Genomic DNA, 57,671 nt, shown 5'->3' with positions numbered 1-57,671 from the left:
CTGCGACATATGCCCTTAAACTCTCTAACAAAGCCTCATTACGTTGGCTATGATGTCAACAGTATTGAAATTTCCGCAGCTCAACGGACAACAAAAGGTAAGCGGCCACTGCTTGCCTGGACAGTAAAATCAGATACAGATCTTGAAAAAGCGCGCCAGTATGCCGACAATATAATCTTTGAGAATTTGACCCCAGAAACAGTGAAACATAAACGGCAATAATCTCTTCATATGACTGAAGACTTTACCATCAGAACTGTCGATAAAATTAGGGAAATTCCCTCCAGCCTCTGGAACGGGTTAAGACCTGATGATCATCCTTTTGTCAGCCATGAATTCCTCTCAGCCTTAGAAGAAAGTGGTTCTGCCACATCCGAAACTGGTTGGCTCCCCATGCATTTGGTGTTGGAGCAAAATGGGAACATTCTTGGGGTTGCTCCCATGTACCTAAAAGGTCACTCCCAAGGGGAGTATGTTTTCGATCACAGCTGGGCTGATGCCTATGAACGGGCTGGTGGTCGCTACTATCCTAAACTACAGCTTGCAGTCCCCTTTTCCCCGGTAACAGGTCCTCGTTTTTTATGTGGCCATGGCCCTGCGGAAGAACTTCTTCACCGGAAAACCTTACTTGCTCAAGGCGCAAAACAAGTTGCCGTTAAATATGGACTGTCTTCTGTTCATGCCACCTTCCTTCAAAAGGAAGACACGAAAGCCTTTACCGATCAAGACTATCTCCTCCGTGTCGGGGAGCAGTTTCACTGGTTTAACGATGGATATGACACTTTTGATGCCTTTCTGAACGCTTTATCGTCTCGTAAACGCAAAGCGATCCGAAAAGAGCGGAAACCAGAGAATTTTGCAGATCTTACGTTTGAGACCTTAACCGACAAAGAAATCACCTCAACTCACTGGGATGCGTTTTTCGAATTCTACATGGACACGGGCAGCCGCAAATGGGGTATACCTTATCTGAATAGAGAGTTTTTCGATATTTTGGGGGCCACGTTAGGACCACAGATCGTCTTGATGATGGTGAAACGGGAGGGGCGCTATATTGCCGGGGCGCTTAATCTTGTTAGCCAAGACTGCCTTTATGGACGTTATTGGGGCTGTATTGAGGATCATCGTTTCCTGCATTTTGAAACCTGCTACTACAGAGCTATCGAATATGCCATTGAGCAAAAACTCGATCGCGTTGAAGCTGGTGCTCAAGGTCCACACAAACTTGCCCGTGGATATTTACCGACTAAAACCTATTCTGCACATTGGATGCAAGACCCAGGATTCCATGACGCGATTAGTGATTTTCTTCAGCGGGAAACCCGGCATATGGATGCTGAACTTGCTTATTTGGGAAAGCTTTCTCCCTTCAAGAAAAGCTAACGTCTAGTTTCCTAACTGGACTTTCGCAGTTTTATTGCACATTTCCCTACTTTAGGTTACCATTCAGTCAAGCTTTACGTTTACGTAAAGGTAAATAATAGAGACAACCTGGGGAGGAAACTCAAAAAATGGCCAACCATATTACACAAGACCCGATCTACAAGGCTGTCGCCCCGACAGATTTTCCGGCGATGCTTGACGCGGACAGATACAACACGCGAACCGATGCCTTTGATCAAATCATTTCCGCAACCCATGACCATTTCTGGGATCCACTTGATGATGCCTACATTGATTTTTCAACCCCGTTTGATCTGGAAAACGAACTCATTATGCCACGAGAAACCATTCCAGAACTGCAAAGCGCCGTTGTCGATAAGCTTGATGAAAAACAACAAATTAAACTAGGCAATGAGAGCGTTCGCTGGGGCATTTCTGGCATTTTACATGGTGAGCAAGGCGCACTATCGCTCAGTGCCAGCCTCTGTCATATCCTGCTGGACCCAGGCGCTCAGGAATATGCAACCAATCAAACCCGAGAAGAAGCCAGGCATGTAACAGCGTATAGCCGTTATATTCAGGTGCGCTGGGGAAGCCCCTACCCTGTTGGTGAGCAGCTTGGGGATCTGCTTAAAGAATTAGTTGCGGCAGAAGAAGTTTATAAGAAGCTGGTTGGCATGCAGATGCTGGTGGAAGGACTAGCCATGGGAGCCTTCGCAAGCTTCCATTCCAAAACCAACGACCCCCTTCTGAAGCGGCTCACTCAGCTCGTGATGACAGACGAAGCCTTTCATCATAAGTTTGGGAAAATCTGGGCTGATAAGACGATCCCACATCTGTCTGAGAAAGAGCACAACATTGTGGAGGACTGGGCCGCCCAGTGCTTTGAAAAGCTACTCTTCAACTTGATGAATATCCGTCAGAAACGCGTTATTTACGAACAATTTGGTCTTGATTGGGAGTGGGTTCGCGATGCCTGTCGGGAAGTCTTTACAGACGCAGATCGTCGGGATGCGCTAAAAGAAAGCACTAACATTTTCCGTGTGCTTGTTAAAACCCTACTCAAAGCCGGCATTATAACCGACCGAACACGGCCACTTTACTCCCACTGGATGGACATGGATGAAATTGATGGCGAGGGTGAGGACATGGTTGGCTACGCTATCGCTGATGAGGGTATTGAATATCTTAAATCGATCAATCAGAACCGACGTGTGATTGGCCAAAAATAATTATAAAAAAGGGCGCCATTTCGGCGCCCTAATTTTTTTAACACCAGTGACCAAATCAGGCTTTTTGATTATCCGTCTTGGTATCTTTTTTCTTCCCGGCTTTTTGACGTTCAACTTTTTCACGGCGATTAACGTCTTCCGTGCTTTCGATCGTGAAAGAAAGCTCACCTTTCTTAAGGCCGATATTTACATGACCACCTTTGGCAAGCTTGCCAAATAGTAATTCTTCAGACAGCGGTTTCTTGATCTTCTCCTGAATGACACGTCCAAGTGGACGAGCACCATTCAACTGATCATATCCTTTTTCAGCCAACCAGGTCGCGGCCGCATCCGTCAAGGACAGGGTCACATTCCGATCCTGCAGTTGAGTTTCAAGCTGTAGAATGAATTTTTCAACAACTCGAGTAACCACTTCAGGCGGTAGCGGTCCAAATGGAACAATGGCATCCAAGCGATTTCGGAATTCTGGCGTAAACAGCTTTTTGATGGCTTCCTCATCCTCGCCTTCACGAAGCTCATTGCCAAACCCAATTGCCTGCTTACTCATCTCCTGAGCACCAGCATTTGTGGTCATAATCAAAACTACGTTTCTAAAATCAACCTGCTTACCGTTATGATCCGTCAGCTTTCCGTGGTCCATGACCTGAAGCAGTATATTGAACAGATCGGGATGGGCTTTCTCAATCTCATCCAACAGCAATACCGCATGCGGTTGCTGGTCAATGGCATCCGTTAGCAAACCGCCCTGATCATAACCAACATAACCGGGAGGGGCACCAATCAGACGGCTTACCGTATGACGCTCCATATACTCAGACATATCAAAACGAACCAGCTCCACACCCATTATGGATGCAAGTTGACGCGCCACCTCGGTTTTACCGACGCCCGTTGGGCCTGAGAACAAATAGTTTCCGATCGGCTTTTCTGGTTCCCGAAGTCCCGCTCTTGCCAGCTTTATGGAACTTGCCAAGGCGTCAATCGCCTGATCCTGACCAAATACAACACGCTTTAGTTCAACATCCAGCTTCCGAAGGCTTTCTGTGTCTTCTTTGCTCACAGATTTTGGTGGAATCCTGGCAATCTTGGCGACGATGTCTTCAACATCTTTAACGCCAATAGTCTTCTTGCGTTTACTTTCCGGCCGGAGCATTTGAGCCGCACCAACCTCATCAATCACATCGATCGCTTTGTCTGGGAGTTTCCGATCATTGATGTAACGAGCCGACAATTCTACAGCTGACTTCAAGGCTTCCGCTGTGTACCGGATTTTGTGATGTTCCTCGAAATAAGGTTTTAGCCCTTTGAGGATCTTGATAGCGTCCGGGACACTTGGCTCATAGACATCAATTTTCTGGAACCGACGCAGTAGCGCACGATCTTTTTCAAAATGGCTACGATATTCTTTGTAAGTCGTAGACCCTATGCAGCGAATAGATCCGCTAGCCAAAGCAGGTTTCAATAAATTGGAGGCATCCATCGCACCACCGCTCGTGGCACCTGCCCCAATAATTGTATGAATTTCATCGATGAAGAGGATCGCATTATCCATACCTTCAAGCTCAGTCATTACAGCTTTCAGGCGCTCTTCAAAATCACCACGGTAGCGCGTGCCCGCGAGAAGAGTTCCCATATCAAGAGAATAAATCACGCCAGCCAGAAGAACTTCTGGAACATCACCGTCCACAATTCGCTTGGCAAGCCCTTCTGCAATTGCTGTCTTGCCAACGCCAGGATCGCCAACAAGCAGAGGATTATTTTTGGACCGGCGACACAGGATCTGAATAGTCCGTTCGACTTCTGCTTGGCGGCCAATCAAAGGATCAATTTTCCCGCGGCTGGCTTTTTCGTTAAGATTAACGCAGTAAGCGTCCAAAGCTTCTGAAGCTTCTGCTGGTCCTTTCTCTTCTTCTTCCGCACTTTTATGGGTTTCAGATTTAAACTGACCATCAACACCGCGGACAACGCGCGGGATATCTTTGCCTGGGGCTTTTGCCACACCATGACTGATATACTGAACCGCATCCAGGCGTGTCATTTCCTGTTTCTGCAAGAAATAGGCAGCGTGGCTTTCTCTCTCAGAAAAGATCGCAACCAAGACATTGGCGCCTGTCACTTCTTCACGGCCAGAGCTTTCAGTGTGGATTAATGCACGTTGAACAACCCGTTGGAAGGATAGAGTTGGACGGGCTTCAACGAAACGATCCATGACCAGGTCGTCTAACTCTTCTGAGATAAAATCATCCAAATCCTTGCGCAGCAGATCCAGATCTACATTGCAGGCTCGCATCACCGCAGCTGCATCCTGATCTTCTGTTAAGGAGTAAAGGAGGTGCTCGAGCATCGCGAATTCATGACGACGAGATGTCGCCAGTGCCATTGCGCGGTGTAAGCTTTCTTCTAAGGCATTTGAAAATCCGGGCACTATTCTTTCTCCATTGTACATTGCAAAGGATGCTGGTTACTTCGAGCGTACTCGATCACCTGCGCGACTTTTGTTTCAGCTACCTCGTAGGTGAAAACACCGCACACACCGACCCCTTTATGATGCACATGAAGCATCACTTGGGCCGCTGTTTGCTCATCCATCCCAAAGAAACTTTGCAGGATGTGAACCACAAACTCCATAGGCGTATAGTCATCATTTAGTAGAATTACGCGCCAAAGAGATGGCTTCTTCGGCTTGGTCCGAGTTGCAACTCCAACACCAGTGTTGGTGTCTGTGTCCCCGATCTTCTTATCGTTACCTGTAATCATCGTTGTCTGAAACCGTTCAATTCAAACATAAAAACTATACTTAACTACTCACTTGCGGACTTAATGCGCCCCCTATTACATAGTTAGAGATCATAGCAGGAAATTCAAAAAAAATGATAAACAGACGTGATTTTTTTACAAAAATTTTTAATTAATTTGTCATTTGCCTTGAAACCCAGCCCAAAACACAAAAAAGCCCGGCTGAACAGCCGGGCTAATTTGAACGCTACTTTTGGTCTACTATTCTTAAATGTCTTACGCGCGGCTCAGGAATTTATCCATGCTGGCAGCATATTGTGCGCCAAATGGTTCCATCACTGTTTTGGAAGCATCCACGAACATTGCGTTCAGTTTGGAAACTTCACTGACAAATGTCTCAACTGAGTCACGAGCGAATTCTGTTTGAAGTTCGAGAGCTTTCTGAACATCTTCTGCTTCGATTACAGAACGGGCTGTTGCGAAATATGCATCCATCCGACCTGTACCGAATTCGATAAGTTCAAAGCTGATTTTCTCGCCTTTTTCAACAACTGCTGTTCCAGCTTTCAAGAAAGGCTCTGCGCTTTCCTTGTCATACATTGGAACGTCTGCAAGTGTTTTAGTTGCTTTTTCAACCTGGGCTTTGCTGTCTTTAACTGCTTTTTCAAAAGAAGTTTTGAAAGCTTCGTGACCAGATTTGTAAGCATTTTCTGCCATTTCTGCACTAGTCAGAAATGCGTCCTGGAGACTTTTCTTACCTGCAGACATTGCAGTTTCAAAGTCCTTTGTGACAAATGGGTTTTCGATTTTTTCAGCTTTGGAACCGTTAGTCGCCTTGGCTGAAGTCTTTGCTTTAGTAGTGCTCATTGGGGTACCTTTCGAGAATAGCAATCCAAAATGCTGCATCGCAACATCAGCACTCAATATATGCATCTATTCTAACTTGTCAACAGTTTTTGTGCACTGCACAATATAAAATTTATCCAACCTAAATAATTGATTTTAATGAACAAATTTACCTGATACGAAAATTAGTGGAAATTTATATGCACTTTTATTTAGCAGTTGCAGCTTTAAAAAAGCCAAAAAATAAACTGATTGGCCTTACTCTTTCTTAACCAACTTACTCTAGGATTGCGGCATGCTCCAAAAAGGGGGCTTTAAACAGTTAAAGTTAAAAATGTCACTTATCAGACAGATTTTAATAAGTTTTTTTTATTTTTGATGGACATGATTCGCACGTTTTCATAGAGTAATTGTCACAGCATCTTTGTGCGTTGCGTCAGTCATCAAATTAAAGTTTACATGTGGATTGAAAGTGCAATTGATTGAGTCTCTTGTTAAGGCCCTGAATGTGAAGGCCATCAACACGGAAGCATCACCTCGAACTGCCCCATTTGTGCGGCAGGCGCTTACACTATCCCTTCTCCTTTTAACAATACTGTTTGGTACCATCAATTTTGCTTCTCAGGCCGAAGCAAGATATGCATCAATTGTGATGGACAGCCGTACGGGACAAGTCCTCTTTGCAAGGAATGCCGACAAAAAGCTTTATCCTGCTTCACTGACCAAAATCATGACACTTTACATGACTTTTGAGGCACTCAAGACTGGCAAACTGAAGCTTGACCAACGCCTCCCTGTTTCTGCGCGAGCTGCCGGCCAAACACCAACCAAACTTGGCTTGAAACGCGGAAGTACAATCAGTGTGCGGGACGCCATGTTCGGCCTGATCACTAAGTCGGCCAACGATGCCGCTACAGTCCTTGCAGAAGCTATGGCTCCGACTGAGGCGGCATTTGCACGTGATATGACTGAGAAAGCGCGCAAGCTCGGAATGAGCCGGACAAGTTTTCGGAACGCAAGCGGCCTTCCAAACCGGCGCCAAAAGAGTACAGCTCGCGACATGGCAATTTTAGGGGCAGCAATTATCCACGACTTCCCCGGCTATTATGATTATCTGTCCCTTCAGAAATTCGACTACAAGGGTCACACATACAAAAATCACAATAACCTGCTTGGGAAATATTCAGGTGCAGATGGGATCAAGACGGGCTACATCCGCGCATCCGGTTTCAATCTGGTTGCTTCTGCCAAACGGGGCGGCAACCGCTTGATCGGTGTTGTCTTTGGCGGCAGAACAGCAAAGAGCCGGGACAGACATATGACCAAACTGTTGGATCGTGGTTTTGAGAAGATGGACACAATACGTCCCTTTACAATTCCGCTGCCTAGCCAACGGCCACCTCAGATTGCGCTCGGAAGTCCTCATACCAATACAGGCTCAAGCAAACCGGTTGCAGTCGCATCCGCTGCAGTGACGAAGGAACCTGTTGTCGCTAAAGTATCCGCGCCAACACCACCCCCTTCACCACAAATCGATAGTGACGGAAACTGGGGAATTCAAATTGGTGCATTCTCTCGGCCTGGCAGAGCGCGAGATCTGTTGGATATGGCTTCCAATCGGATCAGTAACTTGCTAACCGACACGCGCTACCATATTCAAAAAGTCGTCCATAAAGGTACCCCAGTGTACCGAGCCCAAATGTTAGGCTTCGACGAAAACAGCGCCCGAAAAGCTTGCCAAAGCCTTATGCGCCAAAGCATGTCCTGCTTTATCGTGACTCCGGACAATGGCAACCTGATGCGGGTTGCACAAAACTAAGCTTCCGGCTTTTCACATTTATAGTAAAGCAGGCCATGCCTCGTATTTCCCATGCTTTTGATGGGATCTATTTATCCCCTTAACAAACGAACAAATCTCAAATCGCCCGGCTGACTAAGCCCAATTATTTAGCCTGCCCTCACCGGATTAACCCCACTCACGCTGACAAATCATAAATCTTTTCTTGACTATATATCTGTATATATGTAGATAAGCATATATGAATATGGAAGACATGAAAAAATCAGCAACACGAGCCAGCACCCTCATGAAAGCACTTTCCAGTGAAACACGGCTTATGTTGCTATGCCAGCTCAATGATCAGGAAAAGCCGGTAAACGAACTAGCTGCTGCCTTGGAGGCTCGCCCCTCTTCGATTTCGCAGCAGCTTGCCTTACTGAGAAAAGACGGATTAGTGAAAACGCGTCGAGAAGGACAAACAATTTTTTACTCCCTCGACGGTGACGAAGCAAAGCACATCATATCCACTCTGTATGCACTTTATTGTCAGGAAGATTGATCATGACTTTTCAGACTGAAAAATTCGTTCCTGCAATCAGTTGGCTGAAAACCTACAATCAGAAAACTTTTGGAGGGGATCTGACAGCGGGAATTATCACCGCTATCCTTCTAATCCCACAGGCTATGGCCTACTCAGCCCTGGCAGGTCTTCCCCCTGAAATTGGGCTCTACGCCAGCATCACGCCGCCAATTATGTATGCATTGTTTGGCAGTAGTCGCACATTGGCAGTCGGCCCCGTGGCGGTCGCCTCATTGATGGTTGCTTATGCACTTTCATCTGTTGCCGCACAAGGGACAGAGGAATATTTGGCCGCCGCTATAACCTTGTCAGCCATGGTTGGTGTTTGCTTTTTAATAATTGGCGTCTTACGGCTCGGGCTTTTAACTGAATTTCTGAGCCATCCGGTTATGGCGGGTTTTACAAGCGCGGCTGCCTTGCTGATCGCATTCAGTCAACTAACACCCTTTGGCGGCTTCAATTCAAAACTCACATATAACGATTTCCTACCACAGAATTTACTAAGTAACGTCTGGGACCCTTTGAATGGAACAACTCTCATCATTGGTATTTTCAGCCTAATTCTTCTGTATCTGGCTCGGAAATATTTTGCATCTATCTTGCAAAATATTGATCCACTGAAAAATCTGGCGGCAGGACTTTCAAAGACGGGACCACTTCTGGTTCTTATACTCAGCACGCTGATTGTGTATGGCCTCAACCTCGCCGAGACTGAGAACGTAAAAGTCATCGGATCCATCCCTGAAGGTTTACCTGACCTGCAGATGATTAGCTTTGACCTGGGACTTTTCCAGCAGTTGGCTCCTTCTGCAGTTTTGATCACAATCATCAGCTATGTTGAGAGCGTTGCAATCGCCAAGGTCTTGGCAAACAAACGCCGCCAAAAGCTGGACGTTAATCAGGAAGCCTGGGGGCTCGGATTTGCCAATCTTGGAAGTGGTTTCACTGGAGGAAGTCCAGTTTGTGGCGGCTTTAGCCGATCAGTTGTTAATCACACCGCTGGCGCCAATACACAGATGGCAGCGATTATTACCGCTTGTCTTATTGGTCTCACGTTGGCCTTTTTTACACCGCTTTTCTACTACATCCCAAAAACTGTATTGGCCGCAATTATCCTCGTCGCCATCCTTGAACTTGTCGACATCAAAGGGTTCCTAAAAAACCTTCGTTACGATCGTGCGGACGGGATTGCAGAGGGCAGTACATTTATCTCGGTTCTGTTTTTTGGCATTGAGACCGGACTTATTGTTGGTATCTCACTCTCGCTAATTTTACATTTCTGGCGTTCCAGCCGGCCCCACATTGCCATCGTAGGCCAGGTAGGCGATACAGAACATTTTCGGAATATCAACCGGCATAAAGTCAAAACTTATCCCCATTTGCTTGCTCTCAGGATCGACGAAAGCCTGTTTTTTGCCAATGCCAGTTACCTTGAGAATTTCATTCTCAACAAAGTTGCAAGCAAGACCCAGATTACAGATGTCCTTCTTATTTGCAGTGCCATCAATTCCATTGATGGAAGTGCGCTCCATACTCTTGAGCTCCTTCAGGAGGAACTCAAAGAAAACGGAATTGAACTGCATTTTGCCGAGGTAAAAGGCCCTGTCATGGATCGCCTCTCCACCTCGCAACTTTTAAAGTCAGAGAATTCCCCGTTTGTTTTTCTGAGTACATTCGAAGCCTTCAAAGTTTTATCCCAAAAAGGGAATCCCCTGTTAAATGATCCGGAATGGAGTATCTAAATGGAAAATTTCACCCCTTATCTCTCTCTGGCTGGAGGACTGATAATTGGTATCTCAGCCACTATCCTGCTAACTGGTGGTCGGATCGCCGGTATTAGCGGTATTCTTGGTGGTCTTGTCCCACCAGTTGTCTCGGACTTGGGATGGCGCGTTCTCTTCGTGCTTGGCCTTATCGGTGGAGCTGTCCTCTTTCCGATTTCCGGTGGAGACATCTCCTACATCAACATCAATCCATATAACTGGTCCGACAATGAGCATTACATTGCGATGATTATCGGCGGCTTGCTTGTTGGTCTTGGTACGAACATTGGCGCGGGTTGCACAAGCGGCCATGGCATTTGCGGACTAGGCCGTCTATCTGCAAGATCTCTCGTCGCCACGATAACTTTCATGGTTGTCGCGGTCATCACTGTTTTCATTATTCGCACATTTTTAGGAGCCTAATCATGAACAAAGTAATTGCTCTTGTTTCCGGCATTTTATTCGGCTACGGATTGGCTCTCTCAGGCATGCTGAGCCCCAGCAAAGTCGTTGGTTTCTTGGATTTGACAGGAAACTGGGACCCTAGTCTCGCTTTTGTAATGGGCGGTGGCCTGATGGTGACAGTGATCGCATTTCACTTTTTGCTAAAACGGCCACACCCTCTCTTTGGTGACAAATTCTACCTGCCAACACGTAAAGACATTGATAAACGCCTTGTCATCGGTTCTGCACTCTTTGGTCTCGGTTGGGCAATCGGTGGCTTATGCCCAGGACCTGCGCTCAGTTCCCTTGCTTATGCAAGTCCAAAGATAGCTGTGTTCTGCGTTGCAATGGTTGTCGGTATCTTTATTGGCAAGAAAGTGTTTCCTGCCTCAGCGAGCTAAACAACTTGCCAGTTCAGCGGCAACTTTTCCATTATTCAGGGCTAGAGCGAGGTTCACCTCGCTCGTCCGCCCTTTCGAAAGCCGGTCCAGAGCGCCCAGAATATAAGGTGTCAACGCCGCACCCTTTATGCCTTTACCAACCGCTTCACGCTGAGCGGCCATAACCAGCTCATCCACTTCATCATTAGTCATCGCAGCAGCTTCTGGAACAGGGTTACAAATCAGCATACCTGACCCACTCCCTAATTGCAGATGTGTATCAACAATATCAGCGAGTTTCCCGATATTATCGGTCCATGCAGGTAATTTCAGTCCGCTTGAACGACAATGAAAAGCGGGAAAGGTGTCTGTCTGATAGCCGATAACAGGCACACTAAAACTTTCTAAAACCTCTAAAGTCGCAGGCAAATCCAATATAGATTTAGCTCCCGCCGCAACTACAGCAACGCCCGTTCGAGAAAGTTCTAGTAAATCAGCAGAGACATCGAAGCCGTTCGCCCCCTCCTCCGCTTTATGAACTCCTCCAATACCACCAGTTGCAAACACACGAATGCCGGCACGAGCCGCAATAAAAGACGTAGAAGCAACCGTTGTTGCCCCTGTTACCCCATCAACCAACGCCATTGAAAGGTCACGGACAGAACATTTTCGAACATCACCGGACTTGGCAAGATGCAATAGCTCTTCAAGCTCCAACCCAACGGTAATTTTACCCCGGATTATAGCAATAGTAGCGGGTATAGCCCCATTTTCCCGGATTATCGTCTCCATCTCTTCCGCAAGTTCTACATTTTTTGGATAAGGAAAACCGTGACTGATAATCGTAGATTCCAAAGCAACAATGGGGACACCATTCTTGAGAGCTTCAGCGACTTCAGCGGAATAAGAGAGTTTCATAATTGTCTCAACATTCTGGAGGACTTAAAAAAGAAGTTTCATTGACCTAACGCGAGCTTCTTCGAAATTCAACATAAAATGATCGGGTTTTCGTTGCACTAATGCGCAGGAACCCGCTACTTTAAGTGCAAAGAAAAATAAACAACCAATTTGGGGAACGTATATGTCCAACTCTCGAAAAGTTGCTATTGTGACTGGCTCAGCAACCGGAACCGGCGCCGCTATCGCTATTGAACTGGCTAAAAAGAACTACAACATTGTCGTCAACTACACGAAAAGTGAGACAGAGGCGAATGACACAGCGGACAAAGTCCGCGCGGAAGGCGCCGAATGCATCGTGGTACAGGGAGACGTCTCTCGCGATGAAGATTGCAAAAAACTGGCGCAGGCTGCTGTTGATAAATGGGGACGAATTGATGCTCTGGTCAATAACGCAGGGCGGACAAAATTTGTTCCACACGCTGATCTCGATGGCCTATCTGCTCAAGACTTTCAGGATATATATGCCGTCAATACAATTGGACCCTTCCAGATGACACGGGCTTGTGCTCCTTACCTCAAAGAAAGTGGTCGCGGCCGAATTGTCATGATTTCTTCTGTTGCGGGAACCCACGGCCACGGCTCATCAGTTGCCTATGCCGCTTCAAAAGGAGCGCTTAACTCCATGACAAAATCGCTCGCGCGGGCGCTCGGCCCAGAAATTACGGTCAACGCCATTTGTCCTGGCATGATTGAGACAAGATGGCTTAAGGAAGGTTGGGGCGAAGAAAACTATGATCGCAACAAAGCTTCCATGACGAAGAAGGTTCCATTGGCAAACATTTCTAAACCAGAGGATATTGCCGACGCCGTAGTTTGGTTCATCGAGGGTGCTAATCTTGTGACCGGCGAACTTCTGCTTGTTGATGGTGGCATGCATTTGGTGAGTTGATTGGAATTTGGTAACCGCGATGAGTGTGTTTCGACAGAACCGTTATCGCGGAACCACTTTACAATCAGAATCAATTTGCTATGGTTTTCTTTGTTGATTTTTCAACAACTTAACGGATAATTTTTTATCCTTGGTTTAGATGTAGTTGATGTTTGGAATAAATACGAATCCCCCAATTGCAGGCGGCTAGATGAACGATAACAGCAACCAGGTTCAGCCGACAGAAACTTCAGATGCCTTAGCTGAGAAGCATTTACTTATTGTCGATGATGAACGTGAATTCGGTGAATTCGTGAAGACTGTTGCTGAAGCCATGGGCTTCAAAGTGACGGTTACTGAAAAAGCACAGGATTTTCAGGCGTCCTACTTATCCTCAGTTCCCACACATATCGTCATGGATATGGTTATGCCAGGTATTGACGGCGTGGAACTCATCAGTTGGCTGGCCCAGCAAAACTGCGAAGCCAATATTTTGATCGTTACCGGCTTCAATCCCCGTTACATCGAATTAGCGGAAGATCTGGGCGGCGCAAAAGGGCTTTCCAAAATTCAAACACTGACAAAACCAGTTGCTTTGGCGGACCTTAGAAAAGCTCTGTCCTAAGATTTTTGTTCATCAATGCCTGCCAATCCAAATAAGATCCTCCAAAGGGCCCTTGGTTACCCCTATCCCCGGCCCAACCATTCTTTTCTCTTTTCTGACGGCAAGTTCGAGTCATTTCCCTCGGGCTCAACAGATTTCTCGGCCCTTACACCTGTAATCGCATGCGGATCCAACGCCGCACCAGAGCAACTTGCGCGGAAATTTGCACATATTCCAGCGTCTCAGATTCCTGTGACAAAAATCCATCTACGAGATTTTGTTTGCAGTTTTTCAGCCCACCTAACTGCATATGGATCAGTCCCCGCAACACTGAGTTATTCACCAGGGCAGCAAATAACAGGACATATCACGTGGCTTACTGGCAGCCAACTCGAGAGGATGCATGCAACAGAAGCATTGGGTGTCAATTACAGATTCTCCCGATTGGATAACGTTTTATGTGAATGTGAGGGTTACGGCCCTCTAAACACAATATATGCATACATTAGCAAGCACGGCCACTTCGGCCCTCATAACGAGCCGATCCTAATTCGGGAATTCAGCAACTCAAATGCGCCCTTTAGATCTGCCACTCAAAGGGAGGTGCAAAACCAAATTATTGAACTTTTCAATGAAGAGATATCACTTGATGAGTTTATTCTTTCAAATATAAAGGATAAAGATCTCAGAAAGCATCACATTCAAAAACTAAGCCGCTTTTCCTCCCCGTTCCATTATCCTCTGGAAACAATATTGGAGGGAGACTCCGTGTAACACTTTTGGGAGCCCTTCCCACCCATGGTCAAAAGTCTTAAATCCTTATTCATTGGCGCTATTGGTGGGGCCCTGTTTTTTTGGGCGAATTTACCTCTGGCCTGGATGATGGGTGCAATGTGCATCACAACCATTGTTGCCCTTAAAGGTGTAGACCTTCATGTGAATGGTACTCTCCGAAAAATAATGACTGCGATATTGGGCCTTATGTTAGGCACCAGCTTTTCTCCTGAAACGCTTGGGCATTTGAGCGCTTGGACAAGCAGCCTCACACTTTTAGCGGTAAATGTGATTGTCTGTATGTCTTTAGTCTATTGGTACTTTCGATATATTGGTAAGTTTGATCGGGTAACCGCCTTCTTTTCTTCTGCTCCGGGTGGCTTCAACGTCATGTATGAAATTGGGGAGGAAAAAGGTGGCGACGGAAGGAGCATCGCCCTGATCCATGCAACGCGCATCTTACTGCTTGTCATGACGGTCCCGCTTTTTTTTCGATATGCAACAGACATTGGGAGCACCAACGGAAGCACAAACAGCATTGAACTCTTCGGTATCGCTGGCCATGCAACGGGTTACATTTTAATGGTGGTTGCGGGCATATCTGGATATTTTCTGGGCGGATTATTGAAACTTCCTGCACACCATCTTCTAGGCCCTATGTTGTTTTCCGGCATTTTAAGTATCACTGGTCTGATTGACGTGATGCCCCCAATGATCCTGATTTACCTGGCGCAGCTGGTTATCGGGACCGCTATTGGACTGCGATTTTTGGGAACAACACTCACTGAAATCCGCAAAATCATTATGCTGAGCATCGGATCCACAACCTTGATGATTGGATTAGCAACGTTCTTTGCGCTTGTTTCATCTGATTACACGCATGTCAGTGTCGCCGGTTTGGTTCTCGCACTATCTCCAGGCGGCCTAGCGGAAATGTCACTTGTTGCACTAGCGCTTGGAATTGATGTGGCGTTTGTTTCCATCATGCATGTTGTCCGAATAGCCGCCATTATCACGATTATTCCAGTTATCTATCCCGCATTTGAAAAGCGCTGGAAAAACCGCGCCTAGTTTTTTAACGCTGATCGTCTGACTGCTGGATACATCAACATCAAAGTACCAGCCCGAGCTAGCATAAATAAGATGAGAGATAGCCATAATCCATCTGTCCCCCAACTATCTGCAAAAACTTGGATAGCTGCGAAATAGATTATGAAAGATATAATCATCCCGTTACGCATTTCCCGCGTTCGAATAGCTCCAATAAATATTCCATCCAGTTGGTATGACCATACTGCCGCCAGGGGCATTACAGTCAGCCATGGAAGAAACTCATAGGCTGCAAAGCGAACCTCCTCGATATCTGTTAGTAGATTAATCAGTCCATCGCCTGCAAATCCATAGACAAGCGCATAAAGCCCCGCAACAATGACTGCCAAGATGGTGCTTGAAAAAACAACTTCCTGTAATCTCTTCTCTCGTTTAGCGCCGATGGCATTACCAACCATACTTTCCGCTGCGTGAGCAAAACCATCCAAGCCAAATGCAAGAAAATGCATGAAATTCATCGCAACAGCTACCGCAGCAAGCTTATCTTCTCCCAGTGAGGCAGCAGTCGCAGTGAAATAGGCGAATGTAAAAATCAGCAGGATCGTTCGAATAAAAATATCCCGATTCACACTCATTAGGGCCCAAAAGCGCTCGAGGGAGAGGATATTCTGGATCACCCACATTCCCCCGATCCGCTTTAATTGGTTTGATACAATCAACAGACCAAGCACCACTGCCATATATTCTGCGATGACGGTCGCAATCGCAACGCCCGTAATTCCCATATCAAAACCAAGGACCAAAACCAGATCCAAAATGATATTCACACTGTTCATGAAAACTTGTGTGACAAGCGCCAGGCGGGTTTGACCTAAACCAATGAAAATTCCCAGAATAGAGTAATTTGCAAGCGCTGCAGGAGCGCCCCAAATTCGATAACCAAAATATTCTGCAGCACCACTCTCCACCTCTGCAGTACCTTCCACCAAAGTAAGCGCAATGTTCAATACGGGCCACTGTAGAGAAAGAACCAAACCAGATAGCACCAAACCCAATAAAAGTGCACGTGCTATGATTGACCTAATTTCATTTGCATCGTCGGCGCCATTCGCCTGAGATACGAAACCTGTCGTTCCCATTCTGAGAAACCCAAAACCCCAATATAAAAAACTGAAGATCATGGTTCCGATAGCCACCGCTCCCAGATTTGCTGCATTCGGCAGATGTCCAATAACAGCTGTATCAACCGCTCCCAATAGCGGAACAGACAGATTTGATAGGATAACAGGCCATGCTAGTCGCATAACCTCCTGATAAGAGGATTTTGGTGGGAACATTATCAATCGATTTTGAAGAGCTCAGAGAAACTAAAAATTATCCTGATTGAAAACTGCTTTCAACTGAATAACCGTTTATTGAAACTGCATATTTGAAAAGGACCACATTAATCCTTAAGTTAAATTGAGTGACTTCAGAACAGAAAATCATGGCTAAAGAACTCGATCAATCAGACGCGCAATCTACCAAATCAGATGTAGATGCTTTTTTAAAAAAAGTTGCCTTAACCCCAAAAGCTGAGGCAGGTGCAGCTTCTGGGCGCCTCTTGTTTGCGATTGACGCTACGGCTAGCCGTCAACCCACCTGGGATAATGCCTGCCAAATCCAATGTGAGATGTTTGAAGAGGCCTCGAAGACCGGGAAACTGGCAATGCAGGTCGCGTTTTTCAGAGGGTTTGGTGAATTTAAGGCAACTCCCTGGACTGAGAACAGTGACCGCCTGATCCGACCAATGTCACGCGTCCAGTGTCTTGGTGGCCACACGCAAATCAGAAAAGTCCTGAAACATGCAATCCGCAATAATGAGCAATCGCCAATCAACGCTGTTGTCTATGTGGGTGATTGCATGGAAGAAGACGCAGACGAGCTTTGTCATCTCGCTGGTCAATTGGGCATAACAAATACACCATTATTTATATTCCAAGAAGGCCACGACCCGATTGCAGAAAACTGTTTCAGGCAAATGTGCAGATTGAGCAAAGGAGCATTTTTCCGGTTCGACCAAAACTCAGTTGCTAGCTTGAGAAAGTTATTAAAAGCTGTTGCTGTATTTGCCGTTGGGGGACGAAAAGCCCTTCAGGATTATGGCAAAAAAGAAGGAGGTGACATATTGCTTCTTTCTCAGCAGTTAAAATAGTAGAGATAAAGAATGATCGGATATTTCATTCTTGGCGCTGCCCTGCTTTTCGCATTTGTTTTGGGTGGCCACGCAATCGCCAACGCCAAACCAGGAACCCTACTTAAAATTTTGAGATGGACCGGTTTAATCGGTTTCGCTGGTGCGGCCCTCTTCTTTGCCCTAACTGGACGTTTTCAAATTGCGTCAGGGCTTTTTATTGCGTCCCTCTTTTTCTTACGCAACAAACCTTTCTTCTCAAGTTCTTCTCCTTCATCAGGCCAATCATCCGATGTCAACACCGAGTGGCTCCACGCAACACTGGATCATGATAGCGGCGAAATGGATGCTACGATAAAGCAAGGAGAGTTTGAGGGCGCAACGCTGTCCCAGTTGTCATTTGAAGATCTTCTAAAACTGGAAACTGTATTAATCAAAGATCAACAAAGCCTTGCTATCTTGCAAGCATACATTGACAGAAATTTTGAGAGGGGGTCCCAACATAGTCATCAAGAAGACGCGTCTGAAAGCACAAACACGCGTCAAAATAACCAGATGACGAAAGCAGAGGCATATGAAATTTTAGAACTCGAGGTGGGGGCTAGCCTGAATGAGATCCGAGCAGCGCATCGAAGGCTAATGAAAAAGTTTCATCCTGACCATCAGGGATCTGCGTATATGGCGGCGAAATTAAACGAAGCCAGAGACATCCTCACAAAACAGTAATTATTCTATTATTGAATTGCAGAAATTAGAGTGCAATAAGCGAATGCTTAAAGCAAATGAGGGGTACTAACTTTATGCCACAAAAAGTCCGTAAAGCTGTCTTTCCTGTTGGCGGTCTAGGAACTCGTTTCCTTCCTGCGACAAAGGCAATGCCGAAAGAAATGCTTCCAGTGGTCGACAAGCCATTGATCCAATATGCAGTAGATGAAGCACGCGAAGCTGGAATTGAAGAGTTTATCTTCGTGACGGGACGCGGCAAAGTTACAATCGAGGATCATTTTGACAGATCCTATGAACTGGAAAGTGTTCTGGAAGAGCGCAATAAAGAAGTGGCATTAAACACACTTGCCGATAGTATGCCACCTACCGGAACCGTTGCCTATATTCGCCAAAGAGAACCACTTGGCCTTGGGCATGCCGTCTGGTGCGCAAAACGCTATGTCGGCGATGAGCCGTTTGCTGTAATTCTTGCGGATGACCTCATCCTGAGCAAGACTCCTTGCCTTGGACAAATGATAAATACGCGTGATGAAATGGGTGGAGGCAATGTTCTGGCAGCCATGGAAGTTCCCCACGAACACACCTCTCGTTATGGGATCATCAAACCAGGCTTTGATGATGAGAAAAAGGTTGAGATCAAACACCTTATCGAAAAACCAGATCCTAAAGACGCGCCATCAAATCTCGCTGTCATAGGCCGGTATGTTCTGGAGCCACAGGTTTTTGATCTTCTGGAAAATCAGGCTCGCGGAGCTGGGAATGAAATTCAACTCACTGATGCACTTTCAAACCTCTTAAAGACCAGTCCTTTCTATGGTCTTCGCTTTGAGGGCACACGCTACGACTGCGGCGACAAAATTGGTTTCCTGCAAGCAAATATTGCTTTTGCGCTAGAGCGAAGCGACATGGGGCAAGAAATAGCCAATCACATTAAAACGCTAGCGAAAGATCTATAAGGTAAATCAAAATGCGCATCACAATGGTCGGAACCGGTTATGTGGGCTTGGTCTCTGGCACCTGTTTTTCCGAATTTGGACATGAGGTAATTTGTGTTGATAAAGATCAAGGCAAAATTGACAGGTTGAATGCCGGTGAAATCCCAATTTTTGAGCCAGGCTTAGATGTTTTGGTTGCAAAAAACACTAAAGCCGGACGCCTTTCATTTCAAACAGACCTCGTGAGTGCAGTTGAAAAAGCTGACGCTGTATTCATAGGAGTTGGCACACCAAGTCGACGCGGTGATGGGCAGGCTGACCTAACCTATGTTTTTCAAGCGGCAAAAGAGATCGGCCAAGCCATCAAGGACTATACCGTTGTCGTCAATAAATCCACCGTTCCTGTAGGCACAGGACGCAAAGTAGCCGAAATCCTCGCCGAAACATGTACTTCAGATCTTTTCGACGTTGTTTCAAACCCGGAATTTCTTCGTGAAGGCGCAGCAATCGAGGATTTCATGCGCCCAGATCGTGTAGTCGTTGGGGCAGAAACGGACAAGTCAAAAAAGGTCATGGAAGCCATTTATCGACCACTCTCTCTGATCCAAACACCAATTCTGTTTACCTCATTGGAAAGCTCAGAGCTGACAAAATACGCTGGAAACGCGTTCCTGGCGACCAAGATTACCTTTATTAACGAGATCGCGGATCTATGTGAAAAAGTAGGTGCTGATGTTCATTCGGTTGCCAAAGGAATTGGCCTGGATGGCCGAATTGGCGGTAAATTTCTGCATGCTGGCCCAGGTTTTGGCGGCTCATGCTTCCCAAAAGATACACGAGCCCTCTATCAGTCATCATTAGAATTTGAAGCACCGATCAAACTGGTTGAAACGGTTATCAATGTAAATGAAAGCCGCAAAATCCGAATGGCGGATAGAGTTATCACAGCGTGTGGCGGCTCTATCGATGGCAAAAAAATTGCAGTCCTAGGGCTCACTTTCAAGCCAAATACGGATGATATGCGGGAAAGCCCCAGTCTTGATATTATTCCTACTCTTTGCAAGGCTGGTGCGAATATTCACGCTTACGACCCCGAAGGGATGGAAGAGGCCAAGTCATTACTCTCCGACATTACATTCTGCAAGGATGCATACGAGCCTTTAGAAGGAGCAGATGCGGTAGTCATTATTACTGAGTGGAACGAATTCCGCGCATTAGATTTAGATCGCGTGAAATCCAGCATGAAGTCACCCATCATGGTTGATCTTCGCAATATCTATGAGCCGAGGGAAATGAAAGATCTCGGTTTTGAATACACCTGCGTGGGTAGACAAGCTTAAGCCTTATAAAAGAGACACAACATGGCCTTAGAAAAACATGATTTTCATCCTTCCGTCTTGCGGGAATATGATATTCGCGGGATCATTGGGGAAACATTGTCTCCGATCGACGCAGAAGCCATTGGCCAAGCCTTTGGAACCCTGATGATTGAAAATGGAGACAACTCGGTAACGGTTGGTTATGACGGCCGTGCAACGTCACCTGAACTGGAAGAAGCCCTTGTTCGAGGATTGTTATCGACAGGCGTCAACGTTATCCGCGTCGGAATGGGTCCAAGCCCTATGCTCTATTTCTCAACCTATGAGTTGAACACGGGCAATGGCATTATGATTACTGGCTCACATAATCCCCCATCTCATAACGGGTTCAAGATGATCCTGGGCAAAAAACCATTTTATGGTGAAGCCATTCAAGAACTGGGTAGGCTCTGCGCTTCAGGCTCGTTCAAATCAGGAACAGGATCAGTTGCAGAAGACCCAATGCTGGATCGCTACGTTGCCCGAGTTTTGGAAGACTATAAGCACAAATCCGACTTAGTGGTAGTATGGGACTGCGGGAATGGAGTGACTGGTGAGGCCATGCGTAAGGTCGCGAAGGACCTTCCTGGACGACATGTCCTTCTTTATGATGAAATCGATAGCAGCTTCCCCAATCATCATCCTGACCCAACAGTTGCCGACAATCTGCAGGATCTTATTCGCACAGTGAAAGGTGTCGGTGCAGATCTTGGTATAGCTTTCGACGGTGATGGAGACCGTATTGGTGTTGTTGATAGCCGCGGAAACATCATCTGGGGCGATCAACTGCTTGCAATTCTCTCCAGAGAGATTTTGAAAAAAACACCGGGCGCCTCGATCATTGCAGACGTCAAAGCAAGTAAACTGCTGTTTGATGAAATTGGAAATTTGGGTGGTGATCCTGTCATGTGGAAGACAGGTCATTCCTTAATCAAAATCAAGATGGCTGAGCTTTCCTCTCCGCTGGCTGGTGAAATGAGCGGGCATATCTTCTTTAATGATATTTTCTATGGCTATGATGATGCACTCTATGTGGGTCTTCGTCTTCTGAACCTTCTGGGTCAGGAAAGCCAATCTTTGGATGAACTCTTTGATAATCTTCCAACCGCTATCAACACACCTGAGCTTCGGTTCGATTGCCCAGATGAAGAAAAGTTCAAAGCCGTTGAGCGAATCCAGGCGCAGCTTCGTGAGAAGAATGCCGATTTTTCTGATGTCGATGGTGTCCGTGTCAACGTGCACGGTGGCTGGTGGCTATTGAGAGCCTCTAATACTCAAGCGGTCCTCGTAGCGAGATGCGAAGCACCAAGTGAAGAAGCCCTTGAAGATGTCAAACTGCATATGCGGGACAATCTTCAGGAAGCCGGCATTGAAATGCCCGCCATATAGGTATTTAGATTTGCACAAACAAAAAAAGGCGCTGAAAAATCAGCGCCTTTTCTTTTTCCAAATCAGTTTTTTAGCTGACCTTCCCTTTTTTCTTTAAGGGAATACCCATCCAGGATTCACCTGAAGCCATAACACATGTCGCGCCGTTTGGCTGCGTAAGCACGATTGTCCAAGTAACACCGTCTGGGCTTGTAAAGACCTCAAGAACACTTCCATTTGCGGCTAGTCCCGCTGCAACTGGGGCTTCCTGAAACTTTCCATCCAAGTGTTTTACAAGTGCGCCACGCTCGAAACAGGCATTTTGAGCACTCGCCTCTGTCACTTGAAATGAAACCATCATAGCTGCAAATACTAGCACTGAAAGTCCAATAGAAATGACAGAGCGCATGCGTAGACCTTCAACCGCTGCATCGTAATGTTTGGAATATTTAAACATACGCTCCTCCTTTTACATTGAAACCTTCGAAAGGAACCGACCTGTGGCCAAAATCCATTCGAACTCTTTAACAGTTACAATGTATACGCAGAAAACGTTAATATAAGATATACGGGTTAATTTTTATGGCAAAATTGTGATCAAGCACAAAGTTTTGCTTGCTAACCTGTTGATTTATTTAGGTACATCTTAACGTAGAAATCTGCACCTTTTTTATTCGCGGATTGTTTTATGGGATCAATCTTGGAAGATTGATCCCGCTTTTTTGATAAAATTCTAAATTTCGTCGATCTTTTCTTCCAAACCAGGTAACTGCAGCGCTTTAATTAGATTTCGAATTTCTTGGCGCGCAGCGACATGGCTCATAGACATTTTGACCCCCACGCCTTTGCGTTTTAGATCAAGAACCGTGAGACCTTTTAGAAACAACTCTCTAAAGATCACTCGTTCCCCAAAACCCGGTGCAGCACGAAATGAAATCCGTGAAGCTAACTTATCAAGAATTTGCTCAATATTCCGCTTGTTATGGGCATCCGTGTGAGACAGACGATTTCGCATCACGACCCAGTCTATTTGGTGCTTGTCGATAAGGGCGCGGCGCTTGCGCTGTTCCCAAACCATTTCACTATACCAACTTGGCCGTTCAACATCATATGTGCGTTCATTGACCTTGGCTAAGAGATCAAGATCAATAAAACTGTCATTCATTGGGGTTAATAGTGTATCCGCAAAGGAGTGGCCGAGCTTTGCAATAAAGCTATCTGCTCCTGGACAATCCACAACAACAAAATCGTTGCCATAAACTTGCTCTTGCAGTGCAGCGACGAACCGTGCGCGCTCATCACTCTGAGCTTCGTCCATGTTTTTCTTTTGGCTCGGTTCAATAACAGTCAAGGAGGGCATTGGAAGCTTAAGCTTCTTATTAGTCACAAAATCCTGACGGTTTTCGATATAACGACCAAGGGTTTTTTGCTTACCATCCAAATCAATGGCTCCGACCCTGAAACCCAGCGTCAACAGAGATACAATCACGTGCATGGCAGTCGTTGACTTACCAGACCCCCCTTTTGCATTCCCAATGACAATAATATGGGCACGTGTAGCCTGAGTATCACTGGCTGGTTTTGTCTCCTCAACTGTAAGCGTCACTTTTCACTCCACATTTCGGTAACCTGTCACCCAAAATCATTAGGCAGTTTATCTCTCAAACTAAGGATTAACCCAGCATTACTAACCTGACAAGACTCATCTTACACGACAACATGTTGTGGTCTTATTAAACTAAATACAAATATATAGAAAAAGTTGAGTAGATATGCAGTTTTCTCGCATGAGTTTGAAGAACACTAACAAGTTCATTCAGTAACAACATAGGATCCCGATTAAGTTTGCCTCACAAGCGCGTCAATTAAATGACTGAACGCACAGTTCCTACATATAGACAACAGACATTCAACAGCGCAGAAAACTAGGCTTTTCCCCACAAACGTGTAAATTTAATTCAGTACGACAGATAATTTCAAACGGTGACCATGGGCCGAGAACATAAAACTAATATTATCCGAACTTTCCCCATCTGCTATTAAAACTCTTGGCTGACATGGAATACCAATTACTAATGATAAAAATTTCTGATCTGACACAAAAGAGAGGACGCGGCTTCCCAAATCTTGTCCGTTTCGCAAATACAAAGCCCCAGAACTGCGAATCTCCACACAAAAAAACACTCCATAATTTACGTATTAACCGGTTAATACGCGATTAGATAAAATTAGATTTTAAATTGTGTCCGAAAACCAAACAGCTTATAGAAACCCATGGAGTTCCATCAGATAGACAAAAAAATCACCCTCAGCCTTAATGATCGACAGAATTGATACAGTTATAGTGGGGGCCGGTGTCATCGGTCTCGCGATTGCCCGTTACTTTGCCAAAAACGGGCACGAAGTACTCGTCCTAGAAAAGCACCCACTGTTTGGTGAAGAAACATCCTCTCGCAACTCAGAAGTTATTCACGCAGGTATCTATTATCAAAAAGGAAGCTTGAAGGCGCGCCTCTGCGTGGAGGGGAAAGCGCAACTCTATCAATATGCAAAACACCATAATATCCCTCACAAGAATTCTGGAAAGCTGATCGTCGCCACCACAGTTGAAGAGTTGGACGTTCTAACGAACATAAAGAAAAAAGCGAAGGATAATGGAGTTATGGATCTTGAATTCATCTCCGAGAACGCCGCGAAAGAGATGGAACCCGCTCTTCACTGCAAAGGTGCACTCCACTCTCCCTCTACAGGTATCATTGATACGCATCAATATATGCTGTCATTGGTGGGGGAAGTCGAAGATAACGCCGGTTTCATCGCCTATAACACTGAATTTCAAAGCGCAGAAATAATTGAAAACGGCTTTCTTCTCAGCATGAAGGACGGTACAAAGCTTGCCTGCAACCGCTTGATAAATTCGGCCGGATTGGCTGCACAGGCCGTTTCAAAATCCATAAATGGCCTGGAAGATCGATATATACCGACCCGTTACCTAACCAAGGGTAACTACTTTACTATGTCAAAGCCAAGCCCGTTCAATCGCCTGATTTATCCGGTCCCGAATACAGCAAGCCTTGGCGTACACGTCACATTGGATTTAGCAGGTCAGATACGCTTTGGGCCAGATCAGGAATGGGTTACCGAAATAGATTACAGTGTGGACCCCAACAGGGCTGAGAGTTTCTATGGCGCTATTCGACAATATTATCCAGATCTTCCTGAGGATAGCCTGACACCCGCCTATTGCGGCATCAGACCTAAAATACAAGGGCCGAATGATCCGATGAAGGATTTTTGTATCCTTGGATCAACAACTCATAACATACCGAACCTAGTCCTTTTATATGGAATGGAAAGCCCCGGCCTTACATCCAGTCTAGCGATTGCTGAATATGTTTATAATCTTCCCAAAATTTGATCCTGAATCTGATTTAAGGTCCAAACATTAAAATTCTCAGAAATTCGCCAGTATCTAAAGTTGCTGAATATGAGGCTTCTTGGTCAGCTTATTTCGGATTTCAATGATATACTGAAACGATACTGCGAATTTCGAAATCCGCCTCCAAAACTGTTGATTTTTTTGCAAAATGCGAAAAATCCTTAAGAGAACGGAGGTATATTTCATGACTATTTTCAGCAATCCAGAATTTGATAATCACGAGACCGTTCTCTTTTTTAAAGACCCCAAAACCGGTTTAAAGGCCATTATTGCCATCCACGATACAACTTTAGGCCCTGCTCTTGGCGGTACCCGCATGTGGAACTATGGAAGCGAAGAAGAAGCGCTCACAGACGTCCTTCGCCTCTCCCGCGGAATGACTTATAAATCTTCACTCACCGGCCTCAATCTGGGAGGTGGTAAGTCAGTCATTATTGGCGATGCAAAAACACAAAAATCCCCTGAACTGTTTCGTGCATTTGGTGAAGCGGTTGGTCGGCTTAACGGCAATTATATTGCTGCTGAAGATGTTGGGACCTCTGTTGAGGATCTGGAATATGCTCGTCAGTCAACGTCCTATATCGCCGGAATTAGCGAAGGAGGAGCCGGTGACCCCTCCCCAGCTACGTCTTGGGGCGTCTTTAACGGCCTGAAAGCGGCGGCAAAATATGGCTTGAATGCAACCGACCTCAAAGGCGTGAGGGTTGCCGTTCAGGGACTTGGCCACGTAGGTTACGGACTTTGCAAACATCTACGGGAAGCTGGCGCAGAACTAATCGTCACAGACATCTATGATCAAATGGTACAAAAAGCGGTCGCCGAGTTTGATGCCAAGGCAGTAAAGCCAGAGGAAATCATTCAGCAAGACGTTGATATTTTTGCCCCCTGTGCTCTTGGTGCTGTTCTTAACGATGAAACAATCCCAGAGCTCAAAGCCAAGATAATTGCTGGTGCTGCAAATAATCAGCTTGCAGAAGATCGCCATGGCCAGATTTTGAGAGACAAGGGAATTCTATATGCGCCTGATTATGTGATCAATGCAGGTGGTATTATCCTAATCAGTCATGAAGGTCCCACGTTTAACCGTGACAAAGCGATGAAGCAAGTTGCCGAAATTCATGACACTCTGCTGAATATTTTTACGCGTGCTGATCGAGAGAACCGGCCAACCCACGAGATCGCTTACCAAATGGCCCGTGAGAGAATAGAAAATACCCGCCTCAAAATGGCGAGTTAAGAGGTAAAACTTTAGCCCCAACGGTTGTGAACCCAAAACCAGTGATCCGGTTTCTCCCGGATCCAGTTTTCGTAAATTTGATTTATTCGTGTGAGAAAGTTCACAACATTCTCTTCGGAGGTTCCTTCCGTTGGCGCAAAAATCGCCTCGTAAATTTCAACGCGAATTTTACCAGTATCGTCTCGTTCTGCCCGAACAGGATATACTGGCAATCCAGATCGACATGCAATATCAGCAATTGCAGTAGCCGTTTTCGCCTCTTTTCCAAAGAATGGAACAGCTAAGCCATTGTTCTGCTTCTGATCATTCAGTAGCGCCACAGGACGATTTTCCTTCAACGCTTTCAAGATAGACCGAGCTCCAGATTTTCCTTTTGGAATGAATTGGTAGCCTACTCCCGCCCGCTCCTTCTGGAAGTACGCCTCAACAAGAGGGTTATTCGCCGCTCTGTAAACAATATTCACATCTACATTACAGTATTTACCGGCCAGAGCTGTTGCCTCCCAAGGGCCATAATGGGCTGTCACGAAAAGAGCCGCTTGTCCGCTTTCAAGGAATTCATCCAAATACTCTTTTCCAACAAGTTCGACATCTTCGCTGGAAAATACGTAATCCCGCACAAACGGAATTTCAGCTGCATTCCGCCCCAGATTACCCCACATGCCTGAAAGAATTTCAGCTCTTTCTTCATTAGATATTTCTGGAAAAGCAAGCTTCAGGTTTTCGATTGCAGTCTGATGTGCGGAAAGAAGTGGTCCGACTTTTTGACCAAGCCACGCACCAAAATTTGAAGCTTTTCTTCGACCAAGCAAGCGAAAAACACCAAACAACCCGCGCATTAGAAGATATTCCAGCCAATACCGGACTTTTCGACTAAAAGTAATTTTTTTACGCATGTTCCCGGCTGCCTAGCTTCTCCAACAATAACTTCTGCAGCAAGGCAGGGCTTTCAAAGACAAGATCAATATCAAACACTGTTGTCATCATGCGAGCTTCAGGTGAAAGACGAACATAATCTTTCCTCGTTGTCACTAGAGCTGCATTATGTAGTGCCGCCCGCTCAACCAGGTTCATAATATCTTCTTGGCTATAGGCGTGATGATCTGCGAATTCAACGGTTTCAACCAGCTCAGCGCCGGCTTGGCGTAAACTTCTAAAAAACTTTTCAGGGCGCCCAATTCCAGCGAACGCAATTACCTTTTCCCCAACCAACTCAGACTGCAACTCATGGGGGACAACCCGTGCCTTGAATAAAGGTAACGTTCCGACATCTAGAGGCTGCTCCAAATCACCCTCAACCCAGACGGCAAAATCTGCTTTTTTCAAAGCCTCTGAAAAACGTTCCCGCAAAGGACCAGAAGGCATTAACCAGCCATTCCCTAAGCCATACCCTCCGTCAAGGACCAAGACCGTAATATCTTTTTCCAGTAGAGGGTTCTGCATACCATCATCCATAACAATGATTTCAGCTCCAGCTTCGATGGCAGCTTCTGCCCCAATCACCCTATCCCTGGAAATCCATGTTGGGGCAACAGTCGCCAGAAGGAGCGGCTCATCACCAACTTGATCTGCAGTGTGAACATCCAACACGACGCGCTCAGGCCCCGCAAGACTACCCCCATATCCACGAGAAAGAAAATGAACCTTCCAGCCAATCTGTTTCAAATATTCAGCGACAGCCATCGCAACAGGCGTTTTGCCTGCCCCGCCAGCGACAACGTTTCCAATACAGATTACTGGGACGGAAACTTTTTTAGACCTTTTACCTGTAAATCGGACACGGCTGGCAAATCCATAAATGAAACTGAGCGGGCTTAGAACAACCGGCCAGATAGAGTTTCTATTCGAATTCCAGAACTTTGGTGCCTTCACTTTTTATCTTTCCCAGAAAGCGATTTTTCAATTTCCATCACTAAGTGACCAAGCAACGCTTCACCGGTTTTAACAACCTCTACAGCTTTGATAGCCATCTCACCGCGCACTTTGATTTCACTAAATAGATACGCGAGCTGTTTAGTCAGTTGAACACCATCCTTGACCATAATGGCGCCCTCGTTTTCAAGAAGGTCAACTGCAATCTCCTCAAAATTACTCATATCAGGCCCAAATAGGATCGCACAATCAAGTCTTGCTGCCTCCAACGGATTTTGCCCACCTTTTGAAACAAGTGAGCCTCCGACAAAAACCACATCCACAAGCCGATAAAAAGTACCTAGCTCTCCAATCGTATCGGCAAGATAGAAATCTGTTGTTTCCGATATTGGCTCTTTCACTGACCGCTGAGCGACTTCAAAACCAGCCTCTTCGAGCTTACCACGAATTTCTTCGGCCCGTTCCGGATGACGAGGGACTATAATTGTAAGTAGGTTTTTAGTAACAGGTTTCAACGCCATATGGGTTGCCGCAATAATCGCTTCTTCACCTTTATGTGTACTTGCAGCCAGCCATACCTTGCGGTTAGATACCGCACGATTGAGTTCGTGATACTTGTCCTTTTGGAACGGAAGCGGCGGTGAGCAAAACTTTAAGTTGCCCAATGTTTCAACATCTTTTGCCCCCAAATATTCCAGCCGATCAGCCGTCAATTGGGTCTGTGCATGGATATAACCAAATCTCTTCAGCAGAGTTTTGATAAGGCCTCCCGTTTTTCGCCAGGTACTGAATGAACTTGCGGTCATCCTTGCATTCAGAAGCAGCATGGGAATTTTGCGCTTACTGGTTTCCGTAATCAAGTTGGGCCAGATCTCTGACTCAAGCCATATAGCGACTTGAGGGTTCCAGTAATTCAAAAACTTGCTAACGGCTTCCTTGGTATCGATAGGAATAAATTGATGAAAAGCCCCTGTAGGGAGCCGGTCTTCCATTAATCTAGCAGATGTCACGGAACCTGTAGTCAATAGAACAGACCGATTACTATTTCTTGCCAGAAGGACCCTGATCAAAGGAAGAGAGGATACTGCCTCGCCAACAGAGGCGGCATGAATCCATATTAGTTCTCCACTGGGTCTTGAGCGCGAAGGCTCACCAAAGCGCTCTTCAAATCGTTTGGGGTCTTCCTTTCCATCTTTTAATCGCTTCTTTAGATGCGACTTAATCATTGGTGCGGCAACTGTCAGAGCCATATTATAAAGAGCCATATACATTTTAACTTACCACGCGCTCTTCCTGCTTTTCTATGGAGGCAGGCTCTACAGGAGTTAGACCACAAAGCCGATCACTTTCCTGCGTTACAAAATTCAAACTGTCTTCAATCTGTTTTTTGGCGAGTTCAAAACTGCCATTTTCATCTTTGCGCGGGACATAAATAGGATCGCCCCAAACCAGCACCCCTTTCCCAAAAGGTGCGGCCAAAGCAAACCGATCCCAGCTAGATAAATGTTTGGTTCTGGTTGTCGCAAAGCTGACGGGAATAACTGGAACACCACTCATGGCGGCAATTCCAACAACGCCGTCTTGCGCATGCATCCGTGGCCCCCGTGGACCATCTGGAGTAATCACAGCTATTCTATTCCGTTTTAACAGCTTCAACATCTCCTTCAAGGCCGGTACACCGCCCTTGGATGAGGACCCCCTGATACTATCTACACCAAGGTATTTGACAGTTCTTGCAATGAGCTCGCCATCACCATGCTGAGAAATCATGACGGTAAGTCTGGCATAAGAGGGAATTAGTTCAGCCATCAAGAACAAACGGCCGTGCCAAAAAGCCATGAGAAAGGGTTTGCCCTCTTTCATATACTGGTTTGGAATCTCCCCGTTGATTACTTTCCATCGGACAGATTTATGAACAAACCAGATATAGGCCGCCGCCAATCGGGTGATGACCGACATCGCAAACTTACTTTTCAGAATTTTCTTCAATTTTGAAACGGACCTATTTCGACTTTTACTTCCTGAATATTGCAGGTTGGATATATCCTGCTGCTTTAATCTCTGCCAGTTATTTATGCATCCCGTGCCGTGATCACCATTTGTTATATTGCCGCAAGATGGATAAATCACTAACCTTGTCACAAATTCTTTCCCATTCAACTCGTTGGGACAAAAAATGTCTGCTGAGCCAAACCCCCAAATCCTTCCGTCCTCATGCCCCCATGATTGCCCGTCCACTTGTTCTCTGGAAATTGAGAAACTTGGGCCACAGCAAATTGGCAGAGTGAGAGGAGCCGAAGAGAATACTTATACCGCCGGAGTAATTTGCGCCAAAGTAGCTCGCTATGCTGAACGGACCCACCATCCGGATCGACTGATGCACCCCCTAAAACGTGTTGGAAAAAAAGGGGAAGAAAAATGGGAACGCATTAGCTGGGAGGATGCTTTAGATACTGTCGCTGAGAAGTTTCTTGAAGCCGAGAGAAAATATGGTCCTGAGACTGTCTGGCCATATTATTATGCCGGCACCATGGGTATGGTCCAGCGCGACAGCATTGAACGCCTTCGCCACGTCAAAGGTTATTCAGGTCAAGATTCTACCATCTGCATTAACCTTGCCAGGGCTGGCTGGAAAGCTGGCGTTGGCGTTTACAGGGGAAGTGATCCCCGAGAGATGGCAAAATCTGATCTTGTTGTTATTTGGGGCACAAACGCCGTTCATACCCAGATCAACGTGATGACCCATGCCACCCGCGCCCGAAAAGAGCGGGGAGCAAAAATTGTGGTTATAGATCCCTACAAAAATGCGACGGCTCTGGCAGGCGATCTTCATCTGATGCTTCGCCCAGGAACAGATGGTGCGCTTGCACTAGCAGTGATGCATATATTGTTTCGTGATGACATGGCGGATCGAGAATATCTTGCACAATATACCCGCGATGCAGAAAAATTTGAAGAACACCTGCAATCAAAAACCCCAGAATGGGCCGCAGAAATTACAGGTCTTTCCGTCTCGGATATTACCGAATTCGCCCATATGATTGGAAAAACGCCACGGACTTTTCTGCGTCTGGGCTATGGGTTTTCCAGAAGCCGTAACGGAGCCGTCAATATGCATGCTGCGACCTGCATTGCTGCCGTGACAGGTGCTTGGAAACATGAAGGCGGCGGCGCTTTTCATACCAATGGAGCCATTTTTCATTGGGACAAGACTTTGATTGAGGGGCTGGACGTCAAAAAAGCGTCGACCCGTATGCTGGACCAATCCAGAATTGGACCTGTTTTGACCGGGGACCCAAAAGACATCGGTGATGGCCCGCCTGTGACCGCAATGCTGATCCAGAACACAAACCCCATGGACGTTGCACCAGAGCTCGCCAAAGTCCACGCGGGCTTTGCCAGAGAGGATCTCTTTGTCTGTGTCCATGAGCAGTTCATGACTGAAACCGCAAAGATGGCAGATATCGTTTTACCTGCGACAACCTTTGTTGAGCATGATGATTTTTACCAGGGTGGCGGTCACAGCCATATTTCTCTTGGCCTTAAAGTTATTGAGCCTCTTGGAGAGTGTCGGTCTAACCATGAGGTTATTTCAGAGCTCGCCAAACGGCTCGGAGCAGAACATGAAGGATTTAATCTTACTTCCCGAGAGTTGATTGAAAGAACTCTGAAAGATTCTGGCTGGCCTGATATCAAGACTATCTCGAATAAGAACTGGATTGATGTTCAGGTCCCCTTTGAAGATGCCCATTTCCTAAACGGGTTTGGTCATAGCGATGGTAAATTCCATTTTGCCGCTGATTGGTCAGGGGTTGGAAAAGACTTCGAGGGCATGCCAAGTTTGCCTGACCATTGGGACGTTATCCAAAAAGCTGATGAAACCCACCCTTATCGGCTGGTAACAGCGCCGGCTCGCAACTTTTTGAATACATCCTTCACGGCAACCCCCTCCTCTCTCAAGCGTGAGAAGAAACCGACAGTCCTGCTACATAGCACCGATGCGAAGACCATCGGCGTTCAAAGCGACGAAATTGTACGGATGGGGAACCAACAAGGTTCATTGTTGATCCATGTGGAAGTGTTTGATGGGCTTCAACCCGGAACCGTCGTTGTAGAAGGGATTTGGCCGAACAAATATTTCATAGAAAAAGTTGGCATCAATCTTTTGGTCAGTGCAGACAGGGCAAAACCGAACGGCGGAGCTGCATTTCATGATACAGCTGTCTGGATCAGACCGTCCTGATCCAGCACCTAGAGCAGTCCAAGCTCCCGAAGCTCAGCAGCCATTTCAGGTGACAGTTCGCCTTCACTGTCTTCATCACCGTTCGCCTCTTCGACGATATCACGAAGATCTCGTGGAGCGTCTTTTGCTTCAAGATATCGCCATCCTTGATGTGGGCCTCGAGCGACGAGCTCAGTTTCAACCAGTTCCTTGTCCAACACCAAACCACATTTCTCGCCATCTGTATCGTAGAGACGCTCAAGCTCAACGATCCGTTGTCGAACGGCAATATGACCTTTGATAATCCAGTAGAGAGAGCCCCCATCTAAGAGCTCTTCCTCCCGCTGAGGCCTTTGTTTGGTAACATGGCAAATTGGGCCCGCGATCAACCGGCGCTCCTGAGCTCTCCGAAGTTGCTCGATAGACGAGATCCCAACGCATACTTTCACAAGATGTACTGTCATAACTGGTAACTAGTCCATATGCCGTATCTTAGTCCAGCTTATTTTTCAGGGCTTTAGCAACACTGGAGACAGGCGCACGATCAAGATAATCAGAAATGAACCAGGCTGTCTTGATCAATTTCGTCAAATCGAGACCACTATCAATCCCCATACCCTCTAACATATATACAACATCTTCAGTTGCAACATTGCCTGTCGCACCAGGCGCATAAGGACAGCCCCCCAGGCCCGCAACAGAACTGTCAATCTTGGTCACGCCAACTTGAAGTGCCGCATGAATATTGGCAAGGGCTTGCCCATAGGTGTCATGAAAATGAATGCCAATCGCTTCTAATGGAATGACTTTCGCCACGGCCTCTAACACCTCAACGGTTTTTCTTGGCGTTCCCACACCGATCGTATCGGCAATAGAAATTTCATAGGCCCCCATGTCATAAAGTTTTTTTGACACCTCAGCGACCGCGGCTGGTGTAATTTCCTCACCAAACGGACTTCCAAGGGAGCAAGAAACACTTGCTTTGAAGGGTATTCCATCCTTCTTTGCCTCTGCTACGACAGGCGCAAATCGATCCAAACTTTCAGCAATAGAACAATTGATGTTTCTTTGATTAAACGCCTCAGATGCCGCAGTGAAAATTAGGATCTCGTCCGCACCAGAGTTCCTAGCCCCCTCGTACCCCTTCATGTTTGGAGTTAACACACTATAGGAAACATTCTGCTTTCTCTCAATTTCAGACATGACATCAGCGGTGTCCGCCATCTGGGGAACCCATTTTGGTGAAACAAAACTTCCAGTTTCAATAGCTGTCACACCTGCATCAACCAGACGCTCTATCAACTCAACTTTAATATTTGTCGGGATTTGCGTCTTTTCATTCTGTAAGCCATCTCTGGCCCCAACTTCAAAAATTCGGACCTTATCAGGATAGTCAAACGACATCTTTTAGTCCTCTTCCGCGTCTATTTGGATAAGCAGGGTTCCCTCATCCACCTGATCACCAGTTTCAAAGAAAATTTCTGCGACGGTTCCGTCGGCCCCGGCTGATAATGTATGCTCCATTTTCATGGCCTCCATCACCATCAATGGATCGCCCTTGGCAACTTTGGCGCCAGCTGAAACATTGACCTGAATAATCTTACCTGGCATTGGAGCCATGATAGCACCTGCACCACCTTCGTCACCGGTTCCGTCAAAATCAGTGATGACCCGCTTCACATCGATCTGATACCCACCCTGAATAACAATTAGCCGTTCACCGTCTTCAACAACAGAAGCCGTGACGGCATGGCCATCAACGACAGCGCGCAAGGATCCGTCACCCTGCAACTCAGCGCGCGCATTCAGCTCTTGTCCACCTACTTTGATGAGGAAGGCATCATCCAGGCAGGAAACCGTAATGACTTCCTCTTCACCCTGACGTTCAAAAACGTAGTCGAGATGCGCAATATCATTCAAACGCCAGGCTGTTGCCTCATTCCATGGCGAATAGGGATCACTGCTAAGCGCAGCAGAAGCCACGTTTTCCTGAGTTGCTTTCAAGACAAGATGCAAAACGGCGAGAGTCAAATGTAAGTCAGATGCTACTGCTTTTTCTGGAACAAGATCATTCCTGAATCGTTCAATAAAAGACGTATCCAGATCCTTTTCAGCAAAGGCTGAATGGGTCGCAACTTTCTTCAAAAACTCAAGGTTTGTTGTCAAACCCGCCACCTGATAATCTGATAGCGCATTTTGAAGCTTGCGAAGCGCCGCATCACGATCTGGACCCCAAACAATCAGTTTTGCAATCATTGGATCATAAAAAGGGGTTACCGAGTCTCCTTCTAGAACTCCAGTATCAACACGAACACCATTTTCCTCAAGCGGAGGCCGCAGCCTGAGAAGTGGACCTGTTGCCGGCAGGAAGTCATTATGCGGGTCCTCTGCATAGAGACGAGCTTCCAAAGCGTGCCCTGAAATCTTCAACTGATCTTGCTCAAGCGGCAGTTCACCACCATTGGCGACAACCAGCTGCCATTCGACCAGGTCCTGACCGGTGATCATCTCTGTAACGGGGTGCTCCACTTGAAGTCGGGTATTCATTTCCATGAAATAGAAGCCGTCTTCGTTCAGACCTTCCGAAACGTCAGCAATAAATTCAACGGTTCCTGCGCCTACATATCCGATTGCTTTTGCAGCGGCGACGGCCGCGGCACCCATAGCTGCCCGCATATTTTCAGGCATGTCAGGTGCAGGTGCTTCTTCAATCACTTTCTGGTGACGACGCTGCAAGGAACAATCGCGCTCAAATAGATGCACTACATTCCCGTGCGTATCAGCGAAAACTTGGATTTCGATGTGCCTTGGCTTTGTGAGAAACTTCTCTATCAAAACCCGCTCGTCACCGAAGGCGTTAGCAGCCTCACGTTTGGCGCCTTCCAATGCAGAAGGAAACTCCTTGGCACTATCTACCCGGCGCATACCTTTACCGCCACCGCCGGCAACAGCCTTGATCAGAACCGGATAGCCAATTCGCTCGGCTTCTTTTGCTAGCAAATCGGCATCCTGATTATCTCCATGATATCCCGGCACCACAGGAACACCCGCCTCTTCCATCATGGCTTTGGCGGCGTCTTTCAGTCCCATTGCTCGAATGGCATCTGCAGGAGGCCCGACAAATGTCACGCCGGCAGCCTGACACTTTTCAGCAAAGCCCGCATTTTCAGAAAGAAATCCGTAACCGGGGTGAATTGCTTCTGCCCCTGTCAGCTTGGCAACCTTCAGGATCTTATCTGCCTTCAGGTAGCTTTCCCCAACTTCTGCAGGCCCTAGCAGAACTGCTTCATCCGCCATATTTACGTGACGAGCAGCAGCATCCGCTTCCGAATAAACAGCAACGGTACGCACGCCTAGTTTCTTAGCAGTTTCAATGACGCGGCAGGCAATTTCACCACGATTGGCAATTAGTATTTTTTCAAACACGTTTCTATCACCTATACTCTAGCTTGTTTTCCAGGAAGGTTTACGTTTCTCAAAGAAGGCTGAAATTCCTTCCTTAGCCTCTTCCGTCGCTCGGCGGCTTGCAATCCTGTCCGCAGTTTCATTGATCAACTCTTGCTCGATCGGACGATCAGCAACCGTGTAAATCAAATCCTTTGAATCAGCCATGGCCCCTGGCGCATTACCCATAATTTGAGCAATCAGCTCATCTCTGACATGCGCTAGATCATGAACATCCTCAACCAGTTCATGAAGCAATCCCAGTCGATAAGCCGTTTCAGCATCGAAAACCTCAGCTGTCTGGAAATAGCGGCGAGATGCCCGTATCCCAATTGCCTCAACAACATAGGGCGAAATGACAGCAGGCAGCAGACCAAGTTTTACTTCTGACAAACAGAATTTTGCCGCTTTCACACCTACCGCAATATCACAGGCAGCAACGAGACCAAGGCCTCCGCCATAAGCAGCCCCCTGCACCAATGCTATAGTCGGTTTTGGAATATCCTGGAGATTTTTCAGCATGCGACCTAATAAAAGAGCATCTTCACGGTTATCCTCTTCCGTAAAACCAGCTGCCCGCTTCATCCAGTTCAGGTCTGCCCCAGCGCAATAGCTTTTGCCTGCGGCGGCGACAACAACGGCCCGAACGCCTTCCTGATGTCCGAGATCTTCAAACATGTCCCCAAGCCGCTCAATTAGCTCCTCATCAAAAGCATTATGAACTTCTGGCCGGTTCAGGGTAACGGTTGCAATGCCGTCAGTTGAAAAATGGAGTACTGCAGATTCTTCACTCATAATCTTTCCTTACATTCTGAATAGGCCAAACTTAGTTGGTTCAATTGGAGCGTTAAGGGACGCAGATATCGCTAAACCGAGAACACGCCTGCTATCGGCGGGATCCAGAATTCCATCGTCCCACAAGCGGGCACTCGAGAAATAGGGATGCCCTTCTTTTTCATATTGAGCCTGGACGGGGGCTTTAAATGCAGCCTCTTCCTCAGCGCTCCAGGTTTCCCCGCGCGCCTCCATGCCATCCCGTTTAACTGTCGCGAGTACAGAAGCCGCCTGCTCCCCACCCATCACAGAAATCCGTGAGTTTGGCCACATCCAGAGCATCCGAGGGCTATATGCACGACCACACATACCATAGTTGCCGGCACCGAATGATCCCCCAAAGATCATTGTAAACTTCGGAACTTTAGCCGTTGCTACAGCCGTGACCAATTTGGCCCCGTCCTTGGCTATTCCGCCACTTTCGTATTTCTGGCCCACCATGAAGCCTGTGATATTCTGCAAGAAGACCAACGGAATATTCCGCTGACAACAGAGCTCAATAAAATGAGCTCCTTTCACAGCGGACTCTGAAAACAAAATTCCGTTATTAGCAACAATGCCTACCGGATAGCCATGGATATGGGCAAATCCAGTTACCAAGGAGGTTCCGTAGAGTTTCTTGAATTCATCAAATTCTGAACCATCCACAATCCGGGCAATTACCTCACGGACATCAAACGGCTGACGCGTGTCCCGTGGGATCAAGCCATACAATTCTCTTGCATCGTAAAGTGGGTCCAGTGGTTTCCGAATATCCAGCGGCATCGGCTTTGGCCTGTTGAGTGTCGCCACAACATTCCGCGCAATTTCCAAAGCGTGAAGGTCGTTTTCCGCATAGTGATCGGTCACACCAGAAGTTCTGGAATGCACATCCGCCCCGCCAAGATCTTCAGCAGAGACGATTTCACCAGTCGCCGCCTTCACAAGCGGAGGTCCAGCCAAGAAGATCGTTCCCTGATTTCGAACAATGATACTTTCATCAGACATCGCTGGCACATAAGCACCGCCCGCCGTGCAGGAGCCCATCACAACAGCGATTTGCGGAATACCCTTTGCCGACATATTCGCCTGATTATAAAAAATGCGGCCAAAATGCTCGCGATCTGGAAACACGTCCTGTTGATTTGGCAGGTTCGCCCCGCCGCTATCCACCAGATAAATGCAGGGAAGATTGTTCTGTTCAGCAACTTCCTGCGCCCGCAGATGCTTTTTTACCGTCATTGGGTAGTAGGTCCCGCCCTTAACCGTAGCATCATTACAAACAATAACGCATTCTCTACCTGAGACACGCCCAATACCGGTAATAATTCCAGCAGAGTTAATGTCTCCGCTATACATATCCCATGCAGCCATCTGACTAAACTCGAGGAAGGGAGAACCGGGATCCAGCAACTTGCGGACCCTTTCCCGCGGAAGTAACTTACCTCTGGAGAGGTGCTTCTCACGGGCACGTTCACCGCCGCCCTGCTTGATGATCGACACCTTCTCTTTCAGATCATCAACAAGGGACTGCATATGGGCCGCATTTGCCTTGTATTCATCACTACGCGTGTTGAGGTTACTTTTTAAAACAGGCATTTACGCATTCTTCCTTATGTAAAAAGATAGCAACGTTCAGACTCAAACGTCCAACAACTGCAGGTTAAACCAGTATCATTCTCTTGGCGGAAAAGCGAACGTATGATACGGCTACTTTCGAACAAGAATGAAAACAAAGGGAGCCAAAAATGGCCTATAAAGCATTTGATCTGACCGGCAAGGTCGCGCTCATTACGGGAGGTAACGGCGGAATTGGACTGGGGATGGCAAAAGCCATTGCCGAAGCCGGTGGAGATGTTTGCATTTGGGGAACCAACGCCGACAAAAACGCGGCGGCAGTTGATGAGCTGAAAACTTTTGGAACAAAAGTTGGCAGCCTTCTGTGTGATGTCAGTGACCAACAAGCTGTGAAAGACAGTTTTGCCAAAACGCTTGAAGATTTTGGTCGTGTTGACGGCTGCTTTGCGAATGCTGGTGTTTCCTCGAAAGGAAAACCGTTTTTGTCTATCACCGACGATGAATGGCAACGCATCATCAGCATTAATCTGGACGGTGCATTTTACACGATGCAGGAAGCTGCTCGTCACATGGTGGAGCGGGCTGAAAACGGGGATCCTGGTGGACGCCTTGTCGGAACTGCAAGCCTTGCGGCTGTCTCCGGTGCTGCCCGCAACGAACATTACGCCGCGACCAAAGGTGGCCTGATTTCCATGATCCGTGCCCTGTCCGTTGAGCTGGCCAGCAAAGGTATCACCGCAAACGCAATCCTGCCGGGCTGGATTGAAACCGCCATGACTGAGCCGTCCTTTAACTGGGACAAGTTTGCAGACAACGTCAAGCCACGCATTCCGGCCCGCCGTTGGGGCCAACCGGAAGACTTTGGCGGCATTGCTGTCTACATTATGTCGGGTGCCAGTTCCTATCATACAGGCGATACTTTCCTTATCGACGGCGGTTATTTCCTGTTCTAGGAATAACCAATAATTTCCGCTGGCCCGTAATATTCGGGCCAGCAGCTTTAGCGGTTAGCTTGCAGCCTTAAAAGCCAAATACTGGTCAATATGTGCGATCCGATCTGCCCCCCAGAAAACTTGATCACCTACCTTAAACCACGGCACACCAAAAGCACCACATTCAACAGCAGCTGTGGTGGCAGCGATAACCTCTGCCTTCGCATCCGCATCTTCTGCTGCTTCGGTAATTTCGCTTTCGTCAATTCCAAGGGACTTTGCCAGCTCGATCAAATGCTCTGGTGCTGTTACCTCTTTGCTTTCAGCCCAGACCCGTCGACAAACACCTTTTGCAAATTCCTTCGCCAATTCCGGATTTGAACGATTTATCCGATAAAAAGCCAAGCGAGCCAGTTTAGCATCAATCGGAAATACTGCTGGTTTCGCCATTGGCAAACCAGCCAGCTTCGCGGAACGGCCGCTATCCATATTAATGTAATTCATTTTCTGAGGGATTGAGCTTGGTCCAACATTCTCTGCACCAATGGCTTTCCAGACATGGCCAAGCGACATCGGCCGCCAAATGACTTCAGAGCCATGCTTTGCAGCTATCTCATCAATCTGATTTGCCGCGATATAAACATACGGCGATGAAAATTCGATAAAAAACTCAATTGGTAAGCTCATAATTCCCTCCTCTATTTTCTTGTTATTTATGCAGCAAGGCTTCTGGCGATTACCAGTTTTTGGATATCAGAAGTGCCTTCATAAATCTGGCACACACGGACATCCCGATAGATCTTCTCAACCGGGTAATCTGCGATATAGCCGTTTCCACCCAAAGTCTGGATTGCCGCTGAGCAAACCTCCTCCGCCATTTCAGAGGCAAAGAGCTTGGCCATGCTGGCTTCAGTCAAACAAGGCTCCCCCGCATCTTTTAAGCTTGCTGCGTGCAATACCATTTGCCGGGCCACCTCAATTTTTGTCGCCATATCGGCAAGGCGGAAACCAACGGCTTGATGATCAATAATCGCGGATCCGAATGAGTTACGCTCCTTGGCATAATCAACAGCATGCTTCAGTGCGGCGCTTGCCATCCCCACGCTTTGCGCCCCAATACCAATGCGGCCTGTTTCTAAATTCGCCAATGCAATCCGGTAGCCTGCTCCTTCTTCACCCAACATATTTTCAGCGGGTACCCGGACATCTTCAAATGCAATCTGACAAGTATCAGAGGCTTTTTGCCCAAGTTTATTTTCAACAGATGCAATTCGATAACCGGGTGTGTTTGTTGGCACAATAAAACAGCTAATTCCTCGCTTTCCCGCAGTCGGGTCGGTCACCGCAAAAACAAGAGCAACCCCACCGATTTTCCCCGAGGTAATAAACTGCTTGGTGCCATTAATGATATAGTCATCCCCATCACGAACGGCTTTGGTCTTTAACGCTGACGCGTCGGACCCTGCGTGTGGTTCAGTTAAACAAAAGGCGCCGATCATCTCCCCTTTTGCGAGAGGTGTCAGATACTTCTGCTTTTGCGCCTCTGTTCCATCCTTCAAGATCGCCGCACAACAAGGAGAGTTATTTACACTCATGACAGTCGAAATTGCCCCGTCCCCTCCAGCAATTTCCATAAGGGCTAATGCATAGGAAATAAAATCAGTTTCAGCTCCGCCGTAGGCTTCAGGAACCGTCATTCCCATTAATCCAAGGCTGCCCATTTCAGCAAAAACATCCTCGGGAACGGCAGCAGCTGCTTCCCAGGCAACGGTGTTAGGTGCCAGACGATTGGTGGCAAAATCTCTTGCCATGTCGCGCACCATTTTCTGTTCTTCAGTCAACAACATTCGACTATCCTCTCGTCTGGCCCGATCTTTAGTCCACCAATTCCAACGCCATGGCTGTGGCTTCACCGCCGCCAATACAAAGTGAAGCAACACCCCGTTTCTTTCCGTACTGCTTTAAGGCGTTCAGGAGTGTGACAACAATACGAGCACCGGATGCGCCAATAGGATGACCCAGCGCACAAGCGCCGCCATGAACATTTACTTTGTCATGATCAAGCCCAAGATCCTTGATTGCCGCCATAGCGACAACGGCAAAAGCTTCATTGATTTCAAATAGATCAACGTCATCTTTCGTCCAGGAAACTTTTTCCATGACTTTACGGATAGCGTCGATTGGCGCCATCGTAAATTCTGCCGGCTTGCGCGCATGGGTGGAGTGTGCAAGGAAGCGAGCAATTGGCTTCAAACCCCGTTTATCAGCTTCAGACTGTCGCATCATAACAAGCGCGGCGCCACCGTCAGAGATTGAGGAGGCATTGGCTGCAGTTACTGTCCCATCCTTTGCAAAAGCAGGGCGCAAGGTTGGGATCTTGTCTGGATCGCCTTTAATGGCCTGCTCATCATCCTTAATGACAAGTTCGCCTTTTCGGGTCTTGATCGTGACAGGTGCAATTTCATCGCGGAAGTTCCCACCTTCTGTTGCTTTTTTCGCCCGGTTCAGGGATTCAATAGCGTAAGCGTCCTGCTGTTCACGCGTGAACTGATAAAGTGTCGCTGTTTCTTCAGCGAAAGAGCCCATCAACCGGCCTTCTTCATAGGCATCCTCAAGACCATCAAGGAACATGTGATCCTTGACTTCACCATGCCCAAGGCGCATTCCACCGCGAGCTTTCGGAAGCAGGTATGGCGCATTCGTCATGCTTTCGAAGCCACCAGCAACCATCACGTTACAGCTACCCGCCGCAATCGCATCATGAGCATACATAGCAGCCCGCATTCCAGAACCGCACATCTTATTAACAGTAGTACAGCCTACATTTTCTGGAATACCTGCACCAAATGACGCTTGCCGCGCTGGTGCCTGCCCCAGACCTGCGGGAAGCACACACCCCATTACAACTTCATCAATGTCCGCGCCGGTCAATCCAGCACGGTCCATGGCTTCCTTAATTGCAACCGCGCCCAGTTCAGTCGCTTTTACGTTTCCCAGCTCTCCCTGAAATCCGCCCATGGGGGTCCGGGCCATTCCAACAATGACGATTGGATCATCGCTCATTTCAATATCTCCATTTTACTTCTTAAAACTGCGCCCAATTTCAGCAATTATGCCGTCTCGTTAAAGAGTTCGCGGCCGATAAGCATACGGCGAATTTCACTTGTACCTGCACCGATTTCATAGAGCTTCGCATCGCGGAGCAAACGGCCTGTTGGGTACTCATTGATGTAACCGTTTCCACCCAATGCCTGAATAGCCTCTAAAGCCATCCAGGTAGCCTTTTCAGCAGCATAAAGGATAACACCCGCTGCATCTTTTCGAGCAGTTTCACCTCGATCGCACGCCTTGGCAACAGTATACACATAGGCTTTACATGCGTTCATGGTGGAATACATATCGGCGATTTTACCTTGCATCAGCTGGAACTCACCAATTGGCTGACCAAACTGTTCCCGCTCATGGATGTAAGGAATAACAACATCCATGCAGGCATCCATAATTCCGAGTGGCCCTGCAGAAAGAACAACCCGCTCATAATCCAGACCGCTCATAAGAACCCTAACACCCTCGTTCAATGGACCAAGGATATTTTCTTCAGGCACTTCGCAATCTTCAAAAACCAACTCGCAGGTATTAGAGCCTCTCATCCCCAGCTTGTCGAGCTTTTGAGCCGTTGAGAAACCTTTAAAACCTTTCTCGATAATAAAGGCTGTAATCCCGCGTGGGCCTGCATCCGGTTCAGTCTTCGCATAGACAACCAACACATCTGCATCAGGTCCATTGGTAATCCAGAACTTGTTCCCATTCAGGATATATCGATCACCTTTTTTCTCGGCTTTCAGCTTCATGGAAACAACGTCAGAACCCGCACCTGGTTCACTCATGGCAAGAGAGCCGACATGTTCACCTGAAATCAGTTTCGGCAAGTATTTTTGTTTCTGGTCCTCTGTCCCGTTCCGACGGATCTGGTTCACACAGAGGTTGGAGTGCGCGCCGTAAGACAATCCAACAGATGCTGACGCCCGGCTGATTTCCTCCACAGCAATGCAATGTTCCAAATACCCAAGGCCAGCCCCGCCATATTCTTCCTCAACGGTAATCCCGAGCAGGCCCAGATCACCCATCTTCTGCCACAGGTCCATTGGAAATTCATTTTTTCGATCAATTTCAGCAGCTCTCGGGGCAATCTCATCTGCCGCAAAACTTTTGATTGTGTCTCGCAGCATATCTGCGGTTTCACCAAGATCGAAATTCAAACTGGGATAATGAGCTATAGACATTGAACTTCCTCTTCCTTGTCTTTTAAACGGAAATCAAGGTTGCCAGTGCAGTTGCCACCTGACGTTCCTCTGATCCACTTTTGATAAAAATATTGGATTCTGCGACCGTTAATGTCCGGCCAGCTTTAATAACATTTGCCCGGGCAATCAGTGTTTCCCCTTTTGCCGGCGCAATAAAATTGAGTTTATATTCAGCAGTGAGACAGTTTCGACCCTCTGGCATGGTTGAGGCTCCTGCCATTCCGGCTGAGTTGTCCGCCAATGTTCCGACAATTCCGCCGTGGAAAAAACCATCCTGCTGCGACCAGCGCTGATCATAATCCAGAGAAATCTCACAACGGCCAGGCTGCAGCTCAACAATCTGAACACCCAAATGCTTCAGAAAGACCTGAGCATCGATGATGGGTTGCAATCGCTGATACAGGGCCTGATCAATTCTATCCATCTTCGCCTACCCGTTTCGCATAATGTTCTGATTATCGGATCGACCTTTCAGACACATCATCGTAAACACCCCGGTCAAGCATAGGGTATTCTTGTCGTCTTTTTCAGAATACACATCCGCCTTGAGATGATATAGGGCGTCCGAGAAACCAATTACAGTTGCCGCGGCCCTTAACACGTCCCCATCAGATGGATTTAGAAAGTTAGTCTTTAGGTCAACCGTCAGAACAGTACTATTTTCTGGAAAAAGAGAATAAGCTGCATATCCGGCTGCACTGTCAGCGAGAGAGACGACAAGCCCGCCATGAAAGAACCCGTGTTGTTGCGTGAGGTCATGACGCTTTGTGGTGACGAGCTCACAATAGCCTGGCTTTAAAGCACTCATCTCAGCCCCCACCAATGCCATAAATGGCTGGCGCTCAAAACTATCGCACACAACAGCTTGATAATTCGGATTTATGGCTTCGAAGTCAGGCATTTAGCTCATTTTCGAAAGACCGGTCTTTGCCGGACTTTTCACACAATTCTTTTGATTTCCCCAATTCTCATAGGAGTATAAAAAATATCTTCACATAGATAAAATCATTTATTTCAATCAGAATTATTGATATTTTCTATTATTATGGATTTATACCAGCTGCGATACTTTTTGGCCGTTGTTGAAACCCGAAACTTTTCTCGGGCTGCAGAGCGCGCATTTGTTAGCCAACCTACCCTGTCAGCTGGCATCAAAAAGCTTGAGACGGAACTGGGCGTTGATTTATTTCACCGCAGCAAACGAGACATTGCTCTGACAGAAGCAGGCAATCGGTTCCTACCACGAGCTAGATCCATCATTTATGAATGCAATGCAGCCAAACAAGAAGCCGTTGGCCGCCCTCAATCAAGGCGTTTGCAAATCGGAATTCACAGAGTCCTACCCATAAGCCATGTCAGTAGTCTGCTAGCCGATTTTCGAAAAACCCACCCAACAGTTCAACTTGCCTTGAAGGAGGGAAATACAGAACAGCTCGAAAATCTCCTGAACGAAGGGAGGATCGACGTTGCAATTACCATTCCACCAGAAACGTCTGGGCTTCTCGATTATCAACGTTTGTTCACGTCAAAATGCATGCTTGCTGTTTCAAAATCACACCCACTTTCAGGGAAAAACAGTGTCAGCTTAAAGCAACTGGATAGGCAGGATTTTGTTCATCGCAGTCACTGTATTACAGAAACAGAAGTCACAAGAACATTCGCTCGGGCTGGTGTTAGACCCCACATCGTTCTCAGAACGGATGAAGACCAAAAAGCAATTTCGCTTGTCGAAGCGGGCTTGGGATTTTGTATGATGCTGGACAACTTCGCATCTAATGACATCAGCTTTATTCAAGTTGAGGGATTAAGTATTTCAAAACAGTTTGGCCTAACTTGGAACGCTGAAAACGACTCTGAGATCAACAGATCATTCCGGCTGTTTGCCACCAGCCACCAATGGATTTCACGCCCTAGCGAGCCGCAACATCTGGAATGGGCGAGATAAACTAAATAAGAACCAAGCTTGCAATCCCAAGGAAGGCCACAAAGCCAATCACGTCCGTTATTGTTGTCACGAATACGCTAGAGGCTACAGCAGGGTCAATATTATAGCGGTCCAGAGTTATTGGGATCGCCATACCAGAGATACCTGCAACCAGCATATTTACAACCATGGCAACAGCAATGACCCACCCAATGGTATAGTCAGAGAACCAGAACCAGGAAGTCAGGCCGATAAGAACGGCGAAAACACAGCCGTTCAAAAACGCGACTAATGCCTCCTTGCCTAAAATCCGATGCATGTTACTGACTGTTAGCTCCTTGGTTGCAATTGCCCTCACCGCCACAGTCAATGTTTGGGTTCCGGCATTTCCGCCCATACTTGCAACGATCGGCATCAGAACGGCCAACGCGATCACCCGCTCAAGGGTCGCATCAAAGAAACTAATGACGACAGAGGCCAAAATTGCTGTGAACAGGTTGACAAGCAGCCATGTAAACCGAGTTCGCGTGGTATCGAGGATAGAGCCAAAAAGGTCATCTTCACCCACACCACCCAGACGCAGGATATCTTCTTCAGCTTCTTCACTGATAACATCCATAACATCGTCAACCGTGATCATACCAATCAAAGCGCCGTTATCATTGACAACAGCTGCAGAAGACAAACGGTACTGCTTAAAGAGATAGGCAACCTCTTCCTGATCCATATCGACCGGAATTAAGGTCTGCTCTCTTCGCATAATATCAGTAACAGCGACATGACGACGACTGCGCATGGCATGATCAAGGGGAATGGTCCCAATCGGATGATGCCGCGGATCCACCACATAAACTTCATAAAAATCTGTCGGAAGATCGTCGGTATCCCGCATATAATCGATAGTCTGACCAATATCCCAATATTCAGGTACCGCAATAAAGCCACGCTGCATCAGCCGGCCGGCAGTATCCTCTCCATAGCCAAGACCTTCTTCAATGACCAACCGGTCCTCGGCGGCCAGCCCCTTCAGAACCTCTTGCTGATCTTCTTCCTCGAGGTCCTGCAAGACCTCAATCGCATCATCAACTTCCAAATCATTGACAATTTCTGCGATTTCGGAGGCATTCATATCCTCCACGAGCTCTTCACGAACCTGCTCGTCCAGATCCGTGTACACATCCGCATCAATTAAATCATCTGCAAATTCAATTAGTTGCGTTCGATGCTTTGGCTTCAGATATTCAATGAGGTCGGCGATATCGGCAGAGTGAAGTCCTGTGATCTGATCCCGAACAGCTTCAACATCTTCCTGATCGATAAACTCACGAACAAGTTGAACTGTTTCATCCACAAGGCCATAGGTAACTGTCTCGTCTTCCCGCTCGACAGCAACTTCCTCTTTCAGTTCTTCTTTTTCCTGAGTCTCTACCATAACTTTTCTAAACTATTCGGCTCGCTTTCGGGAAACAGGACCTGTCATCATCTTCCCTGATTTATGAAACTGGGCATCTACGGCCGCAATCGCTGTGATATTCACCAGCCCCCTTACCGTAACAGATGGAACGGTAATGTGAACGGACTTCGACATTCCGATCAAAATTGGACCTACTGCAATGCCATTTCCGACTGATTTCGCAATATTATAACCGATATTAGCAGAATCCAGATCAGGCATAATCAGCAAATTCGCAGCCCCTTTCATTTTGGAATTCGGGAAAAGGGCCTCTCGGATTTGCGGATCTAATGCCGTATCGGCCTTCATTTCCCCCTCAATTTCTAGATCGGGCGCGATTTCTCGTATTAGCCTCAAAGCTTCCTTTGCCTTTTGAGCAGAAGCGATGTCAGAGGATCCAAAATTTGAATGGGAAACCAAAGCTACTTTGGGCTCAATACCGAAGCGATTAACTTCATCAGCGGCAAGAATCGCCATTTCAGCCAGTTCTTCAACCGTATGCTCTTCACGCACCTGGGTATCCGAGAAGAAAAGTGGACGCCCCTGCAATATCACCAAATGCAATGCAGATGCATGCCGTACACCTTCGCGGAGCGGGATAATTCCATGTACTCGTCTGAAATGCTTGGAATATTTCCCATATGTACCACAAACAAGTGCATCCGCATGCCCCAAATGCACCATCATCGCACCAATTACTGTTGTGTTAGTTCTAATGTGCGCTCGGGCTGTATCTGGATCCACACCATCACGCTCCCGAATGGCATGATAGGATGTCCAGTATTCTCTGTACCTCGGATCATCTTCGGGATCAACAATCTCGTAATGCTCACCCTCTTTTAGCCGCAACCCCGCTTTTTCGATACGGAACTCAACGACTTTACGTCGACCTACTAAGATCGGACGGGCTAACCCCTCATCCACGACAGTTTGGACTGCAGAAAGCACTCGTTCATCCTCACCCTCAGCATAGGCGACGCGCATCAATTCAGCTTTTGCCTGATCGAACAGAGGGCGCATAACAAATTTTGTTCTGTAGATGAAATTGGAGAGGTGCTCATAATAATGTTTGAGATCATCGAGCGGCCGACTAGCAACACCACTCTCCATCGCAGCTTTAGCGACAGCAAAGGAAACTTCCACATAAAGCCGGGGATCGAACGGGGTCGGGATTAAATATTCTGGCCCAAAACTCTGCTGAGCACCGCCATAGGCCTTGGCAACAATGTCAGACTGCTCAGCCTTCGCAAGATCGGCAATCGCTTTTACCGCAGCTAGTTTCATTTCCTCATTGATTTCGGTCGCGCCGACATCCAGCGCTCCCCGAAATAGGTAAGGAAAACAAAGGACATTATTCACCTGATTAGGATAGTCAGAGCGCCCGGTCGCAATTATGGCATCAGGACGAACTTCTTTTGCCTCTTCTGGCAGGATCTCCGGCGTCGGATTTGCCAAAGCCATGATGATGGGACGCTCTGCCATGGTCGCCACCATTTCTTTGGTCAAGGCACCGGGACCAGAGCATCCAAGAAAGATATCCGCCCCTTCGACAGCTTCGGCCAAAACCCGTTTATTTGTCTCAACCGCAAAGTCAGATTTATAGGGGTCCATCTCAATTTCTCGGCCCTTATAAACAACCCCATGAATATCACTGACGATAATATTTTCTTTGGGCAGCCCAAGACTTACCAACAACCTTAGACAAGCGAGAGCGGCAGCACCGGCGCCACAGGCGGCCAGACGAACCTGTCCGATATCTTTGCCGACAACACGTAACGCATTATAAACCGCAGCAGCCACACAAATGGCAGTTCCATGCTGATCATCATGGAAAACCGGGATGTTCATCCTCTCCCGACATTTCTTTTCAACTATAAAACATTCCGGCGCTTTGATATCTTCAAGATTGATACCGCCAAAAGTCGGCTCCATAGCGGAAATGATATCAACTAAGCGCTCCGGATCCCTCTCATTCAGTTCAATGTCAAAAACATCAATTCCGGCAAACTTTTTAAATAGAACGGCTTTCCCTTCCATAACTGGTTTCGATGCCAAGGGACCGATCGCTCCAAGCCCCAGCACAGCAGTCCCATTTGTAACGACACCTACAAGATTTCCTCTAGCGGTTAGATTTGCTGCTTCGTTAGGATCTTCACTAATGGCCATACAGGGATGGGCCACTCCCGGTGAGTAGGCCAACGAGAGGTCCGATTGCGTTTCCATCGGTTTAGTTGGGGTTATGGTCAGCTTTCCTGGCTTCGGATACCTGTGATAATCCAGTGCTTTTTCAGATGAATCTGATTTCATTTCTTTTCCTTTGGTCCAAGAAACCTTAATCCCTGCAATCGGTTATTGAACTGAATATGCCGAAAAAAACAAGCATGACAAGCCCATATTCTAAAGGAAAAGGTAAGCCTTTACCTTATATTATCTACCAACTAAGCTATACATGATCTAATATACAATTCAGAACACACTAATAAATAATCGTGCATCACATGAAATTCGAATTTTTCGCAGGCAAAACTTCAGAAAACGAAACTCTGAAGACCCTTATTGCAAATTTACAAACACCTGAAATCAAAGATCTAAAATGCACGAAGCTTGATGTCACCAATGTGACAGCGGACGACTTTAAGCTGGAAATCCATCAAACAGTATGGAACTACTGGCAGAAACTTCGTGGCGACGAAGAAATCGCAATCTATGATACGATAGATCCAATCGATTTAAACAGAGCTATCGGCTACATCCTGCTTCTGGAGCCAAATGAGGATTTAACTGATTTTCGCTACCGTGTTTACGGTTCAACAATCGCTGAACGCTTTGGCGCCGAAATGACAGGAAAATGGGTCACTGAGTTTAAAGGAGGCCAAAAAGAGCTCTCCATCTGCCAATATTCACTCGTGCTCTCAAGAAAATGGCCAATTTATTCGGAACACTATACCTCTATTCGAGATTTCAAACGGACAAAATGGTGCCGCTTGATACTTCCGATGCAGCATCAATCCGGCGCCATTAATAGGATTCTTGTGGCAAACGTGCCAAAAGATCAGGAATTTGATCTGGTTTAGTAAGGTAGCCCTACATAATTTTCTGCTAGAGATTTCTGAGCCGCCTCTGAAGAAAACAGATACTCAATCTCTGTTCGTTGGATATGGGTATCAAACTCACTATAGTCCGGAAATTTATGAAGCAGTGTGGTCATCCACCAGGAAAACCGCATAGCTTTCCAAATTCGCTTCAAAGCAGTTTGTGAATAGCTATCCAACTTTTCACTCGACCCTTGCTCATAAAAAGCAATCAATGCCTCTGACAAATAGTGAATATCTGATGCCGCGAGGTTGAGCCCCTTCGCTCCGGTTGGCGGGACAATATGCCCTGCATCCCCAGCGAGGAATAACCGACCATAAGTTAAAGGTTCAGATACAAAGGAGCGTAATGGAGCGATACTCTTTTCTATTGAGGGGCCCATCTCTAGTTTAGCCGCATCCTCCTCTGGAATGCGTCGCTTTAACTCATCCCAAAAGGCCTCATCGCTCCAATTTTCCGGGCTATCATCCAGCGAACATTGAATATAGTAACGGCTCAATTTCGGATTACGCATGGAGCAAAGAGCGAAACCACGATCATGCTGACAGTAAATCAGCTCGTGAGAAACTGGAGCTGTCTCGGACAAAATACCCAGCCAACCAAAGGGGTACACCCGTTCATACTCCCTCCGAACAGTTGTCGGAATGGCCTGCCGGCTCACTCCATGAAATCCGTCGCACCCAGCAATATAATCACAGTCAATCCGATATTCTTGTCCATCCTTACGGTAAGTTAAAAAAGGAGAATTTGTTTTCAGGTCGTTTAACTCAACATCACTGACTTCGTGAATTATTTGACCGTTCATTTGATGGCGCGCCTGATAGAGATCACGGGTCAGTTCAGTTTGCCCGTAAACCATAACTGTCGATCCGCCAGTCAATTTTTTCAGATTTATATTATGCTTGGTTCCCTGCTGAGAAATATCAAATCCTTCATGGATTTGGCCTTCCCGCATCATTCGATCACTAACGTTTGCCTTTTTTGCCAGTTCAACCAGTCCTTGCTCTAGGACACCAGCCCGGATACGCCCCAACACATAGTCTTCTGTTTGCCGCTCCAGAACAATTGTATCGATATTATTTAAATGCAGCAGTTGCGACAGAAGAAGGCCTGAAGGACCACCACCAACAATGACAACCTGAGTTTTCATGACTTATAACTTCCTTCTAACAAACATCCATCTACTGGCGACACCGATTACCTTGGTGACTTAGCACCAAGCTCTTGAATATCTTCGAACAAACGCTCCGCAATATTTAGTGATGAGTAGGTCGCAGCTAACATTTGTGGCATCAGCATCCACTCTAAAGTCCAACTGCTACCGGATCGCTCAAACTCATGCACACTAGACACAGAAATCCCGCCACCCAGGGTCGCGTTATACTTTGCGAGCGTGATAAGGGTTTCAGCTTTAACAGGGTTCTGCTTGTGAGGCATCGCAGAAGAGCCCCCTGCCCCTGCAAGTCGAACTTCACCCACCTCATTCATCGCCATTAACGCAATATCTGTGCCTGCTTTGCCAAGCGCAGTCGTTATGGAATGAAGCCAATTCGCCAAACTCTGGATCGACGACCGATTTGTGTGCCAGCTTCCACCTGGGTCTTTTAGATCTAGTTTCTCAGCCAGTAGCGCTCTAACTTTGGGCCCCTTATCACCTAAATCCTGTAAATTTCCTATCGCACCCGCAAATTGGATACGGAGTAATTTTCCCCTGAGATCATCCAGCTGTTCGACAGCGTCGACCAAAGGGCCGTCCCATTGATTTAAACGCTGGGATGCCGAAAATGGATACGCAACCTGAAGCCGGGTTCGAGCATTGATTTGGTTCTCTCCAAATCGATATTTCAACTGCTCTATGGCTCCAACATTTGCAGCAAGCCGAACTTCAATCTTTTTCAACGCCTTTGACAATCGTAAGATCAAAGAAGTGTCAATCACATCCTGACTGGTCGCCCCGAAATGCAGGCTGGATTTCATCTCTTCCGGCAAAAGTGATCGAAGCTCTCGAACCAATTCAGGAACAACCACGCCATCAGAGGCAGTTCCCTGCCGCAATGCTTCCATATCCGGCTCAAAACTCTCGCAAACTGTTTTAATTTGAACCGCATGGTCCATCGGAATTACGCCGCACTCACCTTCCGCCAGCGCGAGCTCCTTCTCAAAACGGACCATCTCCGTAATTTCCGAATTCCCTGAAAACAAAGGCAGGATATCTGCCCCCGAAAACAGGTCTGAAAGATACGAATGATCAAAAACGGAGATGGACATTCAGAATTCCCACTGCAATTGCTTCGTACTCAGATGTCAAAAAAGACGGTTTCCTGATCACCTTGTAAGTGGATATCAAAGCGGTATTCCGATCCGGTTTTCTTTGCAATCAAAGTTGGAACCCGGCTCTGATGCTCAATTCGGGTAAGGATTGGATCTGCTTTATTCGCCTCGTCCTCATCGGAAAAATACATGCGTGTATGTAGGCCAAGATTAATGCCCCGCGCCACAATCCAAAATGTGATGTGAGGCGCCATCGGCCGTCCATCCTTGAAAGGAACCGAACCGGGTTTGATGGTTTCAAAAACAAACTCACCTGTATCCATCGCCCCTGGGCAACGCCCCCAGCCACTGAAGTTTGGATCAGCAGCACCGCGCATTTCAAAGGGGCTATTGTACAGCCCTTTGGCATCTGCCTGCCAAATTTCAACAAGCGCGTCCTTCAACGCGGCCCCTTTTCCATCAATAACAGATCCGCGAACCGTGATCCGCTCACCTTCGGTCAAATCATTGACCATTGTGACACCCAAATCCTCAGCGAAGACTCCCTCAATGCCCGAGAAATTTGGAGTACAACCAATATGGACATATGGTCCTGCAGTCTGGGATGGAGTTTCTTTCAAATAATCAAGCGGCTGTGTCATTAGTTCCCCTCCATCCGATTTTCAAACATGGTGGATCTCCGACCCCGAAGGACGATGTCAAACTTGTAGGCGAGACTATCCATTGGCAGGGTATTTCCCATATCCAAAGGTGCAATCAGTTGATCAATCGCTTTCTGATCAGGAATGGTATTTACAATTGGACATCTTGCGATAAGCGGATCGCCCTCAAAATACATCTGAGTGATAAGACGCTGCGCAAACCCCTGCCCGAACACTGAAAAATGAATATGCGCTGGACGCCAGTCATTCACCCCATTCGGCCAGGGGTAAGGGCCTGGTTTGATAGTCCGAAAACAGTAAGCCCCGGCATCATCCGTAATGGCTCGCCCGCAGCCGCCGAAATTTGGATCAAGTGGTGCAAGATATGTTTCTTTCTTATGCCGATATCGGCCACCCGCATTTGCCTGCCAAAACTCCACTAGGACATTCGGAACCGGTTTGCCCCGTTCATCCAACACGCGGCCATGAACGACAATCCGCTCACCGATTGGCATCTCACCGTTTTTGGCGTAGTTCAGAATTAGATCGTTATCCAACTCGCCAATCTGGTTGTGGCCAAACACTGGACCAGTCATTTCGCTCACTGTGTTATCAAGCGATAGAAGAGCTTTTTGCGGAGACCGCAGAACACTGGTTTTATATGTTGGCGTAAATGCTGGGGGATGCCAGTTCCGATCCCGTTGCATGAACGCTCCATTATCTTTCTTTTCATTAGACATGGTTAAGCACCCCGTTCCTCATCTAGCTTCTTGAAAACCTCTTTGACGACCTTAATCGCACTATTGGCTGCAGGTACACCAGCATAAATAGCCACATGGAGCATGGCCTCGCGAATATCGTCACGGGTAGCGCCGGTATTTTCTGCTGCCCTGACATGCATCGCCACCTCATCATAATGCCCGAGGCCCGCTAACAGTGCTATTGTTACCATTGACCGCTCTCGCTTTGTCCATTGATCGCGGGACCAAACAGCCCCCCACGCACCCTCAGTGATCAATTCCTGAAACGGAAGATCAAACTCAGTCTGGTTCGCTTCAGCACGTTTCACATGTGCTTCCCCCAGAACCGATATTCGAGTTTTCCGGCCAGTCTCGAACTTTGCCGATTTTTCCATATTAATGTTCCTCAACTGAGATGTTTTTGCAGGAATGACGATAAACCCGCAATCAACTGAGCAGGTTGTTCAACGCAAGGAATATGACCTGCGTCTTTAATCTCTAGTAACTCCGCCCCTTCAATCAGTCCGCAAAGTTCTCTGACCAGTTCAGGGGGAGTAGAAAGATCTTGATCTCCAACAACACATAGAACCGGCATCTTTAAATTGCTCAGCTCATTGGTGAAATCAGCATCTCGAAGGGCATGGCAGGTACCGATATATCCGCCTAAATTTTGTCTAGCAAGCATCGACTTACACCCCTGAAACACGGGATTATCCTCACGTCGAAAGCTTTCCGTGAACCACCGCTCCATAATTGCATCGACCATTGGCTCCAGTCCGCCGGCTTCAAGCCCGGCAATCCGTTCCTGCCACATATCAGCCGTTCCGATTTTATGCCCTGTATCGCAAAGAACAGCAGCCTTGATCAAATCGGGGCGTTTAAGGCTTATTCCTTGCGCAATCATACCTCCAACGGACAAACCACAAATTAACACATCTCGAAGGCCCACATGCTCAATCAGCGCTTCTACATCCGCAATATGATCTTCCATCTTGTAAGGGGGAGAGCCCTCTGAAGACAATCCGTGTCCTCGCTTGTCATAGAGAAGAAATGAGCAACTCCCAGACATCCCTTCAACGATTGCATCCCAAATCCGAAAGTCTGTTCCAAGTGAGTTGGCAAAAACGATAACAGGCTTGCCAGCCCCTGCATCAACGAACTTGTAATGAAGTGTAACGCCATTTACCGCCACAAACTGCATTTGCTTCCTCCCTTTATTGAGCCAATGAAAACAGATTGATTTTGTAAGGTAAAATGATTAATTTGGCGAAACTAATAACCAAAAGGTTATAAATGAGCAAACCTCCAATAAAGTTCAGGCATTTATCTATTTTCATTGAGGTCGCCCGCCAGAAGAGCGTTGGCAAGGCGGCAGAAATTTTGTCGATCAGCCAACCCGCTGTGACCAAAACCATTCGAGAACTAGAAGACATCCTGCAAGTCAAACTCTTTGAAAAAGATGGGCGCGGCATCAAATTGGGGCGAATGGGAGAAGTGTTTCTCAAGCACGCCGGCGCGAGCGTCGCGGCTATCCAGCAAGGTGTGGACTCAGTCAACCAAGCAATTCTAAACGCTGCACCCCCGGTTCGCATTGGTGCCCTACCAACTACATCTGCCCGGATTATGCCAGCGGCCATGCAGCTCTACCTCACTGAAAATGTCGGAAATGAGGTCAAGATCGTCACCGGGGAAAACGCTGTATTGCTTGAACAACTGCGGAATGCTGAACTGGATATCGTAGTGGGGCGCCTTGCCTCTCCGGAAAAAATGACAGGTCTGTCTTTTGAACATCTTTACAGCGAGCAGGTGCGCTTTGCTGTCCGGTCAGGTCATCCCCTACTCAGGCACAAGAATTTACGACTAAACGAGCTTCGCAATTACACTATTCTGATGCCAACACAAGCCTCGGTCATTCGTCCATTTGTCGAACGGTTTTTGTTGGCTAATGGAATCCCGGAACTTCCAAGCCAAATTGAAACAGTATCTGATAGCTTCGGCCGGGCATTCATCCGAGATAGCGATGGGGTTTGGATTATCTCCCATGGCGTTATTGCTCATGACCTTGAAACTGGCCTTATGTCAGTTTTGCCAATTGATACATCAGAGACCAAAGGAGCAGTTGGCCTGACCACCCGTGCGGATATTGAAGAAAACACCTCCCTCAGCATCATGATGCAATGTATTCGTGCCGCCTCTGCACGCCTTCACGAAACTGTGTAAGAGTGTGTCTTGCGGGTGTCATCAGCTGGCTTAGGTTAGGAGTAGTTTTTGAAAGGGCCGTTATGATTAAAAAGTCCATTTTTACGCTTTTAACTATTGCGATGTTCTCACTCCTGCAGTCTCTACCCGCAAAAGCCGCTGAGGAAATCGCAATCTTTGCAGGTGGTTGCTTCTGGTGTGTTGAAAAGGATTTTGAGCATGTAAAAGGTGTAAAAACTGCCGTCTCTGGATACACAGGCGGGACAATGGCGAACCCAACATATAGAAATCATGGTAAGCATATCGAAGCCGTTCGAATTTCATTCGACCCGGAAATCATCAGCTACTCTGAACTGGTTGAGATCTTCTGGCGATCTATTGACCCGACTGATGCAGGGGGACAGTTTTGCGATCGCGGCCATTCCTACACAACAGCAATTTTCGCAACATCAGACGATCAGAAATTAATTGCAGAAGCCTCCAAAGCAAAGCTAGTTGCTTCCGAAATCTTGCCTAATCCAATTGTTACCCCCATTCGAGACGCAGGGCCCTGGACGGACGCGGAAGGATACCATCAGGATTATTATAAAAAGAACCCGCTCCGCTATAAACTCTATCGCTATAACTGCGGCCGCGATGCCCGCATAGAGGAGCTCTGGAAAGATCAGGCCCTCGCCGGTATCGCCAAGGAATAGGCCCAGATCTGAGACAAAAAGAACGGGCTTGCACCTCCCTCGATGATCTGTCTTTAGTGATAAGCAGACATCAATTGAGAAGAAAGCCTATAATGTCCTTGGAACTCTGGATCGCTTTTGTTGCCGCCAGCGCAGCTTTACTGGCCTTACCGGGCCCAACTGTCATTTTGATAACAAGTTATGCGATGAACCAGGGACGCAGGACCGGGCTAGCCACCATACCAGGTGTCGCACTTGGCGATTTCGTCGCGATGACCACATCCTTGCTGGGGGCTGGCGCAGTTCTGGCTGCCTCAGCAACTTTATTTACGGCACTTAAACTAGTCGGGGCAGCCTATCTAGTTTGGCTTGGCTTTAAACTTTGGAAAAGCCGCCCGGAACTTGGGGAGATTACCTCAACCGGCAGTTCCCAGTCTTTGGGCAAGATGTTCTGGAACGCCTTTATTGTAACGGCCCTGAACCCAAAAGGGATTGTCTTCTTCGTCGCATTTATTCCGCAATTCATTGATCCGGCTGAACCTGCCTTCATTCAATTTGTCATTTTAGAAGCAACCTTTGTCACCATGGCTGCAATCAATATCGCACTCTGGGTTTTCTTGACGGATCGCTTCAGAGCCAAATTTCAGAACCCAAGGCTATTGAACTCCTTAAACAAAACCGGCGCCTCATTTCTCATGGGCGCCGGGGTTTTCACAGCATTGGTTGGCCGGAATAGTTGATTTAAGCAGTTTTCTTCTGAATAGAGGATAAGAAATCCCGAATTTGAGATCGCATCTTCTGGAAATCCTCTACCATGCTTGTCGTGGCGGTTTGCTGTTCTTCTGCAGCACCACCTGTCCGTTCAGCCTCTTCAC

The 57,671-nt window shown here is 47.1% G+C and carries 57 protein-coding genes (2 of these 57 cut by a window edge); 25 read left to right on the top strand and 32 right to left on the bottom strand.

The genetic code is table 11. From position 1 onward, the window contains the following. The 3 genes from HH301_RS09205 to HH301_RS09195 form a co-directional block, all read left to right on the top strand. Positions 1–222, top strand: the end of a protein-coding gene (locus HH301_RS09205; RefSeq protein ID WP_169568607.1) for a glycerophosphodiester phosphodiesterase family protein. Its footprint begins 558 nt before the window's first position; the window shows 222 of its 780 coding nt (coding positions 559–780); its start codon lies beyond the left edge, outside the window; it ends in the stop codon at positions 220–222. Positions 223–231: 9 nt separating this feature from the next. Then, positions 232–1,383 (top strand): GNAT family N-acetyltransferase, encoded by a 1,152-nt coding sequence (locus HH301_RS09200; protein ID WP_169568606.1) that lies wholly within the window; start codon positions 232–234, stop codon positions 1,381–1,383. Positions 1,384–1,511: 128 nt separating this feature from the next. Then, entirely contained in the window at positions 1,512–2,615 is a 1,104-nt protein-coding gene (locus HH301_RS09195) for a ferritin-like domain-containing protein (protein ID WP_169568604.1), read from the top strand. A 55-nt stretch (positions 2,616–2,670) separates the two neighbouring features. Here HH301_RS09195 and clpA read toward each other — a convergent pair whose 3' ends face one another. From clpA to HH301_RS09180, 3 genes are all read right to left on the bottom strand, one after another. Further along, positions 2,671–5,040 carry an ATP-dependent Clp protease ATP-binding subunit ClpA gene (gene clpA / locus HH301_RS09190; RefSeq protein ID WP_169568603.1) on the bottom strand — a complete coding sequence of 790 codons (2,370 nt, stop codon included), beginning with the start codon at positions 5,038–5,040 and terminating at the stop codon, positions 2,671–2,673. Then, positions 5,040–5,372 carry an ATP-dependent Clp protease adapter ClpS gene (clpS, locus tag HH301_RS09185; RefSeq protein WP_169568602.1) on the bottom strand — a complete coding sequence of 111 codons (333 nt, stop codon included), beginning with the start codon at positions 5,370–5,372 and terminating at the stop codon, positions 5,040–5,042. The genes clpA and clpS overlap by 1 nt, the downstream gene beginning before the upstream one ends. Positions 5,373–5,627: 255 nt before the next feature. After that, complete coding sequence (locus HH301_RS09180) at positions 5,628–6,218, bottom strand: phasin family protein (RefSeq protein WP_169568601.1); 591 nt, start codon at positions 6,216–6,218, stop codon at positions 5,628–5,630. A 451-nt stretch (positions 6,219–6,669) separates the two neighbouring features. Between HH301_RS09180 and HH301_RS09175 the strand changes: the two genes are divergently transcribed. The 5 genes from HH301_RS09175 (at position 6,670) to HH301_RS09155 (ending at position 11,165) form a co-directional block, all read left to right on the top strand. Further along, positions 6,670–8,016, top strand: a complete 1,347-nt coding sequence (locus HH301_RS09175; protein ID WP_206378245.1) for a serine hydrolase — start codon at positions 6,670–6,672, stop codon at positions 8,014–8,016. Positions 8,017–8,236: 220 nt separating this feature from the next. Continuing rightward, the gene (locus tag HH301_RS09170; RefSeq protein ID WP_169568600.1) at positions 8,237–8,536 is read left to right on the top strand and encodes an ArsR/SmtB family transcription factor; all 300 of its coding nucleotides are present in this window, start codon (positions 8,237–8,239) and stop codon (positions 8,534–8,536) included. A gap of 2 nt (positions 8,537–8,538) precedes the next feature. After that, the gene (locus tag HH301_RS09165) at positions 8,539–10,299 is read left to right on the top strand and encodes a SulP family inorganic anion transporter (protein WP_169568599.1); all 1,761 of its coding nucleotides are present in this window, start codon (positions 8,539–8,541) and stop codon (positions 10,297–10,299) included. Next, a complete protein-coding gene (locus tag HH301_RS09160) occupies positions 10,300–10,743 on the top strand; it encodes a YeeE/YedE family protein (RefSeq protein WP_169568598.1) in 444 nt (147 codons plus the stop codon). It begins immediately after the preceding gene. Positions 10,744–10,745: 2 nt separating this feature from the next. After that, positions 10,746–11,165: a YeeE/YedE family protein gene (locus tag HH301_RS09155; RefSeq protein ID WP_169568597.1), complete on the top strand. Its 420-nt coding sequence runs from the start codon at positions 10,746–10,748 to the stop codon at positions 11,163–11,165. Here the strand turns inward: HH301_RS09155 and HH301_RS09150 are convergent. Further along, on the bottom strand, positions 11,154–12,062 hold the full coding sequence (locus tag HH301_RS09150; RefSeq protein ID WP_169568596.1) for a pseudouridine-5'-phosphate glycosidase: 909 nt from the start codon (positions 12,060–12,062) through the stop codon (positions 11,154–11,156). The two genes, HH301_RS09155 and HH301_RS09150, sit on opposite strands and share 12 nt — an antisense overlap. Positions 12,063–12,225: 163 nt before the next feature. Between HH301_RS09150 and HH301_RS09145 the strand changes: the two genes are divergently transcribed. Both HH301_RS09145 and HH301_RS09140 read left to right on the top strand, forming a co-directional pair. Next, complete coding sequence (locus HH301_RS09145; RefSeq protein WP_169568595.1) at positions 12,226–12,993, top strand: SDR family NAD(P)-dependent oxidoreductase; 768 nt, start codon at positions 12,226–12,228, stop codon at positions 12,991–12,993. 190 nt (positions 12,994–13,183) lie between these two features. After that, on the top strand, positions 13,184–13,597 hold the full coding sequence (locus tag HH301_RS09140) for a response regulator (RefSeq protein WP_169568594.1): 414 nt from the start codon (positions 13,184–13,186) through the stop codon (positions 13,595–13,597). Positions 13,598–13,742: 145 nt separating this feature from the next. On the opposite strand, the gene HH301_RS17485 is transcribed toward HH301_RS09140, so the two are convergent. Next, a complete protein-coding gene (locus HH301_RS17485) occupies positions 13,743–13,886 on the bottom strand; it encodes a hypothetical protein (protein WP_206378243.1) in 144 nt (47 codons plus the stop codon). A gap of 488 nt (positions 13,887–14,374) precedes the next feature. Between HH301_RS17485 and HH301_RS09135 the strand changes: the two genes are divergently transcribed. After that, positions 14,375–15,421, top strand: coding sequence for an AbrB family transcriptional regulator (locus HH301_RS09135; protein ID WP_169568593.1), 1,047 nt, complete (start codon positions 14,375–14,377; stop codon positions 15,419–15,421). Here the strand turns inward: HH301_RS09135 and HH301_RS09130 are convergent. Continuing rightward, positions 15,418–16,704, bottom strand: coding sequence for an MATE family efflux transporter (locus HH301_RS09130; protein ID WP_169568592.1), 1,287 nt, complete (start codon positions 16,702–16,704; stop codon positions 15,418–15,420). The two genes, HH301_RS09135 and HH301_RS09130, sit on opposite strands and share 4 nt — an antisense overlap. Before the next feature lie 182 nt (positions 16,705–16,886). Between HH301_RS09130 and HH301_RS09125 the strand changes: the two genes are divergently transcribed. From HH301_RS09125 to pgmG, 5 genes are all read left to right on the top strand, one after another. After that, positions 16,887–17,594, top strand: coding sequence for a P-loop NTPase family protein (locus HH301_RS09125; protein ID WP_169568591.1), 708 nt, complete (start codon positions 16,887–16,889; stop codon positions 17,592–17,594). A gap of 12 nt (positions 17,595–17,606) precedes the next feature. Beyond that, a complete protein-coding gene (locus tag HH301_RS09120) occupies positions 17,607–18,299 on the top strand; it encodes a DnaJ domain-containing protein (RefSeq protein ID WP_169568590.1) in 693 nt (230 codons plus the stop codon). A gap of 74 nt (positions 18,300–18,373) precedes the next feature. Next, on the top strand, positions 18,374–19,255 hold the full coding sequence (gene galU, locus HH301_RS09115; protein WP_169568589.1) for a UTP--glucose-1-phosphate uridylyltransferase GalU: 882 nt from the start codon (positions 18,374–18,376) through the stop codon (positions 19,253–19,255). An 11-nt stretch (positions 19,256–19,266) separates the two neighbouring features. Further along, positions 19,267–20,574 (top strand): UDP-glucose dehydrogenase family protein, encoded by a 1,308-nt coding sequence (locus tag HH301_RS09110; RefSeq protein WP_169568588.1) that lies wholly within the window; start codon positions 19,267–19,269, stop codon positions 20,572–20,574. 21 nt (positions 20,575–20,595) lie between these two features. Then, a complete protein-coding gene (pgmG, locus tag HH301_RS09105) occupies positions 20,596–21,981 on the top strand; it encodes a phosphoglucomutase/phosphomannomutase PgmG (RefSeq protein ID WP_169568587.1) in 1,386 nt (461 codons plus the stop codon). Positions 21,982–22,051: 70 nt separating this feature from the next. Here the strand turns inward: pgmG and HH301_RS09100 are convergent, their stop codons facing one another. Beyond that, positions 22,052–22,417: a hypothetical protein gene (locus tag HH301_RS09100; RefSeq protein ID WP_169568586.1), complete on the bottom strand. Its 366-nt coding sequence runs from the start codon at positions 22,415–22,417 to the stop codon at positions 22,052–22,054. 276 nt (positions 22,418–22,693) lie between these two features. After that, the gene (locus tag HH301_RS09095) at positions 22,694–23,566 is read right to left on the bottom strand and encodes a division plane positioning ATPase MipZ (RefSeq protein WP_169568585.1); all 873 of its coding nucleotides are present in this window, start codon (positions 23,564–23,566) and stop codon (positions 22,694–22,696) included. A 714-nt stretch (positions 23,567–24,280) separates the two neighbouring features. Between HH301_RS09095 and HH301_RS09090 the strand changes: the two genes are divergently transcribed. After that, positions 24,281–25,378, top strand: a complete 1,098-nt coding sequence (locus HH301_RS09090; protein WP_420821183.1) for an NAD(P)/FAD-dependent oxidoreductase — start codon at positions 24,281–24,283, stop codon at positions 25,376–25,378. A gap of 205 nt (positions 25,379–25,583) precedes the next feature. Further along, positions 25,584–26,636: a Leu/Phe/Val dehydrogenase gene (locus HH301_RS09085; protein ID WP_169568583.1), complete on the top strand. Its 1,053-nt coding sequence runs from the start codon at positions 25,584–25,586 to the stop codon at positions 26,634–26,636. 11 nt (positions 26,637–26,647) lie between these two features. Here HH301_RS09085 and HH301_RS09080 read toward each other — a convergent pair whose 3' ends face one another. The 4 genes from HH301_RS09080 to HH301_RS09065 are packed head-to-tail and all read right to left on the bottom strand — an operon-like array spanning position 26,648 to position 30,467. Then, positions 26,648–27,532, bottom strand: coding sequence for a lysophospholipid acyltransferase family protein (locus tag HH301_RS09080; protein WP_169568582.1), 885 nt, complete (start codon positions 27,530–27,532; stop codon positions 26,648–26,650). Further along, positions 27,525–28,508, bottom strand: coding sequence for a tetraacyldisaccharide 4'-kinase (gene lpxK, locus HH301_RS09075; RefSeq protein ID WP_169568581.1), 984 nt, complete (start codon positions 28,506–28,508; stop codon positions 27,525–27,527). Before lpxK ends, HH301_RS09080 begins: the two co-directional genes overlap by 8 nt. Then, positions 28,505–29,779 carry a 3-deoxy-D-manno-octulosonic acid transferase gene (locus HH301_RS09070; RefSeq protein WP_206378242.1) on the bottom strand — a complete coding sequence of 425 codons (1,275 nt, stop codon included), beginning with the start codon at positions 29,777–29,779 and terminating at the stop codon, positions 28,505–28,507. Before HH301_RS09070 ends, lpxK begins: the two co-directional genes overlap by 4 nt. Position 29,780: 1 nt before the next feature. Beyond that, the gene (locus tag HH301_RS09065; protein ID WP_169568579.1) at positions 29,781–30,467 is read right to left on the bottom strand and encodes a lysophospholipid acyltransferase family protein; all 687 of its coding nucleotides are present in this window, start codon (positions 30,465–30,467) and stop codon (positions 29,781–29,783) included. 217 nt (positions 30,468–30,684) lie between these two features. On the opposite strand from HH301_RS09065, the gene HH301_RS09060 reads away from it, so the two are divergent. Then, entirely contained in the window at positions 30,685–32,751 is a 2,067-nt protein-coding gene (locus tag HH301_RS09060) for a molybdopterin-dependent oxidoreductase (protein WP_169568578.1), read from the top strand. 8 nt (positions 32,752–32,759) lie between these two features. Here HH301_RS09060 and HH301_RS09055 read toward each other — a convergent pair whose 3' ends face one another. The 5 genes from HH301_RS09055 to HH301_RS09035 are packed head-to-tail and all read right to left on the bottom strand — an operon-like array spanning position 32,760 to position 38,586. Then, a complete protein-coding gene (locus HH301_RS09055; protein ID WP_169568577.1) occupies positions 32,760–33,194 on the bottom strand; it encodes a DUF1489 family protein in 435 nt (144 codons plus the stop codon). Between the two features lie 28 nt (positions 33,195–33,222). Next, complete coding sequence (locus HH301_RS09050) at positions 33,223–34,134, bottom strand: hydroxymethylglutaryl-CoA lyase (RefSeq protein WP_169568576.1); 912 nt, start codon at positions 34,132–34,134, stop codon at positions 33,223–33,225. A gap of 3 nt (positions 34,135–34,137) precedes the next feature. Beyond that, positions 34,138–36,156, bottom strand: a complete 2,019-nt coding sequence (locus HH301_RS09045; RefSeq protein WP_169568575.1) for an acetyl-CoA carboxylase biotin carboxylase subunit — start codon at positions 36,154–36,156, stop codon at positions 34,138–34,140. 18 nt (positions 36,157–36,174) lie between these two features. Further along, complete coding sequence (locus tag HH301_RS09040; protein WP_169568574.1) at positions 36,175–36,969, bottom strand: enoyl-CoA hydratase-related protein; 795 nt, start codon at positions 36,967–36,969, stop codon at positions 36,175–36,177. Between the two features lie 9 nt (positions 36,970–36,978). Then, positions 36,979–38,586 carry a carboxyl transferase domain-containing protein gene (locus tag HH301_RS09035; protein WP_169568573.1) on the bottom strand — a complete coding sequence of 536 codons (1,608 nt, stop codon included), beginning with the start codon at positions 38,584–38,586 and terminating at the stop codon, positions 36,979–36,981. A gap of 149 nt (positions 38,587–38,735) precedes the next feature. Here HH301_RS09035 and HH301_RS09030 point away from each other — a divergent pair, with 149 nt between their 5' ends. Then, positions 38,736–39,518: an SDR family NAD(P)-dependent oxidoreductase gene (locus HH301_RS09030; protein WP_169568572.1), complete on the top strand. Its 783-nt coding sequence runs from the start codon at positions 38,736–38,738 to the stop codon at positions 39,516–39,518. A 54-nt stretch (positions 39,519–39,572) separates the two neighbouring features. On the opposite strand, the gene HH301_RS09025 is transcribed toward HH301_RS09030, so the two are convergent. From HH301_RS09025 to HH301_RS09000, 6 genes are read right to left on the bottom strand one after another with little or no spacing between them, the layout of a single operon-like run. Then, positions 39,573–40,184 carry a 2-hydroxychromene-2-carboxylate isomerase gene (locus tag HH301_RS09025; protein WP_169568571.1) on the bottom strand — a complete coding sequence of 204 codons (612 nt, stop codon included), beginning with the start codon at positions 40,182–40,184 and terminating at the stop codon, positions 39,573–39,575. 26 nt (positions 40,185–40,210) lie between these two features. Next, positions 40,211–41,344, bottom strand: a complete 1,134-nt coding sequence (locus HH301_RS09020; RefSeq protein WP_169568570.1) for an acyl-CoA dehydrogenase family protein — start codon at positions 41,342–41,344, stop codon at positions 40,211–40,213. A gap of 28 nt (positions 41,345–41,372) precedes the next feature. Then, positions 41,373–42,560: an acetyl-CoA C-acyltransferase gene (locus HH301_RS09015; RefSeq protein ID WP_169568569.1), complete on the bottom strand. Its 1,188-nt coding sequence runs from the start codon at positions 42,558–42,560 to the stop codon at positions 41,373–41,375. A 47-nt stretch (positions 42,561–42,607) separates the two neighbouring features. Further along, the gene (locus HH301_RS09010) at positions 42,608–43,780 is read right to left on the bottom strand and encodes an isovaleryl-CoA dehydrogenase (protein ID WP_169568568.1); all 1,173 of its coding nucleotides are present in this window, start codon (positions 43,778–43,780) and stop codon (positions 42,608–42,610) included. A 22-nt stretch (positions 43,781–43,802) separates the two neighbouring features. Continuing rightward, the gene (locus HH301_RS09005; RefSeq protein WP_169568567.1) at positions 43,803–44,225 is read right to left on the bottom strand and encodes a PaaI family thioesterase; all 423 of its coding nucleotides are present in this window, start codon (positions 44,223–44,225) and stop codon (positions 43,803–43,805) included. 6 nt (positions 44,226–44,231) lie between these two features. Next, positions 44,232–44,702: a PaaI family thioesterase gene (locus tag HH301_RS09000; protein ID WP_169568566.1), complete on the bottom strand. Its 471-nt coding sequence runs from the start codon at positions 44,700–44,702 to the stop codon at positions 44,232–44,234. Positions 44,703–44,846: 144 nt separating this feature from the next. Between HH301_RS09000 and HH301_RS08995 the strand changes: the two genes are divergently transcribed. After that, positions 44,847–45,746 (top strand): LysR family transcriptional regulator, encoded by a 900-nt coding sequence (locus HH301_RS08995; protein ID WP_169568565.1) that lies wholly within the window; start codon positions 44,847–44,849, stop codon positions 45,744–45,746. Between the two features lies 1 nt (position 45,747). On the opposite strand, the gene mgtE is transcribed toward HH301_RS08995, so the two are convergent. Beyond that, on the bottom strand, positions 45,748–47,157 hold the full coding sequence (mgtE, locus tag HH301_RS08990; protein WP_169568564.1) for a magnesium transporter: 1,410 nt from the start codon (positions 47,155–47,157) through the stop codon (positions 45,748–45,750). 12 nt (positions 47,158–47,169) lie between these two features. Beyond that, complete coding sequence (locus HH301_RS08985) at positions 47,170–49,485, bottom strand: NADP-dependent malic enzyme (RefSeq protein ID WP_169568563.1); 2,316 nt, start codon at positions 49,483–49,485, stop codon at positions 47,170–47,172. 191 nt (positions 49,486–49,676) lie between these two features. Between HH301_RS08985 and HH301_RS08980 the strand changes: the two genes are divergently transcribed. Beyond that, entirely contained in the window at positions 49,677–50,252 is a 576-nt protein-coding gene (locus HH301_RS08980) for a PAS domain-containing protein (RefSeq protein WP_169568562.1), read from the top strand. Here HH301_RS08980 and pobA read toward each other — a convergent pair. From pobA to pcaD, 6 genes are read right to left on the bottom strand one after another with little or no spacing between them, the layout of a single operon-like run. Beyond that, entirely contained in the window at positions 50,249–51,421 is a 1,173-nt protein-coding gene (gene pobA, locus HH301_RS08975) for a 4-hydroxybenzoate 3-monooxygenase (protein ID WP_169568561.1), read from the bottom strand. The genes HH301_RS08980 and pobA overlap by 4 nt on opposite strands. Before the next feature lie 47 nt (positions 51,422–51,468). Then, a complete protein-coding gene (locus HH301_RS08970; protein WP_169568560.1) occupies positions 51,469–52,539 on the bottom strand; it encodes a 3-carboxy-cis,cis-muconate cycloisomerase in 1,071 nt (356 codons plus the stop codon). 29 nt (positions 52,540–52,568) lie between these two features. Beyond that, positions 52,569–53,183 (bottom strand): protocatechuate 3,4-dioxygenase subunit alpha, encoded by a 615-nt coding sequence (gene pcaG, locus HH301_RS08965; RefSeq protein WP_169568559.1) that lies wholly within the window; start codon positions 53,181–53,183, stop codon positions 52,569–52,571. After that, complete coding sequence (gene pcaH / locus HH301_RS08960; RefSeq protein WP_169568558.1) at positions 53,183–53,923, bottom strand: protocatechuate 3,4-dioxygenase subunit beta; 741 nt, start codon at positions 53,921–53,923, stop codon at positions 53,183–53,185. The genes pcaG and pcaH overlap by 1 nt, the downstream gene beginning before the upstream one ends. Before the next feature lie 2 nt (positions 53,924–53,925). Continuing rightward, positions 53,926–54,318, bottom strand: a complete 393-nt coding sequence (pcaC, locus tag HH301_RS08955) for a 4-carboxymuconolactone decarboxylase (RefSeq protein ID WP_169568557.1) — start codon at positions 54,316–54,318, stop codon at positions 53,926–53,928. 11 nt (positions 54,319–54,329) lie between these two features. Then, complete coding sequence (pcaD, locus tag HH301_RS08950) at positions 54,330–55,124, bottom strand: 3-oxoadipate enol-lactonase (RefSeq protein WP_169568556.1); 795 nt, start codon at positions 55,122–55,124, stop codon at positions 54,330–54,332. A 92-nt stretch (positions 55,125–55,216) separates the two neighbouring features. Between pcaD and pcaQ the strand changes: the two genes are divergently transcribed. The 3 genes from pcaQ (at position 55,217) to HH301_RS08935 (ending at position 57,536) form a co-directional block, all read left to right on the top strand. Continuing rightward, the gene (gene pcaQ / locus HH301_RS08945; protein WP_169568555.1) at positions 55,217–56,143 is read left to right on the top strand and encodes a pca operon transcription factor PcaQ; all 927 of its coding nucleotides are present in this window, start codon (positions 55,217–55,219) and stop codon (positions 56,141–56,143) included. A gap of 62 nt (positions 56,144–56,205) precedes the next feature. After that, positions 56,206–56,817 (top strand): peptide-methionine (S)-S-oxide reductase MsrA, encoded by a 612-nt coding sequence (msrA, locus tag HH301_RS08940; RefSeq protein ID WP_169568554.1) that lies wholly within the window; start codon positions 56,206–56,208, stop codon positions 56,815–56,817. A 92-nt stretch (positions 56,818–56,909) separates the two neighbouring features. Beyond that, positions 56,910–57,536 carry a LysE family translocator gene (locus HH301_RS08935; RefSeq protein WP_169568553.1) on the top strand — a complete coding sequence of 209 codons (627 nt, stop codon included), beginning with the start codon at positions 56,910–56,912 and terminating at the stop codon, positions 57,534–57,536. A gap of 1 nt (position 57,537) precedes the next feature. On the opposite strand, the gene HH301_RS17480 is transcribed toward HH301_RS08935, so the two are convergent. Then, positions 57,538–57,671, bottom strand: partial view of a methyl-accepting chemotaxis protein gene (locus tag HH301_RS17480; protein WP_206378241.1) — the 3' portion only. Its footprint extends 2,308 nt past the window's final position; the window shows 134 of its 2,442 coding nt (coding positions 2,309–2,442); the start codon falls outside the window, past its right edge; the stop codon is at positions 57,538–57,540.

The sequence above is a fragment of the Sneathiella limimaris genome, assembly GCF_012932565.1.
Taxonomy (GTDB): Bacteria; Pseudomonadota; Alphaproteobacteria; order Sneathiellales; family Sneathiellaceae; genus Sneathiella; species Sneathiella limimaris.
This window is presented reverse-complemented; position numbering and strand designations above follow the sequence as displayed.

Excerpts from the sequence above, each read along its gene's own strand:
- pobA (WP_169568561.1), bottom strand. The coding sequence starts at position 51,421 with ATGAAAACTCAGGTTGTCATTGTTGGTGGTGGTCCTTCAGGCCTTCTT.
- HH301_RS09195 (WP_169568604.1), top strand. The coding sequence starts at position 1,512 with ATGGCCAACCATATTACACAAGACCCGATCTACAAGGCTGTCGCCCCG.
- pcaD (WP_169568556.1), bottom strand. The coding sequence starts at position 55,124 with ATGCAGTTTGTGGCGGTAAATGGCGTTACACTTCATTACAAGTTCGTT.
- HH301_RS09015 (WP_169568569.1), bottom strand. The coding sequence starts at position 42,560 with ATGAGCGATGATCCAATCGTCATTGTTGGAATGGCCCGGACCCCCATG.
- HH301_RS08985 (WP_169568563.1), bottom strand. The coding sequence starts at position 49,485 with ATGAAATCAGATTCATCTGAAAAAGCACTGGATTATCACAGGTATCCG.
- HH301_RS09110 (WP_169568588.1), top strand. The coding sequence starts at position 19,267 with ATGCGCATCACAATGGTCGGAACCGGTTATGTGGGCTTGGTCTCTGGC.
- HH301_RS09160 (WP_169568598.1), top strand. The coding sequence starts at position 10,300 with ATGGAAAATTTCACCCCTTATCTCTCTCTGGCTGGAGGACTGATAATT.
- HH301_RS09170 (WP_169568600.1), top strand. The coding sequence starts at position 8,237 with ATGAATATGGAAGACATGAAAAAATCAGCAACACGAGCCAGCACCCTC.
- HH301_RS09060 (WP_169568578.1), top strand. The coding sequence starts at position 30,685 with ATGTCTGCTGAGCCAAACCCCCAAATCCTTCCGTCCTCATGCCCCCAT.
- HH301_RS09020 (WP_169568570.1), bottom strand. The coding sequence starts at position 41,344 with ATGTTGTTGACTGAAGAACAGAAAATGGTGCGCGACATGGCAAGAGAT.
- HH301_RS09000 (WP_169568566.1), bottom strand. The coding sequence starts at position 44,702 with ATGCCTGACTTCGAAGCCATAAATCCGAATTATCAAGCTGTTGTGTGC.
- pcaH (WP_169568558.1), bottom strand. The coding sequence starts at position 53,923 with ATGTCTAATGAAAAGAAAGATAATGGAGCGTTCATGCAACGGGATCGG.
- HH301_RS09030 (WP_169568572.1), top strand. The coding sequence starts at position 38,736 with ATGGCCTATAAAGCATTTGATCTGACCGGCAAGGTCGCGCTCATTACG.
- pcaC (WP_169568557.1), bottom strand. The coding sequence starts at position 54,318 with ATGGAAAAATCGGCAAAGTTCGAGACTGGCCGGAAAACTCGAATATCG.
- HH301_RS09070 (WP_206378242.1), bottom strand. The coding sequence starts at position 29,779 with ATGTATATGGCTCTTTATAATATGGCTCTGACAGTTGCCGCACCAATG.
- HH301_RS09080 (WP_169568582.1), bottom strand. The coding sequence starts at position 27,532 with ATGCGTAAAAAAATTACTTTTAGTCGAAAAGTCCGGTATTGGCTGGAA.
- HH301_RS09125 (WP_169568591.1), top strand. The coding sequence starts at position 16,887 with ATGGCTAAAGAACTCGATCAATCAGACGCGCAATCTACCAAATCAGAT.
- HH301_RS17485 (WP_206378243.1), bottom strand. The coding sequence starts at position 13,886 with ATGCAGTTAGGTGGGCTGAAAAACTGCAAACAAAATCTCGTAGATGGA.
- HH301_RS09065 (WP_169568579.1), bottom strand. The coding sequence starts at position 30,467 with ATGTCGGTCATCACCCGATTGGCGGCGGCCTATATCTGGTTTGTTCAT.
- HH301_RS09035 (WP_169568573.1), bottom strand. The coding sequence starts at position 38,586 with ATGCCTGTTTTAAAAAGTAACCTCAACACGCGTAGTGATGAATACAAG.
- HH301_RS09055 (WP_169568577.1), bottom strand. The coding sequence starts at position 33,194 with ATGACAGTACATCTTGTGAAAGTATGCGTTGGGATCTCGTCTATCGAG.
- HH301_RS09145 (WP_169568595.1), top strand. The coding sequence starts at position 12,226 with ATGTCCAACTCTCGAAAAGTTGCTATTGTGACTGGCTCAGCAACCGGA.
- HH301_RS08980 (WP_169568562.1), top strand. The coding sequence starts at position 49,677 with ATGAAATTCGAATTTTTCGCAGGCAAAACTTCAGAAAACGAAACTCTG.
- HH301_RS09085 (WP_169568583.1), top strand. The coding sequence starts at position 25,584 with ATGACTATTTTCAGCAATCCAGAATTTGATAATCACGAGACCGTTCTC.
- HH301_RS09025 (WP_169568571.1), bottom strand. The coding sequence starts at position 40,184 with ATGAGCTTACCAATTGAGTTTTTTATCGAATTTTCATCGCCGTATGTT.
- HH301_RS08970 (WP_169568560.1), bottom strand. The coding sequence starts at position 52,539 with ATGTCCATCTCCGTTTTTGATCATTCGTATCTTTCAGACCTGTTTTCG.
- HH301_RS09140 (WP_169568594.1), top strand. The coding sequence starts at position 13,184 with ATGAACGATAACAGCAACCAGGTTCAGCCGACAGAAACTTCAGATGCC.
- clpS (WP_169568602.1), bottom strand. The coding sequence starts at position 5,372 with ATGATTACAGGTAACGATAAGAAGATCGGGGACACAGACACCAACACT.
- HH301_RS09155 (WP_169568597.1), top strand. The coding sequence starts at position 10,746 with ATGAACAAAGTAATTGCTCTTGTTTCCGGCATTTTATTCGGCTACGGA.
- HH301_RS09165 (WP_169568599.1), top strand. The coding sequence starts at position 8,539 with ATGACTTTTCAGACTGAAAAATTCGTTCCTGCAATCAGTTGGCTGAAA.
- HH301_RS08995 (WP_169568565.1), top strand. The coding sequence starts at position 44,847 with ATGGATTTATACCAGCTGCGATACTTTTTGGCCGTTGTTGAAACCCGA.
- pcaQ (WP_169568555.1), top strand. The coding sequence starts at position 55,217 with ATGAGCAAACCTCCAATAAAGTTCAGGCATTTATCTATTTTCATTGAG.
- pcaG (WP_169568559.1), bottom strand. The coding sequence starts at position 53,183 with ATGACACAGCCGCTTGATTATTTGAAAGAAACTCCATCCCAGACTGCA.
- HH301_RS09040 (WP_169568574.1), bottom strand. The coding sequence starts at position 36,969 with ATGAGTGAAGAATCTGCAGTACTCCATTTTTCAACTGACGGCATTGCA.
- HH301_RS09130 (WP_169568592.1), bottom strand. The coding sequence starts at position 16,704 with ATGCGACTAGCATGGCCTGTTATCCTATCAAATCTGTCTGTTCCGCTA.
- HH301_RS09150 (WP_169568596.1), bottom strand. The coding sequence starts at position 12,062 with ATGAAACTCTCTTATTCCGCTGAAGTCGCTGAAGCTCTCAAGAATGGT.
- msrA (WP_169568554.1), top strand. The coding sequence starts at position 56,206 with ATGATTAAAAAGTCCATTTTTACGCTTTTAACTATTGCGATGTTCTCA.
- HH301_RS09135 (WP_169568593.1), top strand. The coding sequence starts at position 14,375 with ATGGTCAAAAGTCTTAAATCCTTATTCATTGGCGCTATTGGTGGGGCC.
- mgtE (WP_169568564.1), bottom strand. The coding sequence starts at position 47,157 with ATGGTAGAGACTCAGGAAAAAGAAGAACTGAAAGAGGAAGTTGCTGTC.
- HH301_RS09050 (WP_169568576.1), bottom strand. The coding sequence starts at position 34,134 with ATGTCGTTTGACTATCCTGATAAGGTCCGAATTTTTGAAGTTGGGGCC.
- HH301_RS09120 (WP_169568590.1), top strand. The coding sequence starts at position 17,607 with ATGATCGGATATTTCATTCTTGGCGCTGCCCTGCTTTTCGCATTTGTT.
- galU (WP_169568589.1), top strand. The coding sequence starts at position 18,374 with ATGCCACAAAAAGTCCGTAAAGCTGTCTTTCCTGTTGGCGGTCTAGGA.
- HH301_RS09005 (WP_169568567.1), bottom strand. The coding sequence starts at position 44,225 with ATGGATAGAATTGATCAGGCCCTGTATCAGCGATTGCAACCCATCATC.
- HH301_RS09100 (WP_169568586.1), bottom strand. The coding sequence starts at position 22,417 with ATGTTTAAATATTCCAAACATTACGATGCAGCGGTTGAAGGTCTACGC.
- pgmG (WP_169568587.1), top strand. The coding sequence starts at position 20,596 with ATGGCCTTAGAAAAACATGATTTTCATCCTTCCGTCTTGCGGGAATAT.
- HH301_RS08935 (WP_169568553.1), top strand. The coding sequence starts at position 56,910 with ATGTCCTTGGAACTCTGGATCGCTTTTGTTGCCGCCAGCGCAGCTTTA.
- HH301_RS09010 (WP_169568568.1), bottom strand. The coding sequence starts at position 43,780 with ATGTCTATAGCTCATTATCCCAGTTTGAATTTCGATCTTGGTGAAACC.
- HH301_RS09180 (WP_169568601.1), bottom strand. The coding sequence starts at position 6,218 with ATGAGCACTACTAAAGCAAAGACTTCAGCCAAGGCGACTAACGGTTCC.
- HH301_RS09200 (WP_169568606.1), top strand. The coding sequence starts at position 232 with ATGACTGAAGACTTTACCATCAGAACTGTCGATAAAATTAGGGAAATT.